The following is a 57,671-nucleotide window of genomic DNA, read 5'->3' as shown; positions in this document are numbered from 1 at the left end:
GGGCGGTGCCAACGCCGCGGACACGACCCTGACCGGCGAGACCTCCGCCGCCGTCACCGACGGCGGGGCCATCGACATCCTCGTCCCCGCCGGGGGCGGCACGGTGCGCTGGCTCCGCGGGGCGCCCGACGCGAAACTGGCGCGCGCCGAGGACGAACCCGTCGCGTCCGTCGCGCCCGGCACGGTCACCGCCGGGGCCACCGGCACCGGACGGCTCACCCGCTTCTGGCGCGACGCCGACGACGGCACCGTCCGCGCCTGGCGCCCCGGGATCGCCCCCGTCGCCCTCGGCGGCCCCGGCACCGGCCCGCTCGCCCTGCTCCGTACACCCGTCGACGGGTACGACTGCACGATCCTGGCCGGCCGCGGCCCCGACGGCCGCCTCCAGGTCGCCGCGTACCCCACCGAGGACGAGGACGCGGGCCTGAACTGGACCCCCACCGGCGAGCCCTGCGCGGGCGCCCCGGCGCTCGCCCTGGACGGCACGGGCCGGGTGGTCCTGGCCTGCCGCGGACTCGACGGCGCCCTGCGCGTCACCCGGCAGAAGGACGAGGCGGGCCTGGCGCTGGAGGCCTGGCGGACGATCTGACGCCACCGGCCCGGGCAGACGCCACTGGCCGGGAAAGGAGCGGGCCGTACGGGGACTCCCGTACGGCCCGTCCGGCACCACCGGATCAGCTCACGGCGTCACGGCGTCACGGCGTCACCGCGTCACACGGGCACGCTCGCCACGCCCGGCGCCAGGAACGGCTTGCCGTTCACCCGCTCCGAGACGCCCGCGCGGTCCAGGTACGGGGTGACACCGCCCAGGTGGAAGGGCCAGCCCGCGCCCGTGATCAGACACAGGTCGATGTCCTGCGCCTCGGCGACGACGCCCTCGGCCAGCATCAGACCGATCTCTTCCGCCACCGCGTCCAGCACCCGCTCGCGCGTCTGCTCCTCCGTCAGCACGGTGTCGCCCTGCTTCAGCAGCGCCGCGACCTCCGGGTCCAGCTCCGGCACTCCGGATTCGTACACGTAGAAGCCGCGCTTGCCCGCCCTGACCACCGCGGCCAGGTTCTCGGAGACCGTGAACCGGTCCGGGAACGCGCCGTGCAGGGTCTCGGAGACATGCAGGCCGATCGCCGGGCCGACCAGCTCCAGCAGGACCAGCGGCGACATCGGCAGCCCCAGCGGCTCCACCGCGCGCTCCGCCACCTCGACCGGCGTGCCCTCGTCGATGACGTTCTGGATCTCGCCCATGAAGCGGGTGAGGATCCGGTTGACGACGAACGCGGGCGCGTCCTTCACCAGCACCGCCGTCTTCTTCAGCTTCTTCGCCACCCCGAACGCGGTGGCCAGCGACGCGTCGTCGGTCCGCTCGCCGCGCACGATCTCCAGCAGCGGCAGGATCGCGACCGGGTTGAAGAAGTGGAAGCCGACGACCCGCTCCGGGTTCTTCAGCTTCGAGGCCATCTCGGTGACCGACAGCGACGAGGTGTTCGTGGCGAGGATCGCGTGCGCCGGGGCGACCGCCTCGACCTCCGCGAACACCTGCTGCTTGACGCTCATTTCCTCGAACACGGCCTCGATGACGAAGTCCGCGTCCGCGAACCCCTCGGCCTTGTCCAGCACACCGGAGACCAGGCCCTTGAGCCGGTTGGCCTTGTCCTGGTTGATCCGGGACTTCAGCAGCAGCTTGTCGATCTCGCCGTGGACATAGCCCACGCCCTTGTCGATCCGGTCCTGGTCGATGTCGGTCAGCACGACCGGCACCTCAAGACGGCGCAGGAACAGCAGCGCCAGCTGCGAGGCCATCAGCCCCGCGCCCACGACACCCACCTTGGTGACCGGGCGGGCCAGCGACTTGTCCGGCGCGCCGGCCGGCCGCTTGGCGCGCTTCTGCACCAGGTTGAACGCGTAGATCCCCGACCGCAGTTCACCGCCCATGATCAGGTCCGCGAGGGCCTGGTCCTCCGCGTCGAAGCCGGCCTGGAGGTCGCCGTCCTTCGCCGCCGCGATGATGTCCAGCGCGCGGTACGCGGCGGGGGCCGCGGCGCCCACCTTGGAGTCGGCGACGGAGCGCCCGTGCGCCACGGCCGCGTCCCACGCCTCGCCCCGGTCGATCTCGGGGCGCCCGACGATCACCTCGCCCTTGAGCACCGACGCCGTCCAGACCAGCGACTGCTCCAGGAAGTCCGCCCCGTCGAACAGCGCGTCCGCGATCCCCAGGTCGTAGACCTGACCGCCCTTGAGCTGCTTGTTCTGGTTGAGGGAGTTCTCGATGACGACCTTGACCGCGCGCTCCGCGCCGATCAGGTTGGGCAGCAGTGTGCAGCCGCCCCAGCCGGGCACCAGACCGAGGAAGACCTCGGGCAGCGAGAACGCGGGCAGCGCCGCCGAGACCGTACGGTACGTGCAGTGCAGCCCGATCTCGACGCCGCCGCCCATCGCCGCGCCGTTGTAGTACGCGAAGGTCGGCACCGGCAGTGCGGCGATCCGCTTGAAGACCTCGTGGCCGCCCCGGCCGATCGCGAGCGCGTCCTCGTGGCGCTTCAGCAGCTCCACACCCTTGAGGTCGGCGCCGACCGCGAAGATGAACGGCTTCCCGGTGATCCCGACCCCGACGATCGACCCCTCGGACGCCTCCGCGCCGACCTGGTCGAGCGCGGCGTCCAGATTCGCCAGCGACTGAGGGCCGAACGTCGTCGGCTTCGTGTGGTCCAGGCCGTTGTCCAGCGTGATGAGCGCGAACCGCCCCGCCCCCGCCGGGAGTTCGAAGTGGCGTACGTGCGCCTGGGTGACGACCTCGCCGGGGAACAGCTCGGCCGCGCCCTTCAGGAGTTCAGCGGTGCTCACTTGGTGCCTCCGTCGAAGTGCGGGTTCTCCCAGATGACCGACGCGCCCATGCCGAAGCCGACGCACATCGTGGTCAGGCCGTACCGGACGTCCGGCCGCGCCTCGAACTGCCGGGCCAGCTGGGTCATCAGCCGTACCCCGGAGGAGGCCAGCGGATGGCCGAAGGCGATCGCGCCGCCGTACTGGTTGACGCGCCCGTCGTCGTCCGCGATGCCGTAGTGGTCGAGGAATGCGAGCACCTGCACCGCGAACGCCTCGTTGATCTCGAAGAGACCGATGTCGGAGATGGAGAGACCCGCCTTGGCGAGGGCCTTCTCGGTCGACGGGATCGGGCCGTACCCCATCACCTCGGGCTCGACCCCGGCGAAGGCGTACGACACGAGCCGCATCCGGACCGGCAGCCCCTGCTCGCGGGCGAAGTCCTCGGCGGCGATCAGCGAGGCGGTGGCGCCGTCGTTCAGCCCCGCCGCGTTGCCCGCGGTGACCCGGCCGTGCGGCCGGAACGGAGTCTTCAGGCCGGCGAGCATCTCCAGCGTCGTACCCGGCCGCATCGGCTCGTCGGCGGTGGCCAGGCCCCAGCCGGTCTCCCCGGTCTCCGGGTTCGTCCGGCGGACCGAGATCGGCACCAGGTCCTGCTGGATCGAGCCGTTCGCGTACGCCTTGGCCGCCTTCTCCTGCGACCGCACCGCGTACTCGTCCGCGCGCGCCTTGGTGAGGTGCGGGAAGCGGTCGTGCAGGTTCTCCGCCGTCATGCCCATGAAGAGCGCGGACTCGTCGACAAGCTTCTCGGAGACGAACCGCGGGTTCGGGTCGACGCCCTCGCCCATCGGGTGCCGGCCCATGTGCTCGACCCCGCCCGCCACGACGACGTCGTACGCGCCGAAGGCGATGGAGCCCGCGGTGGAGGTCACGGCGGTCAGCGCGCCCGCGCACATCCGGTCGACCGAATAACCGGGCACCGACTGCGGCAGCCCCGCGAGGATCCCCGCGGTCCGCCCGAGCGTCAGGCCCTGGTCACCGATCTGCGTGGTCGCGGCGACGGCCACCTCGTCGATCCGGGCCGGGTCGAGGTCCGGGTTGCGGCGCAGCAGCTCCCGGATCGACTTGACGACGAGATCGTCGGCCCGGGTCTCGTGGTACATGCCCTTCGGGCCCGCCTTGCCGAACGGGGTGCGGACGCCGTCGACGAAGACGACATCCCTGACGGTACGAGGCACGATGGCTCTCCTCCAGGGTGCGGGATGGCACTGCGGGGCACGCCGAAAGGCGTGCTTCCACCCCCATGCTACTTACCAGTAACCAAGTTGCCCAGCCCTGCTGTCCTTCCGACCGTGCTCCTAAGCCGCGACCAGCGCCTTCGCCAGGAGGGGGGCCACCAGCTCCACCTGCCACCGGCGGGCGCCGTGCGCGGTCAGGGCCGCCGCCACGTTCTCCACCGTCGGCTCCTTCGGCGGCTCCCAGCAGACCCGGCGGACCGTGTCCGGTGTGATCAGGTTCTCCTGCGGCATGGTGATCCGCTCCGCCAGTTCCGAGACCGCCGCGCGCGCCGCCGAGAGCCGTGCCGCGGCCTCCGGGTCCTTGTCGGCCCAGGAGCGCGGCGGCGGGGGGCCCGTGAGGGGCTGGCCGGGCTGGGGCAGCTCCGTGTCGGGCAGGGCCTTCGCCCGGTCGACCGCCGCCTGCCACTGTTCGAGCTGGCGTCTGCCCATCCGGTGGCCGAACCCGGGGAGGGCCGTCAGTGCCTGCACGGTCGCGGGCAGCGAGAGCGACGCCTCGACGATCGCGGTGTCGCTGAGCACCTTGCCGGGGGAGACGTCGCGCCGCTGCGCGACCCGGTCGCGGGTCGTCCACAGTTCCCGTACGACCGCCATCTGCCGGCGGCGGCGCACCTTGTGCATGCCCGACGTGCGGCGCCACGGGTCCTTGCGCGGCGGCGCGGGCGGGGCCGCGGCGATCGCCTCGAACTCCTGGTGCGCCCAGTCGAGCTTGCCCTGCCGGTCCAGCTCCTTCTCCAGGGCGTCCCGCAGATCGACGAGGAGCTCCACGTCGAGCGCGGCGTACCGCAGCCAGGGCTCGGGGAGCGGGCGGGTCGACCAGTCGACGGCGGAGTGGCCCTTCTCCAGCGCGTACCCGAGGACGTTCTCGACCATGGCGCCGAGACCGACCCGCGGGAAGCCCGCGAGGCGGCCCGCCAGCTCGGTGTCGAAGAGCCGGGTGGGGATCATGCCTATTTCCCGCAGGCAGGGCAGGTCCTGGGTCGCCGCGTGCAGGATCCACTCCGTACCGGAGAGGGCGTCGCCGAGCCCGGAGAGGTCGGGGCAGCCGACGGGGTCGATCAGCGCCGTGCCCGCGCCCTCGCGGCGGAGCTGGACGAGATAGGCGCGCTGACCGTAGCGGTAGCCGGAGGCGCGCTCCGCGTCGACGGCGACGGGTCCGGTGCCCGCGGCGAAGGCGGCGGTCACCTCGGCGAGCGCCGCGTCGGTGGCGACCACCGGTGGAATGCCCTCGCGGGGCTCCAGCAAGGGGATCGGCGCCGATTCGACGTCGTCCGGGGGTGGCGACACCAGCGACTGTCGCCGCGGGCCCCCGGTGGTTCGCAGTGCTGGCTCTGCTGCGGTCTCTTGGGCGTCGGTCACCTGTCAAGGGTATCTGTGAACGGACGGCGCCCGTCGACGGAACGTTCCGTCGACGGGCGGTGGGGGCGAGAAGCGGTCAGTGCTCCTGTCCGGTCGCGTGCCCGGTTCAGTGGATGATTCCGGTACGGAGGGCCACGGCGACCATCCCCGCCCGGTCACCCGTGCCGAGCTTGCGCGCGATGCGGGCGAGGTGGCTCTTGACGGTGAGCGCGGACAGGCCCATGGAGACGCCGATGGCCTTGTTGGACTGGCCTTCGGCGACCAGCCGGAGGACCTCGACCTCGCGGCCCGACAGCTCCCGGTAGCCACCGGGGTGGTTCGGGGCGCCCGGGGGGCGGCGGTGCATCCGCTGACCGGCGCCCAGCGGGGCGACGCCGGGGCGGCCGGGGTGGCCGATGTTCGTACGGGTGCCGGTGACGACATAGCCCTTGACGCCGCCCGCGAGGGCGTTGCGCACCGCGCCGATGTCGTCGGCGGCGGAGAGGGCGAGGCCGTTGGGCCAGCCCGCCGCCCGGGTCTCGGACAGCAGGGTCAGCCCGGATCCGTCGGGCAGGTGGACGTCGGCAACGCAGATGTCGCGCGGGTTGCCGACGCGGGGGCGGGCCTCCGCGATGGACGACGCCTCGATGACGTCACGTACTCCAAGGGCCCACAGGTGGCGGGTGACGGTGGAGCGGACGCGTGGGTCGGCCACGACGACCATGGCCGTCGGCTTGTTCGGGCGGTAGGCGACCAGGCTTGCGGGCTGCTCAAGGAGAACGGACACCAGGCCTCCTGGGGAAGGTGCGGGACGGGGCCGGCTGCGGGGGATGAAGCCGGGGCGAACCGTGTGTGAAGGGTCATTGACCTCTTCGGCAGCAATCCCGCTCGCCTTTAGAGAATGATCACGAATTAGTGAGTAACAATTCGGGCAATTCGGATGCGTGATCGATCATCCTACGAGTGGTCCCCCGGACGGGGGAGCGCGGGGGACGTGGTGTGGCGGAGTGGTGAAGGCGCGTGCGACGCGAGCGCGGAGGTGAGGGGCGCGGAGACAGGGCGTGCGACGGGAGCGCGGAAGCGGGCGCGCGCCACCGCCGCCGGGGTCGCGGGGCGGTGCGGTCAGGCGGTCAGGCGGTCAGGGTGGCGAAGTGGGGACGGAATGGGGGCGGAACGGGGGCGCGGCGGGGCGTGAGGGGGCGTCAGGAGACCTGCGGGCCCCGGCGCTGGGGCAGCGACACCACGCCCGCCCCCATCGTGTCTCCCGCGTGCCCTGTGTTCCCTGTGTTCCCCATGGGGCCCGCGTGCCCCGTGTTCTGGGGGCCGCCCGCGCCCGGCGGCAGCCCCGCGACCTGGCAGAGCAGATCGCACCACGCCCCCAGGTGCGCCGCCGCGTCGGGTCCGCCGTGGCCCTCGCGCGGGGTCCAGGACGCCCGGATCTCGATCTGTGTCGCCGGCCTGCGCTCCGCGAGCCCCCCGAAGTAGTGCGACCCGGCCCGGGTGACGGTGCCGCTCGCCTCCTCGTACGACAGACCGCGCGCCTCCAGCGCCCCCGTCAGCCACGACCAGCACACCTCGGGGAGCAGCGGGTCGGCGGCCATCTCCGGCTCCAGCTCCGCCCGCACGAGCGTGACCAGCCGGAAGGTGCCCTGCCAGGCGTCGTGCCCGGACGGGTCGTGCAGCAGGATCAGCCGGCCGTCGGCCAGATCGTCGTCGCCGTCGACCGCCGCCGCCTCCAGGGCGTACGCGTACGGCGCCAGCCGCTTCGGCGGCGGTGTCGGGTCGATCTCGACGCCGGGGCGCGGCCGCGCCGTCCGCAGCGCGTCGACCGCGGAACGGAACGCGGACGGGACGCCATCGCCCTCCCCGCCGTCCGTTTTCCCGGTGCCGTTGGAATGATCGGAAAACTGTCCCTGAGCCGCAGCCATGCGGGGAAGAGTAGGCGGAACGCGCGCCTCGCGCAGGGAGGGACACCCGGCCCGGGCCGGCGGCTTCCCCGTACATGGGAAGATTCTGTACGTGAGCGCCAACGAACGCCCTCCGGGCCAGCAGACGAAGACGTACGAATCGGCCTTCCTGAAGGCGTGCCGACGGGAGCCGGTGCCGCACACACCGGTCTGGTTCATGCGCCAGGCGGGGCGCTCGCTGCCCGAGTACCTGAAGGTCCGCGAGGGCATTCCGATGCTGGAATCGTGCATGCGGCCCGAGTTGGTCACCGAGATCACGCTCCAGCCGGTACGGCGCCACAAGGTCGACGCCGCGATCTACTTCAGCGACATCGTCGTCCCCCTCAAGGCCATCGGCCTCGACCTGGACATCAAGCCGGGCATCGGCCCCGTCGTCGCCGAGCCGATCCGCACCCGCGGCGACCTGGCCCGGCTGCGTGACCTCACGCCCGACGACGTCTCCTACGTCACCGAGGCCATCGGGATGCTCACGGGCGAGCTGGGCTCCACCCCCCTCATCGGGTTCGCCGGGGCGCCCTTCACGCTCGCCAGCTATCTCGTGGAGGGCGGTCCGTCCCGCAACCACGAGCACACCAAGGCCATGATGTACGGCGACCCGGAGCTCTGGGCCGACCTGCTGGACCGGCTCGCCGAGATCACCGCGGCCTTCCTCAAGGTGCAGATCGAGGCGGGCGCGAGCGCTGTCCAGCTCTTCGATTCGTGGGTGGGCGCCCTGGCCCCCGCCGACTACCGCCGCTCCGTGCTGCCCGCCTCCGCGAAGGTCTTCGACGCCGTCGCGTCGTACGGCGTGCCCCGCATCCACTTCGGTGTCGGTACGGGCGAACTGCTCGGCCTGATGGGCGAGGCCGGCGCCGATGTCGTGGGCGTCGACTGGCGCGTCCCGCTGGACGAGGCGGCCCGCCGGGTCGGCCCCGGCAAGGCGCTCCAGGGCAACCTGGACCCGGCCGTCCTCTTCGCCCCAACCCCGGCGGTGGAGACCAAGGCCCGCGAGGTGCTCGACGCGGCGGCCGGGCTCGAAGGCCATGTCTTCAACCTGGGCCACGGCGTGCTGCCGAGCATGGACCCGGACTCACTGACCAGGCTCGTCGACTACGTGCACACGCAGACCGCTCGCTGATTGGCCGAAACCCGCTGGTGGTGCGGGGACGAATCGCCCCCGGGCGGGGGTGATTCGTCCCGCTCGGCGCCCCCGTCGCCCCCGGCGGCTCACCAGCCCGCCGCCCGGACCGCCGTCGTCGCCTTCCGCGCGGCGACGAGGATGGGGTCCCAGACGGGCGAGAACGGCGGCGCGTACCCCAGGTCCAGCGTGGTCATCCGCTCCACCGTCATCCCGGCGGTCAGTGCCACCGCCGCGATGTCGACGCGCTTCGCCGCCCCCTCCCGGCCGACGATCTGCACCCCCAGCAGCCGCCCCGTACGGCGCTCCGCGAGCATCTTCACCGTCATCGGCGCCGCGCCCGGGTAGTAGCCCGCGCTGTGGGTCGACTCGATCGTCGCGCTCACGAACTGGAGCCCCGCCCTGCGGGCGTCCTTCTCGCGCAGCCCCGTCCGCGCGATCTCCAGGTCGCAGACCTTGCTGACGGCCGTGCCGACCACGCCGGGGAAGACGGCGTAGCCGCCGCTCACGTTCGCCCCGATGATCTGGCCGTGCTTGTTCGCGTGCGTGCCCAGCGCGATGTGGCGGGTGGCGCCGGAGATCAGGTCGAGGACCTCCACGCAGTCACCGCCCGCCCAGATGTTCTCGTGGCCGCGCACCCGCATCGACAGGTCGGTGAGCAGCCCGCCGTGCGGTCCGACGGGCAGCCCGGCGGCGCGGGCGAGGGAGGTCTCCGGCTCGACGCCGATGCCCAGCACGACGACGTCCGCCGGGTACTCGGCGTCCGCCGTGGCCACCGCCCGCACCCGGCCGTCCGCGCCGGTGCGGATCGCGGTCACCTCCGCGCCGCCCACGGTGGTGATGCCCAGCCCGTCCATCGCCCCGTGGACCAGCCGGCCCATGTCCGGGTCGAGGGTCGCCATCGGCTGCTCGTCCCGGTGCACGACGGTGACCTCGTACCCCCGCTTCAGCAGCGCCTCGGCCATCTCCACGCCGATGTACCCGGCGCCGACGACGACCGCGCGGCCGCCCGTCGTCGCGGCGAGGGTGTCGAGCAGCGCCTGGCCGTCGTCGAGGGTCTGCACCCCGTGCACGCCCGCCGCGTCGATCCCGGGCAGCGCGGGGCGTACGGGGCGGGCGCCCGTCGCGACGACCAACTGGTCGAAGCCGGTCCAGCTCTCCGTACCGGCGTCCAGATCGCGGGCGCGCACCCGCTGCCCCGCCGGATCGATCTCCAGGACCTCCGTGCGGGTCCGCAGCCCGATGCCACGGGCCCGGTGCTCCTCGGGCGTACGGGCGATCAGCGCGTCCCGCTCCGTGACGTCGCCGCCCACCCAGTACGGGATGCCGCACGCGGAGTACGAGGTGAAATGGCCGCGCTCGAACGCGACGATCTCCAGCTCCTCCGGGCCCCGGCCCCTGCGGGCCGCCGACGCGGCGGACATGCCCGCCGCGTCGCCCCCCGATGACCACCATGCGCTGCGCCGCCATTGCGCGTCCCTCCGGTCGGTGCCCGCGTCGTTCGCGCGGTCCTGCCGGGAGGGAACGCTACGCGGGCGCAGCCGGTCAGTCCTCCTCGCGTCCCCGCTCGGCGGGTTCGGCGGGGGACGCCGGCTCCGCGGGCCCGGCGGCCGGCGCAGGCGCGGGCAGCAGCCGGCGCACCAGGCGCCAGAGCAGGAAGAGCGCGCCGAGCACGGCGGCGAACGGCAGCACCGCGCCGAGGACCACCCCGATCCACCGCAGCGTCGCGAGGAGCGCGTCCCAGCCGCCGCCCAGCGCGTCCAGGAACCCCGGATCCTCCGCCTTCCCCTCCTTCTCAACAGGATGCTTCTCGAAGAGCTCCAGTGTGATCGTGGCCAGCGTGGTGCGGTCCTTGAGCGACGCCTGCTGGGCGAGGAGCGCCTCCAGCGCCGACTGGCGGTTGCTCAACTCCCCTTCCAGCGCCACCACATCGCTCAGCTTCGTGGCCCGGTCCATCAACTCCCGTACGCGCGCCACACTCACGCGCTGCGAGGCGATCCGGCTCTGCACGTCCACGACCTGGTCGGTGACGTCCTCGGCCTTCGCCTTGCGCGCCAGCAGCGTTCCGGTGCCCGCCAGTTCGGCCAGCACCGCGTCGTACTCGGCCTGTGGGACCCGGAGCACGACCCGCGACGTCACCCCGCTGTCCTCGTCCCGCTCCGTGACCTCGTCCTGCACCAGCCCCCCGGCGTTCCCGGCCGCCGCCCGCGCCGTGGCGAGCGCCTTGCGCGCGTCCGCGACCCGTACGGTCAGCTCGGCGGTGCGGATCACATGGACCCCGGCGGGCGCCCCGCTCCTCCCGTCCTCGCCGCGCGCGCCGGAGGCCGCCGTCGCGCCGGGCGCGGCCGCGTCACCGGCCTCCGTCCCGGCCCCGTCCGCCTGACCGCCCCGCTCCCCGGCGGGCCGGGAGACGGCCTTCGAGGCCGTGTCCTGCGTACCGCCCGCGCTGCATCCGGCGAGCGCGAGCGAAGCGGTGAGCAGTGCCGCCGCGAGTGCGGGCATCCTACGCATGGTCCCCCCAGGGATTCGTCTGTCGTCGCGGGTTCGACGTGTGGGGCCCCTGCGGGGGTTGCTCTTCCACGGCTTCGAAGCGGTCACGGTCAGGACTCGTTCAGGACGGGACACGTGACGGGCCGAGGGAACACGTTTGAGAGAGTGGAGACATGGAGTCGAGCGCGCAGCACGTGGACACGCACACCGGCCATGTCGTCGTCATCGGGGGCGGCATCGCCGGTCTCGCCGCCGCCCACCGGCTGCTGGGCGCCGGCGTCCGGGTCACCCTGCTGGAGGCCACCGACCGGCTCGGCGGCAAGCTGCGCACGGGCGAGATCGAGGGCGCCCCCGTCGACCTCGGCGCCGAGTCCATGCTCGCCCGCAGACCCGAGGGCGTCGGACTCGCCGAGGAGGTCGGGCTCGGCGCGCTGCTCCAGCCGCCCACCGCCACCACCGCCTCCGTCTGGACGCGGGGCGCGCTGCGGCCCATGCCCAAGGGCCATGTGATGGGCGTGCCGGGCGACCCCGCCGCCCTCTCCGGACTCCTCTCCGACGAGGGGCTCGCCCGGCTCGCCCGCGAACCGGAGCTGCCCCCCACCGAGGTCGGCGACGACGTGGCGATCGGCGCGTACGTGGCGGAGCGGCTCGGCCGCGAGGTCGTCGACCGGCTGGTCGAACCGCTGCTCGGCGGGGTCTACGCGGGAGACGCGTACCGCATCTCCATGAAGGCGGCCGTCCCGCAGCTCTTCGACGCCGTCCGGAGCCATGACTCGCTGCTGGCCGGCGTCCGCGACCTCCAGGAGCGGGCCGCCGGGGGACCGCGGCCCGGCGGCGCCGTCTTCGCGGGCATCGAGGGGGGCGTGGGCCGCCTCCCGGGCGCCGTCGCGGACGCCGTACGGGCCGGGGGCGGCGAGATCAGGACGGAGACCCCCGTCCTCGCGCTGGTCCGGGCGCCGGAGGGCTGGCACATCCGTACCGACCGGGAGACGCTGGCCGCCGACGGTGTGGTCCTCGCGACCCCCGCGTGGTCCGCCGCCGCCCTGCTCGCCGACGAGTCACCGGCCGCCTCCGCCGAACTCGCCACCGTCGAGTACGCGTCGATGGCACTGGTGACGATGGCCTTCCGGCGCGCCGACACCGCCGCCCTGCCCGATCGCAGCGGCTTTCTCGTCCCGCCCGTCGACGGCCGCGCCATCAAGGCGTCGACCTTCTCCACCCGCAAGTGGGGGTGGGTCGACCGGGCCGCGCCCGGCCTGTTCCTGCTGCGCACCTCGATCGGGCGGTACGGCGAGGAGGAGCAGCTCCAGCGCGAGGACTCCGAACTCCTCGGCCTCTCCCTGCGCGACCTCCGCGAGGCGACCGGTCTCACGGCCCGGCCCGTCGCCCACGAGGTCACCCGCTGGACCGCCGGACTGCCCCAGTACCCCGTCGGCCACCAGGCCAGGGTCGCCCGCGTCCGCGACGCCCTCGCCAAACTCCCCGGGCTGCGCGTGTGCGGCGCCGCGTACGACGGCGTCGGCATCCCCGCCTGCGTCGCGAGCGCCCGGCGTGCCGCCGACGAGATCATCGCCACGTCGACCCTGGCGCCGGGCACCGGTCGGGGCGCGGGAGAATAGCCCCATGACTGCTTCTCCCGAGAAGGCCCCGAACGCGGGCAAGAAGGCCAAGGACCTCAACGAGGTCATCCGCTACACGCTGTGGTCCGTCTTCAGGCTGCGCGATGTCCTGCCGGAGGACCGGACCGGTTACGCGGACGAGGTCCAGGAGCTGTTCGACCAGCTCGGGGCGGCGGACGTCACCGTACGGGGCGCGTACGACGTGTCCGGGCTGCGCGCCGACGCCGACGTCATGATCTGGTGGCACGCCGAGACCTCGGACGCGCTGCAGGACGCGTACAACCGCTTCCGGCGCACCCGGCTCGGCCGCGCGCTGGAGCCGGTCTGGTCGAACATGGCGCTGCACCGCCCCGCCGAGTTCAACAAGTCGCACGTGCCGGCCTTCCTGGCCGACGAGACGCCCCGCGACTACGTGAGCGTCTACCCCTTCGTCCGCAGCTACGACTGGTACCTGCTGCCCGACGAGGACCGCCGTAGGATGCTCGCGGACCACGGCAAGATGGCGCGCGGCTACCCTGACGTACGCGCCAACACCGTGGCGTCCTTCTCGCTCGGCGACTACGAGTGGGTCCTGGCCTTCGAGGCCGACGAGCTGTACCGCATCGTCGACCTGATGCGTCATCTGCGGGCGTCCGAGGCGCGGCTGTACGTGCGGGAAGAGGTCCCGTTCTACACGGGCCGCCGCAAGTCGGTCGCGGATCTCGTGGCAGGGTTGGCGTGACGGTATGACGTGGTGGCCCGGTCCGTGACCGTACGGACCGGGCCGCCCCACCCGGAAGATCAGACGGCCGGCGGCAGTCTCCTGCTGCGCGCACGGCCCGTCCAGCGACACCGGGTTCGGCTCCGGGTTCCCATCGGCCGCAGGCCTGCGGAAACGCTGCGGACGGGGAAGACTCCAGTTCTTCCCCGTCCCCGCCCGTTCCGCCCCGGCTGCGGCCGATGGAACCCGGGTCGGTGCTCCCGGCGGAGCGCGCCCCGGAATACCGGGACGGACCCGCGATACTGGGACAGACAGCCCGAAGGCCCGGCGGCTTCCGCCGGGCCTTCGTCCGTTTTGCGTCGTGGGAGCTCGCCAACAGGCCATCGTGGTCCGGCGATACGGTCCGCGGACCCCGGAAACGGATTTTGTCAGAAGCGTTGACTAATCACTTCGGGCGCTCCTACCTTCATCGCGTCGCACATCGTACGTCATATACGAGGCCCGTTATGAAAGGAGTGATGGGCTTCTGGCTGTTATGTCCGCTTGGGGGTCGTCTCGCGCGTTCGAGGGCTCAACGGCGCGGATCCTGCCACCCCTTGGAGGGCTTCGGCGGATGGTCCGGCCGGCTGATCGGACAACGGCCGCTCACTGACTGACGAGATGAGACGCGGCCCGTTCACCGCCAAGATCCCGGGCCGCGACAGGAGAATTCCGATGCTCCCTGCGGGGAGCTTACCCAGTTTCGGGAGCAATGGTGCCCCCTCTTTCCCCCGTGCCCTTGTCCAAGACAGGGAGCTCGCCGGCCCGGCAGCGCAGCGGTATGCGCTGGACGATCGTGGGCTTCTCGGCCCTCGGCCTCACGATTGCCTATCTCGACCGCGCCGCGTTGAGCGTGGCCATGCCTTATATGTCGAAGGAGTTCCACATCAGCCCCGCTGTTCAGGGCGTGATGCTTTCGGCGTTCTTCTGGACGTACGCGCTGTTCCAGATTCCCTCGGGTTGGCTGCTCGATCGTTTCGGCCCGAGGATCATCTATCCCGCCGCCGTCGGCTGGTGGTCGGTCTGGACGGCGCTGACCGCCCTCGCGCAGGGAGTCGGATCCGTCATCGTGTTCCGCCTCGGCCTGGGGATCGGCGAGGCGCCGGTGCAGCCGGCGAACATCAAGGTCGTCTCAAGGTGGTTCCCGCGCAAGGAACGGGCTTTCGCTTCAGGTCTGTTCGACATGGGCCAGCAGATCGGAACGGCGCTGTCGATCCCGGTGGTGACGGCGCTGGCCCTCTTCGGCGGCTGGCGCCTGGCCTTTGTCGTGATCGGCGTCGTCGGGCTGCTGTGGATCGTGGGCTGGATGGCCGTGTACCGCGAACCCGAGGAGCATCCGCGGGTCTCCGCCGCCGAACTGGCCCACATCCGCTCCGATCGGGGTGAGGCGGACCCGGCGGAGTCGGTCGGTGCCAACCTGCCGTGGCGGGTGCTGCTGGGCAACTCTCAGGTGTGGGCACTGATGACCGGCTATGTGTTCCGCTCGCTCGCCGGGGCGTTCTTCCTCACCTGGTATCCCAGCTATCTGCTCGACGACCGCGGATTCTCCGAGAAGGATTTCGGCATGGTGGGCTGGATCCCGGCGCTCATCGCGATCGGCTCCACCGTGCTCGGCGGCATCGTGTCCGACCGGATGCTGGCGTCCGGAATCTCCGCGAATCTGGCCCGGAAGGTTCCGATCGTCTCCGGGCTCGCCCTGAGTGCGTGCATCGGTTTCGCCCCGTTCGTCGAGAGCAATCTTGTGCTGATGGTCGTACTCACCGTCAGCAGCGCCGCGCACTCCTTCGCGGGCGCGGCGATCCTGAGTCTGCCGGCGGAAGTGGCACCCTCGTCGGAGTCCGTCGGCGCCGTGGCGGGCTTCCAGAACTTCGGCTCCCAGGTGGGCAATCTCCTCAGTCCCATCGCCATCGGACTGTTCCTGGCTTCCAGTAACGGCTCCTATGTGGGCCCCCTGCTCGGCGCGTCGGCGTGTTCCCTGGGAAGCGCGGCGATCTACCTGTTCTGGGTACGCGTCAAGCCCGTCATAGCGCGTCAGGATCCTCCCGGGGATCTGGCCGAGCACGCTGAAAGGACCACCTCGTGAGCACCTCGTTGAACGTCGGCCGCCTGGTCGAGCGGCTCAGCACCGTCATCGGGATCCCCGTCGTGCCGTACGACGAGAACGGCGCGGTCGACCAGGACCTCACGGTCGCGCTGGCGGTACGTCTGATCCGCAACGGAGTGACCGTACTGACGGCCAACGGCAACACCGGTGAGTTCTACGCGCTCTCCCCGGACGAACGCCGCCGCGTTCTGACGATCGTCCTCTCGGCGCGTGAGAGCGCCACGACGATCGTTGCCGGGGTGGGGTTCGATCTCGGGACGGCCATCACCGACGCACGCTTCGCCCGCGATTTGGGTGCGGACGCGATCATGATCCATCAGCCCGTCCTGCCGTATCTGACGCCGAACGGCTGGGTCGAGTACAACGCGAGGATCGCGGCGACCGTACCCGATATCGGAGTGTTGCCCTACCTGACCCATCGCGCGGTCACCGGTGAGCACATCACGCGCCTGGCGGAACGGGCGCCGAACGTGGTCGGGCTGAAGTACTCCGTACCCGATCCGGTCGTGTTCGCCACGACGAGGGCGCAGGCGGCGGACGGACTGCTGTGGATCACCGGCCTGGCGGAGTCGTATGCTCCGGCCTACTGGCAGGCAGGGGCACGGGCCTTCACCTCGGGCCTGGTCAACGTCGCTCCGGCCGTGTCCCTGGAGCTGCTTGAGGCACTCCGGCACGGTGACGACGGCGCCGCCACACGGGTCTGGCGGCAGATCCGGCACTTCGAGGAGCTGCGGGCCCGCGACGCCTCCGCCAACAACGTATCGGTGGTGAAGGAGGCCATGCACCAACTCGGTCTGTGCCGGCGTGATGTCCGTCCGCCCAGTCATCCGCTGTCCGACGAACTCGTTCGCGAGGTCGCCGAGTCCATGGCGCGGTGGCGCTCCGCCGTGCCCGAGGCGGCCGGGGAGCGTGCGGCATGAAGATCGAGTCGCTGCGGACCTTCCTCCAGCGGGTGGGCGACCGGCCCAGAGTGCTGGTCAAGATCAGCACTGAGGACGGGATCGACGGATGGTCGGAGGTGTACAACCACGGCCCCGACCTGGCCTACCCACCGCTGCTGGACCACCTGTTCGAGCAGATCAAGGGTATGGACGCCCGGTCTCCGAGCCGGGTCAACCAGTTCCTCCTGCAGTCCGGCCGCTTCCCTCAGGGGGCGCTGGGGCTCGCCGCCATCGCCGCCATCGACCACGCGCTGTGGGACATCGCGGCCAAGTCCGTGGGCGTGCCGGTGTACCAGCTGCTCGGTGGTGCGGTCCGCGACCGGGTGCGGGTCTACGCAGGTCTGTACTCCGCGCCGGATGTCGGGGAACTGCGGGACACCACCGCGGCGTTGCACGACCGGTTCGGCTTCACAGCGTTCAAGCTCAGCCCCTACCGGACGGACCCGCACCGGACCCGGTTCGGGCTCGTGGTCCGCGAACTGGGCGAGTACTTCAGCGCGGTCCGCGACAGTCACCCCGCGGAGTGGGACTTCGCGTTCGACGCGCACGCGTGTCTGTGGGAACCGCGGCAGGCGATCGAACTCGGCGCCGCGCTCGCGCCCAACCAGCCACTCTTCCTGGAGGAGCCCGTACGGCCCGAGCACATTCCCGCCTGGGGCAGGATCCGGTCCGAGATCGCGGTGCCGCTGGCGACAGGGGAGTGCCTGTACTCCCCGCACGAGTTCCTGGCGCTGCTCGGCGCGGGCGGAGCCGATATCGTGCAGCCGGACATCTGCGTGGTCGGGGGCCTCACCCAGATGGTGAAGATAGCCACCATCGCCGACGCGCACTATGTCCCGGTCGCGCCGCACAACCCGCTCGGCCCGCTCGCGACCGCGGCGAACGTACACTTCGCGGCCGCGACGACCAACTTCAGCATCCTTGAGTACAAGCCCGACGACGTGTCGTGGTGCCCCGACCCCTACCTCCCGGTCGACGGCTGCCTCGCCCTGCGCCCGGACCGCCCCGGGTGGGGCATCGAGATCGACGAGGCCGCCCTCACGACCGACGACTGGATCACCTGGAACCGGAAGGTTCCTGTGCGTCCCGACGGCTCGACGGCATGGATGTGAAGCGGGCGACCGCCGCGACATGAGCGTCGCGCGGTATGAGCGGCGCCGCACAGGGGCGTCGCGGGTACCCACAGGTGCCCGCGGCCCCCGCGGCCCCCGCGCCGGAACGCTCCGGCCCGCCCCGAGGGGTCGGCACCCGTCCCGGCGCCTTCGGCCGGGCGCACGGTCGCGAGGGCGCAGGCGGCCGCGACGCGTGCTCCGGCAAGCAACGGGATGCTTCCGTGCCTCGCTGTATCACGCACGCCGGTTGTCAGCGGTACCCGTCGCCTCTACGCTCACACGGTCTTGTTCGTGAATCGTGTTCACATACATGATGGGAGTGTTCGATGAACGGAACTCCTCAGTCGCGTCCGGCAGCCGTGTTGTCCTCGATGATCGTCGCCCTCACCACCCTCGCCGCGGTGCTCGCCCCGACCGCGTCCGCCGCCGCCACGGAGAGCGGGACGCGCGCCGTCCCGGCGACCGTGGTGATCGACGGCAAGCGGATGCGGCAGGCCCGCGCCGCCCTCGACCGCGGTGACCCCGCGCTCCGCAAGGCCGTCACCTCCCTGACCGCGCAGGCGGATTCCTGGCTCGGGAAGGGGCCGTGGACCGTCACCGACAAGCCGAGGCCGGCCCCCAGCGGCGACCCGCACGACTACCTGAGCCAGGCCCCGTACTGGTGGCCCTCACAGCCGAAGACCGAGGCCAACCCCTGGGGCTGTCCGTACGTCCAGCGCGACGGCGAACGCAACCCGGAGATCGACACCGGCACGGACCGCCCCGAGCTCAGCAAGGTGGTCGGCTCCGCCACCACGCTCAGCCTCGCGTGGTACTACACCGGCCGTCAGCGGTACGCGGAGCACGCCGCCCGGATCCTGCGCACCTGGTTCCTGGATCCCGCCACCCGGATGAACCCGAACCTGAACCACGGGCAGTTCATCCCGTGCATGTACGAAGGCCGTTCCATCGGCATCATCGACTTCTCCCAGCAGTACACCAGCGTGCTGGACGCCCTCGCCCTCCTCGACACCGGTGCCCCGGGGTGGACCAGGAGCGACCGCGCCGGAATGCGCGCCTGGAACGAGGAGTTCCTGGACTGGCTGGTCGACTCCCCCTTCGGCAAGGAGGAGTCCGCCGCCGAGAACAACCACGGCACCTTCATGGACATGCAGGTCGCCGCCCTCGCCCTCGCCACCGGCGACCGGGCCCTCGCGCGCCGGACCGTCCTCGACGCCCGGGCGAAGCGGATCGATGTGCAGATCGCCGCGGACGGCAGCCAGCCCCAGGAACTCGCCCGCACCCGCAGCTGGCACTACTCGACCTTCAATCTGGTCGCGTACGCGCGGCTGGCCGCCACCGGCCGGCAGGTCGGCGTGGACCTCTGGCGGTACGAGGGGCCCCAGGGGCAGAACCTGCGCAAGGCCGTCCGCCAACTGCTGCCGACGGCCACCGGTGCCGCCCCCTGGCCCCACCCCGAGCTGGAGTTCTACCGCTACGCCGCGACGGACGTCGTCCACGCGGCGGCGGACGCGGGCGACCCGGGGGCCCGCGCGGCGGTCCGGCGTCTGCAACCGCCGCCGGGCGGCGACCTGTGGGCGCTGCGCCCCGGGGCCGAACAGCTCGACGGGCCCCTCTTCCCCTGACCGCTCTTCCTCTGACCGCTCTTTCCGCGGCCCTTGTCCCCTGGCGACCGCCGCTGTTCGACGGATGCCCGCGCGGGGCCGCCGTCAGCCGAGGGCGGGGTAGTCGGTGTAGCCGCGGTGGTCGCCCCCGAAGGAGGTCGCGCGGTCGGGGGAGTTGAAGGGGCCGCCGGCGGCGAGGCGGGCCGGCAGGTCGGGGTTGGCGAGGAAGAGGCCCCCGTAGGCGATCAGGTCGGCGGTGCCGTCCTCGACGAGTGTCAGCTCGGCGGGGCCGGTGGGCTCCATGCCGGTGAACGGGTTGAGGACGAAGGTGCCCGGCCACGCCTTGCGCAGCCGTACGACCAGGTCGCGGGCCCCGGGCGCCTCCATCTGGTGCAGGTAGGCCAGGCCGAGCGGGGCGAGCGCGTCCACCAGCGCGGTGTAGGTGGCCTCGACATCCGTCCGGTCGCTCTCGTCGATGTCGTTGTAGGGGTTGCCGGGCGAGAGGCGGAAGCCGACCCTCTCCCCGCCGATGGCCTCGGCCACGGCCCTGGCGGTCTCCACGGCGAAGCGGATCCGCCGCTCGGGGCTGCCGCCCCAGGCGTCGGTGCGCCGGTTGGAGTTCGGCGCCAGGAACTGATGGATCAGATAGCCGTTGGCGCCGTGCAGTTCCACGCCGTCGAAGCCCGCCTCGACGGCGTTGCGCGCCGCGGTGGTGAAGTCGGCGATGGTCCGCGCGATCTCCGCCTCGGTCAGCTCGTGCGGGGTGACGAAGTCCTGCGGCCCCTCGTGCGTGTAGACCTGGCCCTGGGCGGTGACCGCGGAGGGCCCGACCGGGGCGAGGCCGGTGAGGCTCGGGTGGCCGACCCGTCCGGTGTGCATGATCTGCAGGAAGATCACGCCGCCCTCGGCATGCACGGCGTCGGTGACCGCGCGCCAGGCCGTGACCTGTTCGGCGGAGTGGATACCGGGGGTGTCCGGGTAGCCCTGGCCGACCTCCGACGGCTGCGTGCCCTCGGTGACGACCAGTCCGGCGCTCGCCCGCTGCGCGTAGTAGGTCGCCATCAGCTCGGTGGGGGTCCCCCCGGGGCCGTAGGCGCGGCTGCGGGTCATCGGGGCCATCACGATGCGGTTGGAGAGGCGGATACCGCCGAGGTCGTACGGGGCGAAGGCCGTCGTCATGATCGGATTCCTGTCCGGTTCGGTTGGCGTGACACCGCACGGTGCCATTGCCTGTCCGAACAAGTAAATAGCCTGGCCCATTCCTTGGGGAGCGTGATCTGCGTCACTCCCGCGAATCCAGGTGCTGACAGCGCTATCCCTGCTGCCCGGCGTGGCGGGGGAGAGGGGGCGGTAGAATGTTCCTGTCCGGGCAATGATCAGCGTGAGGGGCTGTGAGCGACATGTCGAGGGATGCAGACGCCGTACCGGCTGAGGGCTCCGTGTCGACCGGGGGCTCCGCCGTGGACGTGGCACGCCCCCTGATGCCGCCTTCGGTCCGGGCCGGGGTCATGACCCACGCGATCTTCCGCGTGGCGCGCCTGCACCGGATGCTCGCCGGGCAGCTGCTGCGCCGCGTGGGGCTGCACCCCGGGCAGGAGCTCGTCATGATGCAGCTGTGGGACCTCGGCCCGCAGCGTCAGACCGACCTCGTCCGGCTGCTCGGCTCGGACGCGGCCACCATGACCCGCACGGTCAAGCGGCTGGAGAACGCGGGCTTCGTCCGCCGGCGGCCGAGCGAGACCGACCGGCGCGCCACCATCATCGAACCCACCGCCGCCAGCCTCGCGCTGCGCAAGGAAGTCGAACAGGTCTGGGCGGAACTTGAGGACAGCGTCGCCGCCGACCTGGACCCGGACGGACGGGACACCATGATCCGCGTGCTGGCCGGTATCGAGGACAGCCTCGGCCGGGCAGTCGAGCGTCAGGCACCCCTCACGTAGCCGGGGCACCCACGGGCGCGACGTCACACCCCTTCAGGAAGCCGCAGGCCCTGCGTTTGCCGGCTCGGGCCGCGCAGTGGAAGGGCGGCAAGCGCGAGCAGGACGGCGAGTCCGCACAGCACGATCGCCTCGGGCACTGGTTGCCCGGCGCGCCAGAGCTGGACCGGCAGCCCGATCCAGGGCACGCGCAATCGTGCTACGCCTTGGAGCTCCGAGGGGCGTACCGGTGTGGAGTCCGGCGTGGGGTTGGCGTCACCTTTGGTGATCAGGTGGTTGTCGGGAAGTACCTGGTGGACCCGGTGGGTGAGAAGACGGCCGGGGCGCGTGGGGTCCTGGGTCAGCACGATGCGGCCCACCGCCGGTGCGTGGTCGGGTGGTGGTGGCTGGTAGACAACGACGTCGCCCGGAACGAGGGCGGGACGCATGGAGCCGGACTGCACCACGCCCGCTGTCCAGCCCAGCGCCATGACGGGCACATGCGCCCATACCAGCAGCCCGAGCATCGAGCCGAGCACGGTTCGTGAAACGAGCGTCGTGGCCACGCGGATCGGGTGCGGGGCGTCCCTGGCCGTGGGGCGGCGGAGCGCGCCTACGGCCAGGTCGCCGGGGAGGGTCACCCCGGTTCCCGCGCTTCCCAGGTGAAGGCCGCCTCGTTCGTGGCCGTGCTCTGCGAGCCGTTGGGTGCGCTCGGGCTGAACTCCCACGCGACGCGGAAGCTCAGCGAGCCGGGTGACGTGCCGGGAAGGGTCCAGGGGCCCAGACCGGTACGGAAGTCGGTGTACAGGGCCATGAACGTGTCCAGGGTGCCGTCGAACGCGGTCCTGTGCGCAGTGAAGCCCTTGCAGTTCCCGAAGGAGCCACCGCCGCCCACCTCGATGTGGAGGTTGATGAAGGACTGGAAGTTGCTGGGCCAGTTCGGTGAGTTGCCGTACAGCTTGAGTGCCGTGGGGGTGCCGGCGTTCGACTTGATCCTGATGCAGTTGGCGCCTGTGTCACCGGGTCGCATGTTGTCGACGTCGAACATGGGCACAGTGCTGTCGTTGGCCAGCCCCAGCGAGCTGGAGGTCCATGTGTTGCCGCTGTTGCTGGTGGTCCCGCTCCAGTCGGCGTTGGTGGCGCCCCAGACCAGAGCACCGCTGAACAGTAACCCGAGCGGAACGGGCAACACCTGTGCCAGCACGTTCAGCCAGGGACGCGCCATCGCCGACTCCGTTCACCGTCGTCTTTCCCGCAGCATATTGTCTCGCTTGTCCCGGTTGTGGCGATGGTGCTCCGTGTCGCGATCCGGCGCCTGGCGCAGCGCACGAATCTCCCCGGTCGTCACTCCGTCGCTGTCTCCTTCTTCCATGACATCGTGGTTGATGGCCGCCGGCGACCGCGGTCGGCCGAACGAGGCAACGCGGTCCCAGGTGCCGTACGGAGAGCCGAGGAGCACGTCAGGCCGCTGATGCCCGGTCATTCACGCTGTCGCCCGGTCATTCATACGTGCGCGCCGCTGCTGGAGACGCTCGCCCCGGCGTTCACACCGTGCTCCCGGGCATGCGGGGACGAGGAGCGGGAGCGAGCCTTCCCTGCTGGGCGACAAGACTCTTGGCCGATTCGGGCGACACCGGGTCCGGCTCGGGGTGCGGCGCGCACGCGGCGTCCCGCCGGGGTGTCTCCCCCTTCAGCAGGTAGTTCTGCAGGTACGCGTTCACACAGGGGTTGTCGGCGCCGGAGACCCCGTGCGTGCCGGCGTCCCGCTCGGTCACCAGCGCCGAGCCCGCCAGTCGCCGCTGGAGCTCCAGCGCCCCTTCGTACGGGGTGGCCGCGTCCCGTTCCGCCGCCAGGATGAGCGTCGGCGGGAGCTGCCCGGGGCGGGTGCGGACGTCGACGGGCTCCTGGCGGGGCGCGGGCCAGTAGGCGCACGGCAGGTTCATGAAGGCGTTGTCCCACGTCTCGAACGGGGCGCTCCGGGCGAGCTCCGTGTTGTCGCGGTCCCACACCTCCCACCGGGTCGGCCACGGCGCGTCGTTGCACTCGACGGCCGTGTAGACCGCGCCGCCGTTCTCGCCGTCCTCGGCGGCCTCCGGGTGGGGGGAGGCCTGAGAGATCAGCGGCTCCGGGTTGCCCTTGACGTACTCGGAGAGTGCCGAGGCGCGGCTCGCCCAGTAGTCGTCGTAGTAGCCCACGCCGAGCATCGCCGCCTGGAGCTGCCCGGGACCGACCGTGCCGCCCGCCGGTTCGAGCGCGACCCCGGCGCGCACCTGCTCGTAACTCCGCTGCACCTGCGCGGCGTCGATGCCCAGGTGGTACGTCGCGTCGTGCTTGGCCACCCAGATCCGGAAGTCCTCCCAGCGCCGCTCGAACGCGGCGGACTGGTCGAGGTTGTTGCGGTACCAGATCCGCCGCGGGTCCGGGTTGACCGCGGAGTCGAAGACCATCCGCCGTACGTGTGTGGGGAAGAGCGTCGCGTAGAGGGCGCCGAAGTACGTCCCGTACGAGGCGCCCATGAACGTCAGCTTCCGTTCACCGAGCGCGGCGCGCAGGACGTCGAGGTCGCGGGCGTTGTTGAGGGAGTGGTAGTGGCGCAGCGCGGTGCCCGCGCGGTCGGCACAGCCCTGGGCGTACGCCTTCGCCTCGGCGATCCGCTCCCGTTTGTACGACTCCGAGGGGTGCGTGGGCGCCTGGGTCGGGGCCTTCGCGTGGTCCGCCGGGTCCTTGCAGGAGAGCGGCGCGGAGCGGCCGACGCCGCGCGGCGCGTAGCCGACGAGGTCGTACGCGGCGGCGATCCGCCGCCACTGGGCCACCTCGGCGGCGAGCGGGAAGTACATGCTGGAGGCGCCGGGGCCACCGGGGTTGAAGACGAGCGCCCCCTGCCGGCGGTCGGCGGGACCGCTCGCGGCGACCCGGCTGACGGTGAGGCTGATCGCCGGGCCGTCGGGCTCGGCGTAGTCGAGGGGGACCTTGACGGTGCCGCAGGTGACGGGCGCGGGCAGCATCTCGGTCTTGGGGCAGGCGCCGAAGGCGATCCCGGCGGCCGCGGCGCGCGCCGCCGCCCGGGCCACCCCGCGGGCCGCGGCGGAGCCGGAGCCGGAACCGGAGCCGGCGGCCGGGGTGCCGGCCGCGGACGCGCCGTCCGCCGGGACGGCGACGAGGGCCGACAGGACCAGGGAGCCGAGGGTCGTCAGAGCCCCGTACTTCGCTACTGCTCTCATCGCGTTCCCTTCGCGCGTGCGGACGAGCGGACCGAGGCGCTCCCGGCGGACGGGGGAGCGACGGCACGACGAGGGTCGCAGAGGGCCGGAGCGTGGCAAGGACCGATGATCGGTGTCGGCGGGCTATGACCCCGATGCGCCCCGGGGCCACTCGCGGGCGCCGCCCGGCGTGCGGAACGGGCGGGAGTGTGCAACGCGGGTCAGGCCCTGGGCCAGCGCGGCGCGGGCCGCCCGGGCCAGCCGCACCGGCCGGCGCGGCGGACGCGCGGCCGCGCGCTCCCGCCACCACAGGGCCAGCCGCCGCCGGGCCGTGGGGTCCCCAGGGCGCCCCTCGGTCAGCAGCGCCTCGGCGAAGTCCAGCGCGTCCCTGCGGTATCCGCCGCGCATCGGCCGCCGCGCGGCGTACGCGAGGAACGCGGGGCGGAAGCCGTCGCCGAGGATGCCGGGCAGCTCGGGCGCCACCTTGGCGACGACACCGGCGCGCTTGGCGGCGAGGGCGCGGCTCTGCACGCCGAGGCGGCGCCGGTCGAAGCCTTCCGGCGCGGGGGTGCCCGCGACCAGCGCGGAGAGCAGCGCGGTCTCGGCGAGCGCCAGCCGCTCCCGCGCCGCCTCGGTGGCGCCGGAGGCCTCCTTCTCCGCCGCCGGGGCGGGGGACCGTACGGTGGCGGGGGACCGTACCGGCGCCGGGTCCCCGGTCCGCAACGTCTCGCGGATCAGCGTCAGTTCGCCGGCCAGCTCCGCCGCGGGCGGGAAGTCGTCGTCGCGCTCCAGCAGCACGCCCGGCGGCGCCACCCGGGAGCGCAGCTCCGCGAGGACGTCGAGCACGGGCCGGGTGACCGGATGGGCGTGCGTGTCGTGCCAGACGCCGTCGCGCTCGATACCGCCCGCGACATGGACGTACGCGATGGCCTCGACCGGCAGTTCGTCGAGCGCCCTCGCCGGGTCCTCGCCGCGGTTCACGTGGTTGGTGTGGAGGTTGGCGACATCGATCAGCAGCCGGACCCCGGTGCGTTCGACCAGCTCGGCGAGGAAGCGTCCCTCGCTCATCTCCTCGTCCGGCCAGGAGACCAGGGCGGCGATGTTCTCCACAGCGAGCGGCACGGGCAGCGCGTCCTGGGCGATCCGTACGTTCTCGCAGAGCACGCGCAGCGCGTCCCGGGTGCGCGGCACCGGCAGCAGATGGCCCGCTTCGAGCGCGGGGGACGCGGTGCGCTCCCCGCCCGCCCGTACGAACGCGATGTGCTCGGTGACCAGGGGGGACCCCAGCGCCTCGGCGCGCTCCGCGAGATCCGCCAGCCGCCGCGGGTCGGGGCGGTCCGCGCCGCCGAGGCCGAGCGAGACCCCGTGCGGGACGACGGTGACGCCGCGCTCGCGCAGCCGGACCAGCGACTCGGGGAGATGACCGGAGCAGAGGTTCTCCGCGACGGCCTCGACCCAGTCGACCCCGGGCAGCTCCTCCACCGCGCCGGCGATCTCCGGGCGCCAGCCGATACCGATGCCCAGACGTGGTGTCTCGTTCATGGTCTCCCCCTGTCGCGGACTCCTCCGTGCGCGATGTCGCTCGCGGTTGCCGGGGTCATGGCCCCGGGAACGCCTCGGTGAATCCTTGAGGGAGGACGTTCAGAGGTTCATTTGAGGTTCCGCCCTCACCGTCGCGGAACGGTGCCTCCTCTCCCGTACGTACGGAGGAGGAGGCACCGTTCCGCCGGGCGGCGGAAGCGCGGTGGATCAGCTCTGGGCGGGGGCCGGCACGCCCTGCCCACCCGGCGCTGCCGGCTCGCCCGGGTCCGGCCGGTCGGTGTTGACCGTGCCCGGCTCGCCGGGCGAGGGCTTCGAGGTCAACTCCCCGTTCGCGCCCGGCTCCAGCGGGGTCGAGGCCGGGGGCAGGTTGCCGTTCGGCGGCGGCGGGCCGGTCGGGCTGGCGGTGGCGAGTCCGGCGGCCTCGTCGGCGATCTTGTCGAAGTCGACCTTGCCGGTGGACTCCAGCATGGTGATGTGGTCGAGGACGGTGACGTTGGCGTCACTCGCGAGCTGGCGGATCAGGGCGTTCCTGGTTTCGTGCCGTACCTTCGCGATCAGGGCGAAGACCTTGCCGTGGGCGTCGCGCAGCAGGTTGGCGAACTTCTGCTCGTACTCCGGACCCGTGGCCGCGGACAGCTCCCTGAGCCAGCCCTGCTGCGCCTCGTTGGGCTGGTTCGGCAGCTCCACGCCGAGCTTCGCCGCCACGTCCCGGGCGCGCTTGTCGAGGTCGGTGTGGCCCACGACGAGGTGGTCACCGGTGTCCCTGATCGCCTGGGTCGGCGCGCGCTCGATGGCCTGCTGCCCGGCGGGCAGCTCCCAGAGCCCCGCGAGCCTGACCTTGACCAGGAAGTCACGGTCGGTGGCCGTCAGCGGTCCCCACTGCGTGGAGACGGTCGACGCGGCGATATTGGCCTGCCCTGTACCGGAACGGTCGGCGTACGACCACACGGGGAAGGCCAGTGCTGCCACTGTGGCGACCAGCCCCACGATGATGATTGCCGAACCGTTGATGCGTCGCAACAATGTGCTGCCTCCCGTACCGAAAACTGACACCGCTGAATCAACCGCGGGGAGCGCGGCCGTTCCTCCCGCTTGGCGGTATCGACAAGTACGTATGGCGCGTAGGGAGCGTTCAATTGGGCAGCGAACGATGAACGGCGGTGCGCCCGCGCGGCGGCGGTCGGGCGGCGGCCACCGCGCGGGAGCGGCGCCGGCCGGGTCAACTCCGCCTGGACCGGAGCATGGTGCGGCTCGCGGTGCGGGTGAGCTCCGGGCTGCTCAGGACGTCGGTGCTGTCGAGGTACTGGTCCACGGAGCCGACCGGCGGCAGCTCGCGCAGGGCCGGGTCCGTGATGCGGGCGCTGAGGGCCCTGGCGAAGCGGTCGGCGCGCAGGACCTGGAAGGGCCTGGAGTGGTAGGGACGGACGGCGGGGTCGACACGGTCCGTCAGGCGCAGTTCGTTGTGGTGGTCCGCGACGGACTCGTACACGTGCGAGAGATGCCGCTCGCGCGTGCGCCAGTCGGTGGCGGCGAGGACGGCGGTGAGGTCGGGGGTGAGGCGGGGGCCCAGGGAGGTGCGGGCGAAGGCGCTGCCGAGCCACTTGCCGTAGGGCGGATAGCGGCGGTCCATCAGGAGGCACAGGCGCATCAGGTCGCGTACGAGGCGGGCGGCGACCACGGCGGATCCGAGCTCGTCGCCGACTTCGCCGCAGCGGCCGACGAAGGCCTCCTCCTGGGATATGCGCTGCCACTGACCGGCCATGACATGGAGCCAGACGTCGTGCGGGTACCAGCGCAGGGCCGCCCGTAACGGGGCGAGTTCGCCGAGCCCGTCGTGGAAGACGGCGCCGCCGGTGACTTCGGCGAGCAGCTGGGTGGGGGTGGCGAGCCAGTCCTCCGCGGTGATGGGGGACGAGGGGCAGAAGCCGAGCGTGTCGTGGAACCAGGCGGTGAGGTGGGTGACTTCGACCCGGTGGTGCACGGGACGGTCGGTGGCCCGCATGACGCGGATGTCACGGTCGCCGGTGGGGGCGAAGTGGGTGGGATAGCCGTGGAAGGTCTTCGGGAGATGCTCGGAGAGGAGGCGTCTGACGCGTCCTCCGTGCCGGGACACGTCCTGGTGGCGGAGGAAGAGCTGGAGGCGCGGCCCCCATTCGTGGTCGGCGGAGCGCGGGGTGTCGAAGCCGAGCACTTCGGAGCCGCTGCCCAGGCGTGCGGCGGAGTGCGGGATCGCCGGGGAGACCTCTTCCAGCAGGGGGCGTACCGCTTCCGTGTAGAAACGGCGGGAGAGTTCCAGGCCGGGAATGAAGACCGGCATATTCGTGACGCTCATGCCAGGAAGGTGTGCCCATTAAGTGAGGGGGCATGCGGAATATTTTCACATCCTGACACGGTCCTGACACGGTCCTGTCACGGGCGCCGCGGGCGCCCCGGATCACCGGCACGGTGGCCTCCCTCGACGGCCACGGTCATCCCGGGGGCGATCTCGGTGAAGCCCGCGTCGTGGACCACCGGCAGCCCGGCGGTGGAGAGTTCCCGCCAGTGCGCGGCGTCCGCGGTGCGGACGGAGAGCGGGAAGCCCGCCGCGCGCCAGGCCTTGCGGTCCGTCTCCGACAGCTCCCACCAGGCGAGTTGGGCGCCGTGCCCCACCTGGGCCATGGCCTTGCCCGCCGACAGGGTGAGGCCGGGGTTCAGCCACAGCACCGGGTGCGCCGGGTCGGCCGGGGGCGGCGGCGCCGGGTCGTCCAGCTCGGTGCCGGAGACCTGGAGCCTGGCCAGCTCCTTGGGCCAGCCGTCGAGCGGGACGGGCGGAAAGACCCGCACCTCGGCGACGGACGGAACGGCACCGCCCGCGGGGGGCGCGGGGTCCGGGCCGCGGCCCGTCACCGTGATCCCGGGCAGCGCGCAGGCGCGCCGCCACTCCGCGCCGCGCGCCCGCCGCACCACCTTGCGGATCCGCGCGTCCTCCCAGTTCCGTACGGCCCGGGCCCATGCGCCCTCGTACTCGCCCTCGCCCAGGGCCCGTTCGTCGGAGAGCAGGGTGAGGACCGCGCGGGCCGCCGTCTCCAGTGCGTCGGTACGGGCCGGCGGCGCGGCCTTCTCGATGTGGACCACCAGTGGCAGTACGTACTGCGGGGCCTCGTCGCGGGCGGTCGGTTCAAGACGGAAGGGGCCCCCGGCCGGGGCGCTCACGCTGCTGTCGCTGCTCACGGCTCCCAGTCTGCCAGCCGCCCGGCGCCTGCCCGCACGCGGATTTCTTGGCCGAACCTTTCTTGGCGGAGCCTCCCGGTCCGGGCGACGATGCGCGGTATGAAAAGCGACCTCTTCTCCACGGAGCACATGGCACAGCCGGCCACTGCCCCCGGAATGACCCTCCAGAACGCCAAGTCGATCAAGTACGCCGTCAACGGCGAGATGTACGCGCGGCAGGGATCGATGGTCGCCTACCGCGGCTCGCTCCAGTTCGAGCGCAAGGGCCAGGGCCTCGGCGGGCTCCTGAAGCGGGCCGTCACCGGCGAGGGGCTGCCGCTCATGGCGGTGAAGGGCCAGGGCGAGGTGTGGTTGGCGCAGGAGGCCGCCAACTGCTTCATCGTCGACATCGACCAGGGCGACGCGCTCACCATCAACGGCCGCAACGTGCTCTGCTTCGACCCGACCCTCGGCTACGAGATCAAGACGGTGAAGGGCGCCGGGATGACCGGCGGGGGCCTCTTCAACAGTGTCTTCAGCGGATACGGCAAGCTCGGCGTCATCTGTGAGGGCGATCCCATCGTGATTCCCGTCACGGCGCAGGCACCCGTATATGTCGACACGGACGCCGTCGTCGGCTGGAGCGCGCAGCTCGGCACATCCCTGCACCGCTCCCAGTCCGTGGGCTCGATGATCCGCGGCGGATCGGGCGAGGCCGTCCAACTGATGCTCCAGGGCGAGGGGTTCGTGATAGTCAGGCCGAGCGAGGCGACTGGGCAGAAGCCCACCGCGCACTGACGCGAGCTGAGATCATGCCCCGATGAACCTCCAAGGTGTGGGCCGCCGTTACGGCCTCGGCGGACCGTGGGTGCTGCGCGGGATCGACCTCGATCTCCCCGCGGGCGCCCTGGTCCGGGTCGAGGGCGTGAACGGCAGCGGAAAATCGACCCTGCTGAGGCTGATCGCGGGCATCGACGTGCCGACCGAGGGCCGACTCCGCGACCGGCCCCGCACGGCGTACGTCCCCGAGCGCTTCCCCGTCGCCCTGCCGTTCACGGCCGCGGGTTACCTGATGCACCTCGGCCGGATCCACGGGCTGCGGCGCGGTGTGGCGGCGGCCTGCGCGGTCGAGTGGCTGGAGCGGTTCGGGGCGGAGGAGTACGCCCGTACGCCGATGGCCGAACTGTCCAAGGGCACCAGCCAGAAGGTGGCCGCCGCGCAGGCGCTGCTGGCCGAGCCCGAGCTGCTGGTCCTCGACGAGGCGTGGACGGGGCTGGACACGCCGGCCCGTACGGAACTGGACCGGGCGGTCGCCGAGCGCCTCGCGGCGGGCGGCACGGTCGTCTTCGTCGACCACGATCCACGGCGGCTGGCCGGGGAGTCGGACGCGGTGTACGGGGTCGTGGACGGCGGCCTGGTGCCCCGTACCGAGAGCCCGGCCCCGGCCGGGGCCGAGGGCGGCCCGGACCGGGACGGGGAGCACGGCCCGGTGGTCCGGATCCTGGCCGAGGGACCGGCGGGCACCGCGCTCGACGGTGCCGGAGCGGCCGGACTCCCCGCCGGACTGCCCGCGGAACTGCCCGGGGCGCCGGCCTGCGACGTACGCGCCGAGGACGGCGCCGTCCTGCTCACGGCGCCCGCGGCGCACTCCGACGCCCTGCTGCGCGCGCTGCTCACCGCCAGCCCGCCCTGGCACATCAGGGAGGTGGGCGAGGCCGACGGGCCCGCCCCGGCGGACGCGGCCGGCCGCTCCGTCCCCGCACCCAGGTCCGCCCGGCCGGCCGTGTCCGGCTCCGCCGCCACGGAGACGGAGCACCTCTCCTCATGACCGCACTGCTCAGCTATCAGATCGCCCTGCTGCTGCGCTCGCAGCGCTGGCTGCCGCCGCTCCTCCTGTACGGGATCTTCCTGATCGTCGGGGTGCAGGTGGGGCAGCCGGTCCTGGACTCGCTCGGGTACGCGGCGGCGGCGCTGCTGCCCGTCACCGCCTGGCTGGTCCGGATCTGTGTCACCCAGGAACCGGCGGCCTCCCGCGCCGTCGTCGGCGCGGTGACCGGGACGCGCCGTGCCCATCTCGCCGCGCTGCTGGCCGGCGTGGTCTGCGCGGGCGCGACGGCTGTGGTGGGCACGCTGGTCGTCACGCTGATCAGCGAACCGAAGAACGCGAACTTCACGGTCGAGGTGGACACGGTGTCCGCGGGTACGGCGGGGCTGCTCGCCGCGGTGGTCTGCCTGCTGCTCGGCGCGGCGGTCGGCGCGCTGTGCAACAGACCGCTGCTGCGCGCCCGGGGCCGGTCGATCGCGGCCACGGTACTGGTCTCGCTCGCGGCGCTGGTGACCAGCGGCTCCCCGGCGCGGTACGCGGTCGGCGACCTGGTGACCGGCTCGCTCACCGGGGAGGTCAGGACGCCGGGACTGACGCTGGTGGCCGCGGTGCTGGTGGCGGGCGCCGCGGCGGCGGTGGCGTGCGTGCTGGGCGCCCTGCGGGACGACACGGCGGACGACTGAGTACGCTCGGCCGTATGAGCGAGCAGACGGCCGGGCCCGCGGCGCGGGCGCCGCACCCGGAAGCAACAGAAGCTGCGGAAGCGGCGGAAGCAACAGAAGCGACCGCGTACGCGGAGTGCGTGCTGTGCCGGAAGCCGACCGAGCACCCGGAGACGGTCAGGGGTGTGACGCTCTGTCCCGTCTGCGAGTGGCAGGAGGCCCAGCGGACGGCGTGCTCGGGCTGACGGGCGCGAGCGGTGCCCTCCGCGGGCCCTTCTCCCCGGGGCCATCCCCCGGGGGCGTGCTCAGTGCGCCATCAGTTCGGACACCCGGACGAAGCGGTAGCCGCGCTCCCGCAGCTCCGGCACGATCCGCCGCACCGCCTCCTCCGTCACCGGCGCCGCGCTGCGCGTGCAGTGCATCACCACCAGGGAGCCCGGCTTCACCTCCGCCAGCACCTGGTCCGCGACGGCGTCCGGGTCCGTGGCGAAGGCGTCACCGCTGACGACGTCCCACTGGACGGCCGTCACCTTCTCCGGGGCGAGCGCGCGCAGCGACGCCTTGTCGTAACAGCCGCCGGGGAAGCGGAAGTACGGGACCACATTGCGCGCCCCCGCCGCGCGGAACGCCGCGAACGCCCGCCGTACGTCGTCGGCCATCCGCTCCTTGCCGATGACCGGCAGTCCGTAGCAGTCGGCCGTGAAGGCGTAGTGGCTGTACGAGTGGTTGGCGATCTCGAAGAGCGGGTCCGTGCCGATCGACTTGGCCTGGGTCGGGTACTCCTCGGCCCAGCGCCCCGTCATGAACACGGTCGCCGGTACTTCGAGCCGGCGCAGCAGGGCGATCAGCGACGGGTTGTCGAAGCGCTCGCCGCCCGCGGCCCGTGGTCCCTGGTCCGCCGTCATGTCGGCGTCGAAGGTGAGGGCCACGGTCTTGCCGGCGGCGGGGGTGCCGCGCTGGAAGACCGGCGTCAGCCCGTCGCGCCCCGGCGCCGTGGTCGGCGGCCCCTTCGCCACGGCGGGGCCGGACGTCGCGGTGCGGGCAGAGGACGGGGTGGCGGTGGCGGGGGCGGTCCCGGCGGGTGCCCGGTCGGCGCCGGCGCACCCGGACAGGGCGACGACGAGCAGGCCGAGCGCCCCGAGCCCACCGACAGTGGGTCGCATGTGTGTATATCTGGTCACACGCGGAAAATATATGATGATCTACCTGGAATCGGTGCGCGGCGCGCAACGCCGGCCCGGCCAGGACGTCGGCCCGGCCAGGACAGCAGCCGGCCAGGACACCCGCCCGTCCAGAACCCGGCCCGGGCTCAGCCCGGTGGCTCCGTGGCCAGCAGCAGCCTGCGGCTCTCCTCGACATCGAAGCCGCCCGGCGGATACACCGGGTCCAGCGCGTCCAGGTGTTCGAGCAGCAGCGTACTGATCGCCCAGTTGCGGTACCACTTGCGGTCCGACGGGACGAGGAACCACGGCGCGGCCTCCGTGGAGCAGCGCCGCAGCGCCAGTTCGTACGCCTCCTGGTAGGCGGGCCACAGCGCGCGGTCCGCTATGTCGGACGGCTGGAACTTCCAGTGCTTGTCCGGGTTGTCGAGCCGGGCCAGCAGCCGGTCGCGCTGCTCCTCGTACCCGATGTGGAGGAAGACCTTCACGAGCGTCACCCCGTCGTCGGCCAGCCCCCGCTCGAAGCGGTTGATCTGCCCGTAGCGGGCGCCGAGGGTCCGCCCGGAGGCCAGCCCGCGGACGCGGGCGATCAGGACGTCCTCGTAGTGCGAACGGTCGAAGATGCCGATCTCGCCCGGCAGGGGGAGCGCCCGCCGGATCCGCCAGAGGAACGGGTGGCCGCGCTCCTCCGCCGTCGGCGTCCTGAACGCCCTGATCCGGCAGCCCGACGGGTTGAACAGTCCGATCACCTGTTTGACGGTGCCGCCCTTGCCGCTGGTGTCCATGCCCTGGAGGACCAGCAGCAGTCGGCGCCGGTCGCCCGCGGTGGAGGACGCGTACAGGCGTTCCTGGAGCCCGGCCAGACGTCCGGCGAGGGCGCTCATGGCCGCCTGTGCCGCGGCCTTGTCCGGCGGACCGCCGGGGGTCGCCCGTGTGTCGTACGCGGCGAGGTCGACGGCGCCGCCCTCCGGGACGCGCAGCAGCTCACGGAGGCGGGGCGCCGGTTCCGGCCGCTTCTCCGACCGGCCCGGCTTCCCCGGCTTCCCCTGCTTACCTGGCTTCCCTTGCTTCTTCGGACTGCCGTCGGTGCCGTCCGTCCGGCCCTTCCCGGCCCTCTTGTCCTTCACGGCCACGACGCGCCCCTTCCGTCCGCCGGCCCCGCACCGGTCGCCCTGATCAGAGGATGCGACGGATCGGCGCGCCCAGCGACCCCGGGCGGGGTCGCCGGGCGCGCCGGGAGGGCGTCAGCGCCAGGGGCCCGTCACCGCGAACGTCGTCCCCGGCCGGTAGCAGTTCACGTACATCGTGGCGCCGTCCGGCGAGAACGTCACCCCGGCGAACTCGCCCCACTCCGGGTCCTCCGGGGTGCCCACGTTGTTGGCTCCCCGGGCCATCGTGTACACCTCGCCGCGCCGGGTCACGCCGAAGACGTACTGCGCGCCGCCGCCGTCCTCGCAGACCATGAGACCGCCGCTCGGCGCCAGGCAGATGTTGTCGGGGGACTCGCCGGGCAACTGGATGTCCGTGTCAGGGCCGAAGACGATCACCAGCGTGAGCCGGCGCCGGTGCGGCTCGTACTTCCACACCTGCCCGAAGTGGTCGCCCGCCGAGCCCTCCGAGCTGTGCGCGAAGCTGGACACGAAGTAGACCGCCCGGTCGCCCCAGTAGCAGCCCTCCAGCTTCTGCGCGTGGGTGATGCCCCCCGCGCCGAAGTCCTGGAAGCGGATCGGGGTCTCCCGGGCCAGCGGGTCCGGTACGGGGACCCACTCGACGCGGTCGAAGGTGGCGCCGGTCTCCATGACCGTCGACAGGTCCGGCACCCCGGGCACCCGCATCGCCTCCAGCGCGCCGCCCGCGCGCAGCGACCCGACACCGCCGCGCGGCTTCTCGGGCAGGAAGCGGTAGAAGAGCCCGAACGGCTTGTCGAACGCGTCCTCCGTCTCGTACACGATGCCGGTTCCGGGGTCGACGGCGACCGCCTCGTGCTGGAAGCGGCCCATGGCGGTCAGCGGTACGGCTCCGGTACGGCGCGGGTCGGCGCCGTCGACCTCGAAGATGAAGCCGTGGTCCTTGGTGTAGCCGTTGGTGCCCGCTCTGTCCTCGGTCTCCTCGCAGGTCAGCCAGGTGCCCCACGGGGTGGGCCCGCCCGCGCAGTTGACGGCGGTACCGGCGATGGCGACCTGTTCGCCGAGGACGTTGTTGCGCCCGTCGAGTTCGAGCGCCGTACAGCCGCCCTTGCCCATCGGGTCGTATGTGATGCCCTCGACGACCGGTACGCCGATCGGGGCCGTGACGCGGTTCTCGTGGTTGCGTACGAGGTGGACCCGCCCGCGCCGGCCCGCGAAGGCGGCCATTCCGTCGTGGTTGCTGGGCACCTTGCCCTCGCCCGAGCGGAGCGGATCGCCCTCCCGGGAGAGGACCTTGTAGCGGAACCCCTTCGGCAGATCGAGCAGACCGTCCGGGTCGGTGACGAGGGGGCCGTAACCACTGCGGCCCGTCGTCTGCGCGGCGGCGGTACCGGCGAACAGCTCCGATACGGCTCCGGCGAAGGCGATGCCCGCGGCGGTCGCACCGCTGCGGGCGAGGATCTGACGTCGTGTTGCGGACATGAGGCAACTCCCTGCTGGCGGACAGGAGACGTGACCCGCATGTGTGTATCACGTGCCTGTGGGACACGTGAACCATGCGGGTCACGGGGAGCCTCTGGTGTCGCGGGTCAGACGAGGGTGGCGCTCAGCGTGATGGTCGTACCGGTCAGAGCCTGGCTGACCGGGCAGTTCGCCTTGGCGTCGGCGGCCGCGGCCTGGAAGGCCTCCGCGTCCAGACCGGGGACCTCGCCCTCCACGGTGAGGTGGATGCCGGTGATGCCCTCACCCGGCTGGAACGTGACGTCGGCCTTGGTGGTCAGCTTGGTGGGCGGGGTGCCCGCGCCGGTGAGGCCGTGCGACAGGGCCATGGAGAAGCAGCTCGAATGAGCCGCCGCGATCAGCTCTTCGGGGCTGGTCTTCCCATTGGCCTTTTCGGCGCGCGAGGGCCAGGAGACGGCCTGTTCACCGATGCCGGAGGAGTCGAAGGTGACGGTGCCCGACCCCTTGATCAGTTCGCCTTCCCAGACCGTGTGAGCGGTGCGAACAGTAGCCATGATGGTTCCTTCCGGTGATCAACTGACCGATGACGGTCCGGGGCGACCACGGGAGGGCGACCGCCCCGGCACGCGCCCGAAGCGTGGTGCACAAGCCCCCAACCTACTGGAACCTAAAGGGTGACCAGCCCCTTCGCGTCCCTCGCCAGCGCGGTGAGACGGGAGATCGCCCGGAAGTACTTCTTCCGGTAACCGCCGTTCAGCATCTCGTCACTGAACAGCCGGTCGAACGGCACCCCGGAGGCGAGCACCGGCACCTCCCGGTCGTACAGCCGGTCCGCGAGGACCACGAGCCGCAGCGCCGTCGACTGGTCGGGCACCGGGACGACATCGGTGAGACAGACGGCCCGCACCCCCTCCGTCAGCGCCCCGTAACGGCTCGGGTGGACCGAGGCGAGATGGTCGAGCAGCCCGGGGAAGTCGTCCAGGCTGGCGCCCTCGGTGGCGTACGCGGTCCGGGTCACGGCCTCGTCGGAGTACGGGGCGGGCGCCTCCGGCAGCCCCCGGTGGCGGTAGTCCTCGCCGTCGATGCGCAGCGGCCGGAACTGGGCGGAGAGCCCCTGGATCTCCCGGAGGAAGTCGGCGGCGGCGAAGCGGCCCTCACCGAGCTTGCCCGGCAGGGTGTTCGACGTCGCGGCCAGCGCCACGCCGCGGTCGACCAGCCGGCCGAGCAGGCTGGAGACGAGGACGGTGTCGCCCGGGTCGTCCAGTTCGAACTCGTCGATGCAGAGGAGCCGGTGGCCGCCGAGGGTCTCCACGGTCTGCTGGAACCCCAGCGCGCCGACGAGGTTCGTCAGCTCCACGAACGTGCCGAACGCCTTCTGCTCGGGCGCGGCCGGGGTGGCGTGCCACAGCGACGCCAGCAGATGTGTCTTGCCGACGCCGTACCCGCCGTCCAGATAGACCCCGCGCGGCCCCGTGGGCGCCGGCGGCTTCCGCGCGAACCAGCGGCGCCGGGTGGATCCGGAGCCGCCGGGGCCGCCCGCCGGGTGCGCGCCGCCGAGCCCGGCGGCGAAGGCGTCCAGGACGGTGACCGCCTCGGTCTGGCTGGGCTGGTTCGGGTCGGGTACGTACGTGTCGAAACGTACGGAGTCGAAGCGCGGCGGCGGCACCATCTCCGCGACCAGCCGGTCGGCGGGAACGCGCGGCTCACGGGCGCAGAGCGAGAGGGGGGTCGCCTCGGCTGTCGAGGCGGGACCGGAGGCGGTGGTGGAGGACGACACAACCCCTCACTCTATGCTCCGTGCCAGACTGCTGGACATGCGACGGCTGTTCCCTGTGACCGATCAGACAACGCCCGGCACCCCCGCTGACCTCGCGGTCGGCGCCGACGGGGCCGACCGGGAATGGACGCTCGACGAGCTGGCGGAGGCGTACGGTTACCCGGAGTACGCGCCCGGCGGGGCTCCGGCGGGCGAGGCTCCGGCGGGCGGGGCTCCGATGCGTGCGGGCGAGGCCGGGACCTCGCCGGGCGAGGCTCCGGCGGGTTGCCGCGCGTGGCTGCGCGCCAACATGGTCTCCACCCTGGACGGCGCCGCCCAGCACGACGGTCTGTCCCACGCGATCTCCTCCGACGCCGACATGCGGATCTTCGGGGTGCTGCGCGGCCTCGCCGACGCGGTGGTCGTGGGGGCGGAAACGGTTCGGCGGGAGGGCTACCGGCCGGCCCGCGCCCGGGAGGCGTTCGCCGCGCGGCGCGCCGCGGCCGGCCAGCGGCCCGCGCCGGCGATCGCCGTCGTCACCGCGGGCCTGGACCTGGACCTCGCGGCGCCGCTGTTCACCGCGCCCAGCGTCCCCACGCTCGTCCTGACCGGCGCCGCCGCGCCGCCCGACCGGGTGCGCGCCGCCGAGAAGGCCGGCGCGGTGGTGATCGTCGCGGGGGACGGCGCCGGCGTCGACCCGGCCCGGGCCGTGCGGGCCCTGGCTGACCGCGGGCTCGTCCGGCTGCTCACCGAGGGCGGCCCGCGGCTGCTGGGCCAGTTCGTGGCGGCGGACGTCCTGGACGAGCTGTGCCTGACGCTCTCGCCGACGCTCACCGCCGGGGGCGCGCAGCGCATCGCGGGCGGCCCCGGCGTCGCCGTACCCGAACGATTCGCACTGGCGTCCCTGCTGGAGCAGGACGGGTTCCTCTTCACTCGGTACCGCCGCGCCCGACAATGAGCGGAATTAACCGTTCCGGTTAGCGTCCGGTGGGCAGACTTACTCTCAAGACCCCGTGTGGGCACGGGGAAGGATGGTTTCCGCAGCGGGCCCCGAGGACCCGTGCACCAAGTGGCTCAGTCGGCTCAATTGGCTCAGTGGAACAGAAGGGCGCCTGTCGTGTTCACAAGCGTATTGATGATCGAGAAGCCCCTGACGCCGGAGGACGTGGAGTTCGTGACCACCCTCCACGGCGACGAGGGGGTCTCCTTCGTGCTGCTCATGCAACCCCGTGGCGACCAGGCGGACGTCCTGCTGCGCGCCATCGACGACGTCGCGCTCGGCGAGCTCAGGGACGCCACGCGCGAGGGCGACCTGCCGGAGGGCACGGCGGCCAGACAGCCGGCCGAACTGGCACTCGAACACTCGCTGAGGGCGCTGCGCGGGGCCGGCTCCGAGGCGGTCGGGCAGGTCGTCGAGGACCATCCGCTCGACCTGCTCAAGTCCGTCGTGGAGGAGTCGGCGGCCGACGAGGTGATCGTGCTCACCGAGCCGCACTACGTGGAGGAGTTCTTCCACCGGGACTGGGCGTCGCGGGCGCGGCACAAGGTCGGCGTACCGGTGCTCAAGCTCTTCGCCCACAGCGAATAGGCTGGGCCGACACTCACCGTCATGCCCGGTCCGTGCTGCCCGGCACCCCGCTCGCACCTTGGAGAAACACCTATGGCATCCGCTACCGGTATCCCCGTCGCCATGGAACGGCCGCACTTCATCGGTATCGGCGGCGCCGGGATGTCGGGCATCGCGAAGATCCTCGCCCAGCGCGGCGCGAAGGTCGCGGGCAGCGACGCGAAGGAGTCGGAGACCGCCGAGGCGCTGCGCGCGCTGGGGGCCACCGTGCACATCGGCCACGCCGCGGCCCACCTCGCGGACGACGCCTCGTGTGTGGTCGTCTCCAGCGCGATCCGGGCCGACAACCCGGAGCTGGCGCGCGCGGCGGAACTCTCCGTGCCCGTGGTGCACCGCTCCGACGCGCTGGCCTCGCTGATGGGCGGCGGCCTGCGGCCGATCGCCGTCGCGGGCACCCACGGCAAGACGACCACCACCTCCATGCTGGCCGTCGCCCTCACCGAGCTGGGCCTCGACCCGTCGTACGCGATCGGCGGCGACCTCGCGGGCCCCGGCACCAACGCCCGGCATGGCGGCGGGGAGATTTTCGTCGCGGAGGCGGACGAGAGCGACCGCAGCTTCCAGAAGTACGACCCCGAGGTCGCGATCGTCCTCAACGTCGAGCTGGACCACCATGCCAACTACGCCTCGATGGAGGAGATCTACGAGTCCTTCGAGATCTTCGCCGGCAAGATCGTCCCGGGCGGCACCCTGGTGATCTCCGCGGACCAGCAGGGCGCCGTCGAGCTGACCGCGCGCGTGCGCGACCTGGCAGGCCCGGCCGACGCGGCCCCGGTGAAGATCGTCACGTACGGCGTGGCCGAGGATGCCGACGTACGGGTCCACAAGATCACCGCACGCGGGCTGACCAGCGAGGTCACGGTCCTGCTCGCCGGCCGTCTGCTCACCTTCACGGTCTCGGTGCCCGGCCGGCACTACGCCCTCAACGCGGTCGCGGCCCTCGCGGCGGGCGTCGCCCTCGGCATCCCGGCGCACAACCTCGCCTCGGCGCTCGGCGCGTACACCGGTGTCAAGCGCCGCCTCCAGCTGAAGGGCGAGGCGGCGGGCGTCCAGGTCATCGACTCGTACGCGCACCACCCCACGGAGATGACGGCCGACCTGGAGGCGATGCGCGGCTCGGCGGCCCCCGGCTCCCGGCTGCTGGTCGTCTTCCAGCCGCACCTGTTCTCCCGTACGCAGGAGCTCGCCACGGAGATGGGACAGGCGCTCGCGCTCGCGGACGCGTCGCTCGTCCTCGACATCTACCCGGCCCGCGAGGACCCGGTCCCCGGCGTCACCAGCGACCTGATCGTCCAGGCGGCCGGGGCCGCGGGCGCCACGGTCACGGCCGTCCACGACAAGGACGCGGTGGCGGACGCGGTGGCGGGAATGGCGGGCCCCGGTGATCTCGTTCTCACCATGGGCGCGGGCGACGTCACGGACCTCGGCCCGCGGATCCTGGCCCGCCTGGCCGGCTGATCCACCCGACCGACCCTGTCCGACGCAGAGAGGCACGAGCGATGGCGTACGAGATCGACAAGCCGGAGGAGCAGTGGCGCGCGGAGCTGTCACCCGCGGAGTACAAGGTGCTCCGCGAGGCCGGCACGGAGCCCGCCTTCGTCGGTGAGTACACGGACACGAAGACGACCGGGGTCTACTCCTGCCGCGCCTGCGGCGCCGACCTCTTCCGCTCCGACACGAAGTTCGAGTCGCACTGCGGCTGGCCGTCCTTCTACGACCCGAAGGACAGCGACGCCGTCGAACTGGTCGAGGACCGCTCGCACGGCATGGTCCGCGTCGAGGTCCGCTGCGCGCGCTGCGGGTCGCACCTGGGCCATGTCTTCGAGGGAGAGGGCTACCCGACCCCGACGGACCAGCGGTACTGCATCAACAGCATCTCGCTGCGGCTGGCGCCGACCGAGGACTGACGTGAGGCCGCGGCCTTGACACTGTGTCGGCAGTCACGTCCGCGGCGTGCGCGCCGACGACATCTCGCTGTGCTCGGCGGCGTCGGTCGCAGTTGACGGACAACCGGCGGCGCGGCTCCTTGGGCGGAACCCTGGCGGGCTGGATTCGTGTCCCGGCCGTGGCCGCGGCGGCGATGACCAAGGAATTCCCAGGACATGCGGGCGAACCTGTTCCGGTCGGGTCATCACACCAGTAGCTTTTGCGCGTGCCGGCGTGATCTTGGGCGCTGGCCTTGTCGAAGTGCGAGCTGCAAGGAGTGAAGTGAAGTTGTACAAGCTGTACGTCGCTACCGTCCACGTCATGGCCGTCGCCTACGCGGTGCCGGTTGTGCTCCGCTGGATGTGGTGATCCCGTCGCGGACCATCAGTAGCGGTGTTCTCGGCTGATCACGGCCGGGATGGAAGTGCCGGCTCCTGGGAGGGGGCTCAGGAGCCGGTCGATCTGGGTCTCGTCAGGAACTGGAGAAGTCCCTCCGCCTCCGCTGTGGCACCCAGGCTGCGATAGAGAGCGACGGCTTGTTCGCCGTACTCCTCGGTGATCCCCTCGGCGGGGCGACGGGACAGAGAAGTGGTTCGGGCGAGTCCCGCGAGCGCGTGGGCTGCGCCCATGGGGAAGTTGATGCGACCGGCCACCTCAAGAGCCTGCTCGTAGCCCTTGGCCGCGGTGTCGAGCCGCCCCGATTCACGCTGGACATCCGCCGCGCCGATCAACGCGCGCATTCTCTCGTACGGATTGTCGATGCTGGTGGCAACCTGTTCTGCCATGGTGAGATACAACAGGGCTTCGCCCCGGCGCCCTGAGTCGGCGTAGGCGGTCCCCATGCTGATCAGCACGTCGGCCTCGCCCAGGGCGTCGCCGCTGGCCCGATGGGCGGCGAGCGCTCGCTCGAAATGGGCGAGTGCCTGATCGCCTTGCCCGACGGCTTGGTGCACGGCGCCGAGGTTGGTCGAGAGAATCGCCAAGTCGACTCGCCCGCCGTGCTGTCGCATCAGGACCAGTGACCGTTCGTAACAGTCACGGGCCTCGGTGTACCGTCCCTGGAGGAAGCGGATCTCGCCGCGGTTGTTCAGAGCCTGTGCCAGCCCGTGCGGATCGGGCAACTTCTCGTAGATCGCCTCCGTCAGCTGGACCTTGTTGAGAGCTTCGTCGTATCGCCCCGCGTAGTATAGGACGGCTCCCTCGACATTGAGGCAGTTGGCCTCTCCGGCACGGTTGTCGACCTCGCGGTACAGCTTCAGGGCCTGTTCCAGGACATGCAGCGCGGTGTCGCCGTGGCCTGCGGCGAGGTGGGCACGGCCGGACTGGAAAAGGGCGTCGGCACGTCCGTGCGCGTCGTGCAGGTCCGAGTAGATCGAAAGAGCTTCGGTCGCGTGCCGCAGGGCCTTACCGTGGTTGCGCTGTGCCAGCAGATCCGCGTGGTCCGTGAGAGTCCGGGCGAGCAGGCAGCGGTCGCCGGACGAACGCAGGGCCGGTACCGCCGCGTCGAACAGCTCTGCCGCGATGTCCCACGCGCCCCACCGCTTGAGGCATCTCGCCAGGATGTGCGGGAACAGAGCCGCGAACTCGGGGTGTTCGGCGCCGGCCGTGCGGGCGACCGCGACGAGATTGGCGCGTTCCACGGTCAGCCACACCGATGCCCCGTCCGCGTCGGAGAACATCGGTGTGTGGAGCACCTCAGGGTCCGGGAGAGGGGGCAGGGGTAGCACCCGGCGATGGGGATGGGCCAGCCGGTCGGCCCGGTATGCGGTGGTGATGTAGTGGGCGATGAGACGGTCGGCCGCGGCATGGCGGACCGTTTCCGACTCTGTGCGGAAGCAGACCCGCAGGGCGTAGGCCCGGGTGAGATCGTGCAGTTGGTAGCGTCCATGGACCGGCTCCTCCAGGAGGCTGGCGTCGAGCAGTTCCTCGACGCATCGCTCCAACAGCCCGGTCTCTCTCCCGAGGTCCGGGCCGACCAGCGCGGCGGCTGCATCGAGGGTGATGTCGGATCCGGTGTGCAGAGCGAGGAGGCGGAACAGCTCTCGCGTGGAGGTGTTGAGTTCCCTGTAGGAGAACTGGAACACCGCGCTGATTCGTGCGTCGAACTCCTGGAGAGGGCTGGTTGTGTGCTCCAGTCGGTCGAGGAGATGTCGCAGGTCCCATGAGTCCCGATGGCGGAAGCGGCTCGCCAGGACCTGACAGGCCAAGGGATGGCACGCAGACGCGTTCACGATTCGCTGCAGGTTCCGCGGCTCGGCGGACACTCTCGACGCGCCGACGATTCGGGTGAAGAGAACCGCTGTCTCCTCCCTTGACAAGGAGTCCACGAACAGGGACGCGGCTCCGTCCAGGCCGGCCAATCGGCTCCGAGCGGTCACGAGGACACAGCAGGTTGGGGACCCCGGCAGTAAGGGTCTGACCTGAGCGGCGTCTCTCACGTTGTCGAGGACCACAAGCACACGACGCCGAGCGGTCCACTCGCGCCATCTGGCCGCGCGTTCGTCCAGCATGGCCGGCAGCTCACCAGGCCATCCAGCCGTATGCAGCAAGGTGGCCAGGGCCTCGGCGGGATCGAGCGGCTGTTGACCGCTGTAGCCTCGCATATCCACGTAGAACTGGGAGTCCGGATAGGTTGTGGACAACTGGTGAGCAGCGTGTATGGCCAGGGCGGTCTTCCCGATGCCGGGCATTCCGTGGATCACGGTGACCGGCAGAGCGGTGGCCCCGCCTGCCTCGGCGGTGGAACCGGTGAGCAGGATACGCAGTTCGCCGACCCGCCCGGTGAAATCCGGGATGTCGCGCGGCAGGCAGTTGCTCGGCTCGGAAAGCGGGGCCGGATGGGTGGAGTACGTCTCCGTCCGCAAGAGGTCACGATCCTGTTCGAGCATACGGAGGTGAAGCCGCTGAAGTTCTCCCGTCGGCTCGATGCCAAGGCTGTCGTGTAATCGCCTGCGTGCTCTTCGATAGACGGCAAGCGCTTCCTCGTGACGTCCTGAGCGGTAGAGGGCAAGCATCAAGGAACTGATCACCTGTTGAGCGAAAGGATTCTGTGACGCGAGTTCCTGAAGTTCGCCCACAAGATCGGCGTGGCGACCCAAGGTCATTTCCAGCCCGATCCGCTCCTCGCGTACCCGGCGGTGGTCCTCGATCAGCCGGGAACGTGCCGCATGCGCCCAGGAGCTTTCGGTGAACTCGCTCAATGGCTCGCTTCGCCAGAGAGCTTCGGCGGTCCGCAACAGCCCGATGGCCAGCTGGTGATCGCCCCGGGCAGCCGCAGCCACCGCGTCCGAACGCAGCCGCTGGAAGCGCAGCAGGTCGATGTCCTCCGGATCCGCCTGCAGTTGGTACAGCCGAGGGGAAGGCCGATGCACCCGTACCCTGTCGTCGCCGGACGCTCGGCGCAGCCGTCCCCTCAGCCGGGAGAGGTAACTGTGCAGTGTGCCCACGGCTGTCGGAGGCAATTCGCCGTCCCACACCCGGTCCATCAGTGTGTCCCTCGTGACCGGCTCACCACGAGCGTGGAGCAGTACGGCCAACACGCGGCGCTCCTTGGGCGATCCCAGACCGTACTGTTGCTGGTCATGCCAGAGTTCGAGAGGTCCCAGAGCAAGAAGATCCACCATCACCCCCGACGGGTGTGCCTCTTCCCACGGTCTTCGGCAACGTCATCTGTGTGACCCGCACCACTGTTCTATGGCCGATGTGTGGAGTCAGGGCGGAGACGGAGGCGCACTGAAGCGCGGCAGGCGCACAGGCGTAATTGCTTTCGCTGTCCCCGGTGGGGTGACAACTTCGCCGTCCCAGCGGAGTGCAGGGTTCCTGCAAGTGCGCCATCCAGCTTCCCGGGCATCCCCCTTGCATCGGCTGTGAAAGGTCGCGGCCGCGAAGCCATGAAGGAAGAACCGGGGGGAATTCAACGATGAGCGTGACAATGCCGGAGCCGTATGGGAGGCATGTGCCGGTGCGTCTGGATGTCGAACGCTGGGCCACTCGCCGGACCCGCAGAAGAGTCCTCGTCGTGGTGCACACCGTGATCGCGGGCCAGCGATTACTCGACGCGATACGCCTGCTGGAAGGCGACATCAGGGTGCAAACCATCTTCACCCAGGCGCCCGACGTGTTCAGTCATGGGGTGAGTGAGTTCCTCGACCGGCTGGGCGGCCTCGTGCTGCCCTGGAGTCAGGCGGTACAGACGAGTTTCGACCTCGCTCTGGCCGCCGGCCATGGCAGCCTCCATGACCTGCAAGCGCCCGTCGTCGTCATTCCACACGGCGCCGGGCACAACAAGATCACCGCGTTCGCACAGCGTGGCCGGCCGGTGATCCACCGAAGCGTCCACGGCCTCAGCAGACAGCGGCTGGTGCGGGACGGCGCGGTGGTGCCCGAGGCGATCGTGTTGGCCCATCACGAAGAGCTGGCGAGGCTCGGCCGCGAGTGTCCTGAGGCTTTGCCGGCAGCAGAAGTAGTGGGCGACCCGTGCTTCGACCGCGTCGCCGCGAGCCTGGCCTTCAGGGCGTTGTACCGGCAGGCATTGGGGATCGGGGCCCGGCAGAAACTCGTCCTCGCCTGTTCCACCTGGGGGCCCGACTCACTTCTGGGACAGGGGTGGGACACGCTGCAACGGCTGGTCACCGAACTGCCCGGAGACGAGTACCGGATTGCCGTGCTCCTCCATCCCCATGTCTGGAACGCGCATGGGGACTGGCAGGTTCGGACCTGGCTCGCAGAGCTGGTGCGCTCGGGCCTGATCGTGGTCAGCCCGCGCGGAGACTGGGCCGGAACGGTTGTCGCCGCAGACCGGATAGTGGGCGATCACGGATCGGTCTCGCTCTACGGTGCGATGACGAGTGCGCCGGTGCTGATGGCGGGCCGCCCCGACGCGGACGTGGACTCGAGCTCGCCGATGGCCGAACTCATGTCCTTCGCACCACGACTGCACGGAGACCGTCCGGTGTGCCCTCAGCTCAAACGGAGTTCCGTGATCCGTCGTACGCACAGGTACGAGCGCGTCGCGGCCCGGATCACCTCGGAGCCCGGCCGGTTCGCGCGCAGGATGCGTGCGTTGCTCTACCGGAAGCTCCGTCTGCGAGCCCCCGCCGCACGGACGACCACAGAACCTGCGCGTCTTCCGGTGGTGGTGCGGTACGACGAGCCTGGCAGGGCGATGCCACGATGAGGATTCTCGCTGTCGTGTCCCAGTGCGCGGTGCGCGTGGCCACAGGAGTCCGCGGCCCGGCACACAGGGTTCGGACCGTGCTGGTGAACCGGGCTTCCGGGGCTCTTTCCGTGGACGAGCACGTCAGGGTCCGGCTCTCCGCACCGGGAAGGTGGCCTGTGTTCGGGGACGTGCTGATCGCGCACGGTACGGGAGCGCGGGAGGCCGCCCAACTGGCCGAGGCTTGTCCGGGCGCCCTGGTCGTTGCGGTGCATCACGGTCTTCGCTGCTGGATCGGGCTCGTTCCGGACGGCCGGGTACTTGAGATCGAGGCAGGTGGACCGGGGCAGCCGGAAGGAGCGTGGGAATTCCTCGCCTCGCTGGCTCACTCCTGTCTGGTGGCCGGCCTTCCTCCTACAGCTCTGGATTCCGTCGTGGCATGCCTTCCGCGGGCTCAGGCATCGGACTCGCCGCGCTCCAACTGGCTGAGGTGGTACCGCGTTGCCTCGGCTTCGTCCGATCGCGAACGGCCCACGGAGAAGTAGAGGTCCAGCGCCTCCCGGTAGCGTTTCCGGGCGAGGCGCGTCTGCCCGCGTCGCTCGGAGAGCTCGGCGAGGCTCCCGAGGGCGCGGGCCATTTCGTAGTTCGCCGCCATGCCCCGCAGCGTCGCCAGCGCCGAGGACAGCAGCTCTCCCGCCCGGTCGAGTCGGTTGAGAGCGAGATACCCGCGGCCCAGGAGTATGGCCGCCCGGGCGACGTTGTACGTGTCGCCCTCTCCTCGAAGCGTGGTGTGGGCGGTACCGGCCTGGCGGATCGCCTCCTCGGCCTGTCCTGTGGCGAGCGTGACATCGGCGAGGTTGAGCATGGCCAGCCCGCCGGCCCGCTTGTCGCCGTGCAGGGGCAGCTCCGTGGCGGCGCGCAGAAAGAGTTCCACGGCCTCGTCCGGACGCCCGAGCCGATGGAGGGCGAGTCCGCAGTAGTTGAGCGTGCGGGCATGACCGAGTCGGTCCCCCTGTTCCAGAAAGAGTTGTGCGGCCCGCTCGAACATCCCCAGAGCGTCGCCAGGGTTGCCGGAACCGAGTTTCCCCACTCCGCCGGAGGTGAGCATCCGGCATTCGGCTGCCGAGTCCCCCAAGTCCCGTGCCGCTGCCAGTCCCTCCCGATGCGCGGCGCACCAGTCGTCGTAGAACTTCCGCCGCAGAAAAAGCGGCCACAAGGCATCGGCCAGTTGCCAGCAGACGGTCGGGAATCCGGCGGAACGGGCCTGGCGAATGACCGCCATCAGATTGGGCAGCTCACGTTCGAGCCAGTCCAGAGCAGCTTCGGAGCTGGAGCCGACATCCGCGACGACCACGGAGCCGGCCCCGTAGTCCCGGGCCATGGTCCGGTGCTGGGGATCGACGATCTCCTCGGCACGCGTGGCGCTCGCGAGGTAGTGATCGGCGATACGGCGCATCGCCCGTACGCGCTCCTGCGGCGATTCGTCCTCTCCCGCCTTTGCGGTGGCGTGCAGTCGTACGAGATCGTGAAAGCGATGACGATCGCCTGCGGCATCGACGAGCAGGCTCGCATCGTGGAGGGCTTCCAGCGACTCCGTCGCATCATCCTCCGCGGTGAGCAACGCCGAGGCCACCGAGGTGTCGAACTCCGGACCGAAGTGCAGCCCAAGCAATCGGTAGAGCCGGGCGGCGGCGGGAGAAAGCGCCTGATACGACAGATCCAGCGCCGCTCCGACGTTGTGGTCGCCGTCGATGGCGAGTGCCTCCAGTCGCCGATGCTCCTTGGTGAGCGCGCGGACCATCGTGCTGATACTCCGTCCGGGGCGCGCCGCGAGCCGCGCACCGGCGACACGAACGGCCAACGGGAGCCCGGCACACAGTTCGACCAATGTGCGCGCGTCTTCAGGCTGCTCGGTCACCCGCCTGTCCGAAAGAGTGTCCGAGAGCAGTTCGACCGCGGCCTCGGGGGCGAGCGGTTCCAGGTGGACGGGATAACCCCCGTCGACTGTCAGCCCCGTCAGCCGTCTGCGGCTGGTCACAGCGGTGACGTTGCCGCCCGCAGGCAGCAATGGCCGGACCTGGGCCGCCGTTGCGGCGTCATCGAGCAGTACCACCAGGCGTTGGTTCGCCGTCAACGATCTGTACAGCGAAGCCCGCTCGGCGAGTGGCGCGGGGATCTGCTGCGGGGGGACCCCCAAGGCCCGCAGGAAGCGCGCGAGTATCTCTCCCGGGTGCGCCGGTCCGTCGGGCGACTGAGCCCCGAGGTCCGCGTGGAGTTGGCCGCCCGGAAACTGGAGGCGCAGAGTATGCAGCCACCTGAGCGCGAGAGTGGTCTTGCCCACCCCGCCCAGTCCGCTCATCGCGGCCAGTGCCGACCGCCCCTCCCCCGCGGCGCGGGCACGATGGCGTTCCAACGCCGTGAGCTCGGTTGACCGGTCGATCACCCGCACGAGCGGGGGAAGCTGCCAGGGTGTCCGGTCGGCAGAGCTTCTCCCCGAATTGATGTGGATATCGCCGTGAACGACACCCGCCTGTATGGCTGGGCCGTGTACGGTGCCGCTCAACTCGTTGTGGGACTCGCGCCCGTCCCCCGGCACTCGCGCCCTCCGGCCCTGCGTAGGTAAGTACCGATTCCTTGGATGGATCCTTTCCGTGCAAGTGATCGATAGCCGCGGATCCGAAAACACGGCAGATTAATTTGCGGCATGGGGAGAAGCGAGGGGAGCTGAGCTGCCACCGGTTCCCGGCCCGTCTCCCCGGACGCCCACAGCTGACTCCGCGCTCTGAGGCGTCACGGATGTGAGCGGCGAGCAAAGAGCGGACATCCGGTCGCAGGCCGCAAACGCCTCGGGCCCGAGGGGAAGCTCGGCCACGGCTCAGCGCTGCCGGCCGAGGGTGCCCAAGCGCCGGCCCAGTCGGCCGAGCGCGCCCGTCGGCCGGTTCCAGGCGCGGAACTCCTCGGCGCGGTGGGCCCCCACCTGTTCCAGGCGCCGTTCGACGGCGGCGACGTCCGCGTCGGGCAACGCGCGCACCACCGGCCGCAGGACCTTGTCGAGGAGTGGGATACGGGTCCGGTCCCACTCGGCGCTCGCGCCGGGGAGCGAGCTCCACGCGACGAAGCAGTGGGCGGCGTACGCGGGGGAGGTGCGCAGCCGGTCGGGTACGCCGGGCTCCTGGGCCGCCGTCGCGTACGCCGTGAGGAGAGCGGGCTCGCCGCAGTGGATCAGCGTGTACAGCTCGCCCTCCGGCCGGTCCTCCGAGAGCAGTTGACGCCCCAGGGTCTCGAACACCCGGGCCCGCAGGGTCGGTTCCACCGGCTCGGCGTCGCGCAGCAGGGACAACGCCCGCTCCGACCACGGCGGTTCGGCCCGGCCGGAACCCAGACCGCCGACGAAGTCGAGGAGCAGCAGCGCACCGCGTACCCGCGGCTCCAGTGTGTCGGGGAAGCAGCGCAGCAGATCGTGCGCGAGGGCCGGGGCGTCCGGGTCACCGGCCGGGCTGTCGAGCGCCGCCCTGACGAGCGTGGCCCAGGTGCCGGACGCGCGGTGCGCGTCCGAGCCCGTCTCGCCGAGCAGTTGCCGCGCCTCGCCCGCGGTCGGCGCGGAGCCGTCCCACACCAGCCGGACCGCGGTGCGCAGCACGAGCGGATCGGTGAACGCCGAGACACCGCCGGCCCGCAGCGCGGCATGCAGGGCGGTCAGCCCGTCGCCGCCGGCCTCGGGTACCCAGGGAGCGCCCGCGCACATCCGCAGATGCGGCAGGGTCTGGACCGCGCCGAGGGGGAGACCGACCGCGCCCAGCAGCCGAGCGGTGGCGACGGGATCCTCGGCCGCCCGCGCGTCGAGCGCGCCGAGCAGCGCGGTGCGCAGCTCGAAGTGGTCCTCCAGCATGGTGCGTACGGCCGGGACGCGGGCGGTGTCGGGATCGGCGGCCAGGGCGCGCGCCAGCCGGGTGGCGAGGCCGGGCAGCGGCTCCGCGCAGTCCACACCGAGGATGCCCGCGATCCGCAGGAGCCCGACGGGGCGGGCGATGTCCGGCGCGGTGTCGTCGGCGATGCCCGCGAGGATGCCGGGGGCCAGCTCGGCCGCCAGCCGCCGCCGGAGATCCTCGGGGAGCGCCGACAACTCGGCCTCGGGGAGCGGTTCGTGGGGCGCGCCGTCCATCCGGACCGCCGTGGTCAGCACGAGCGCGCCGAGGGTGCCGAGGGCGGCGGCGGCCCGGTCGCCGTCCCGGCCCGTCCGCCGTGCCCGGTCGCCGAGGGCGGTGAACAGCCGTGCCAGGGCGGCGCATTCGGCCGGTGTCCGGTGGTCCTCGGCGGGGGCGGCGAGCGCCTCGACGAGCCGGTGCAGCCGTTCCGGGTCCACTGTCCTGATCTGCTCGTACGCCCATGCCGCCGCTTCCGTACGGCCCTCCGGGCCCAGCGTGACATCCGCGCACAGCGCGACGCAGGCCAGCGCGCCGGGGGAGAGGACACCGCCCGGCAGCGCCGCCGCGTCCGCGAAGACCTCGGGCGCCCTGCCGAGCCAGACGCGCGCGGCGATCTCGCCCCAGACGTACGGGACATGCGCGGCCCCGTGGGACGCCGCCGGGGCGGGCGGGCGGCCGGTGCAGTCGAGCACCCGGCACCCGTGGTCCGTGCCGGTCAGCTCCCGCGCGCCGTCCGGGAGCACCCCGACGATCCGCTGGCGGGCCGCCCGCGGCCGGCGGGTGTACGTGGTGAACGTCAGCGCCTCGGCGTGGTCGCGCGGCAGGACGGCGCAGGCCAGCGCGATCCACTGGGCGACATCGGAGCTGCTCCGCTCGACCAGGACGATCCGCGCGTACCCGCCGGTGCCGGACCCGGTGGCCGCGCCGGCCCCGGCCTGCTCCCGCAGCCCCGCGAAGAACCCCGCGAGCCAGGGGGCGCGCGCGGCGGCGAACCCGGCCAGCACGTCCCGGCCGAAGAGCCCCAGCGGCGGCAGGGCCTCCAGCGGCACCGGGGTCGGGCTCTGAGGCGGGGAGGCGGCCCAACGTACCGAGTTCCAGGCCGAGATGGGCAGGCCGCCACCGGGCAGCCCGGAGCCCTCGGGCAGCAGTACGGCATGAGTGTGGGCGCCGCGGGTGCCGCTGCCGGGCCCCGTTCCGGCGCCCGTGGGGACGGTACGGGCCAGGAGCCGGCTGCCGTCGGCGAGCACGCTGTGGCTGAACGCCTGTGGCAGCGCGGCGAGTTCGGCGGCCGTGGGGTGCGGCGGGGCCTCCTCGGGCGGTTCGTACGCGAGCAGCCGCTCCGCCTCGTCCAGCAGCGGCCCGGGTATGCCGGGGGTGACCGAGACGAAGCCGGAGCCCGGCCCGTCCTGGCCCGCGGGGACCGAGGTGTAGTGCAACTGCGCCAGGCCCATGGGCCGGCCCCCTTCGTTCCTGGCTGGTCCGGTCCGCGCCCGCCGTGAACCCGGCCGGGGCGCGCCGGATTTCGGCAGCACGAAGGTACCGCCCCGCGCGGCCCCGTGCGCACCACCCCCGTGACCTCGCCCCGCGAGCCGGCCCGTGACCCGGTCCCGTGACCCGGTCCCGTGCCCCTGCTCCGGGGACCGCCGCTACGCGGGCTGGAGCAGATCCCAGAGGTTGCCGTACAGGTCCTCGAAGACCGCCACCGTTCCGTACGGCTCGTGGCGGGTCTCCCGCACGAAGCGGACCCCGGCGGCGCGCATGCGGGCGTGGTCGCGGGCGAAGTCGTCGGTGTACAGGAAGAACCCGACCCGCCCGCCCGTCTGCGCGCCGATGCTCGCGCGCTGCGCGTCGTCCTTGGCGCGCCCCAGCAGCAGACCGGTCCCCGGACCGGCGTCGCCGGGGAGCGCGCGCGGGCGGACCACGACCCAGCGGGAGCCGTCCCCGCGGTCGGTGTCCTCGACCAGTTCGAAGCCGAGGGCTCCGGTGTAGAAGGCGATGGCCTTGTCGTAGTCGTCGACGACGAGGGTGACGAGAGCGAGATGGGACATGGAGAGAAGTTATACGTATGATCTCCTCCGGGGCAAGGCGGCACTTCTCCTGCGCGGACCGTGGTCGTCGTCCTGTCACACCCGGGGACTAGCATCGGTAGTCGGACGATCACGGGGGACGGTCGCAGGGGGACGAGCACGGGGACCGGCCCCGGCCGTCGCCGGGATCGCCCGCCGGGTGATCCCGGGTCGCTCACGTGATCCCCCGGGGCCGGTGTTTTCCGGGGAGTCCGGCAGGAAAGTTACGACGCGGGACGGACACGGGCGGAGGCGATGGTGTGGGGCTGTTCCGGCGAGGGCCGAGGCGTGACGGACGTGACACGCCCCGGGACCCCGCGTTCTCGTTCTTCTCGGTGGACGAGGCCGCGCTCTTCCGCGGCCAGGTCCGCGAGGCGTTCGCGGAGCACGGCCTGGAGGTCACGCTCTACGCCGACATGGTGACCGACAGCTCCGGCCGCCAGTTCGGTCTGGGCAACCTCGCCGCCGTCTGCCACAACGACGACCGCGGGCCCCGCGTCTGGGGCGACCTCGCGCGCAGGCACGCGGGCATGGTGCTGCGCACCATGGACGGCCCGTCCGCGCTCGACACCCTGCCGCCCGAGCAGATCCGCGCCCAGCTCTACCCCCGGGTGATCAGCGAGGACGGCCTCGACGCCCAGACGTTCGGGTACGCCCGCTCGGTCGCCCCGGGGCTGTACGAGGTGCTCGCGCTCGATCTGCCGGAGAGCGTCATGATGCTCACCGACGAGGCGCTGGAGCCGCTGGGCGAGGTGAAGGACCTCCGCGAGCGCGCGCTGCGCAATCTGCGCGACCTGCCCATCGAGGGGCGCGAGACGGTCAAGGACAAGGGCCCCGACGGGATGCGGTTCGAGGTGATCCTCGGCGACTCCTTCTACACCGCCAGCCGCGTCCTCGCCCTGGAGACGGTCGTACGGCAGGTCACCGGCGAGCGGATCACGCGGGACGGCGCGCTCGTCGCGCTGCCCTTCCGGCACCAGCTCGCCTTCCACGTCATCCGGGACAGGACGATGATCCCCTCCCTGAACGCGATGGCGTCCTTCGCCGCCTCCGGGTACGAGGACACGCCGGGCGCCATCAGCCCGTACGTCTACTGGTGGCGCGGCGGCACGCTCACGCAGCTCAGCGAGGCGGACGAGGACGGCGAGGGGCTGCGGATCGTCGTCGGCGACGACTTCCAGGAACTCCTGGAACGGCTGGACCCGGAGTAGCACCGCCGGCACCGAGAAGGAGACCGCATGCCCGTCACCCCCCTGTCCCCCGAGCCGGCGCCGTTCACCGCGGACGACTACCGCGCCCGGCTGGCCCGCGCCGCCGCTTCGGCGGCCGGCGCCGGGCTCGCGGGGCTGCTCGTCGCCCCCGGGCCCGACCTCGTCCATCTCACCGGCTACCGGCCGACCGCCGACACCGAGCGGCTCACGCTGCTCGTCGTCGCCCAGGGCCGCGACCCCGTCCTGGTGGTGCCCGCCCTGGAGGCCCCGGACGCCGCACGGGCCGCCGGGGCGCCCGCGCTCACCCTGCGGGACTGGACGGACGGCACGGATCCGTACGGCCTGACGGCGCCGCTGCTGGACCCGGCGGGCCGGTTCGGTGTCAGCGACAACGCCTGGGCGCTGCACCTCCTCGCCCTCCAGCGGGCGCTGCCCGGCACCTCCTATGTGGCGCTGACCGAGGCGCTGCCGATGCTGCGCGCCGTCAAGGACGCGCGCGAGCTGGCGCGCGTCGAGGCGGCGGGCGCGGCGGCCGACGCCGCCTACGAGGAGATCCTGAAGGTCCGGTTCGCCGGGCGCAGGGAGACGGACGTCGCCGCCGATCTCGCCCGTCTCCTGCTGGAGCACGGCCACTCCCAGGTCGACTTCACCGTCGTGGGATCCGGTCCGGGCGGCGCCGATCCGCACCACGAGGCCGGTGACCGGGTCATCGAGCGCGGCGACATGGTCGTCCTCGACTTCGGCGGGCTCAGGTTCGGGTACGGCTCCGACACCACCCGCACCGTCCATGTCGGCGAGCCGACCGCCGAGGAGCGGCGCGTGCACGACGTCGTACGCCGGGCGCAGCAGGCCGGTTTCGAGGCCGTACGGCCCGGCGCCGCCTGCCAGGAGGTCGACCGGGCGGCCCGCGCGGTCATCGCGGACGCCGGGTACGGCGCGTACTTCATCCACCGCACCGGCCACGGCATCGGCGTCACGACGCACGAGCCGCCGTACATGATCGAGGGCGAGGAGCGGCCGATGGTGCCGGGCATGTGCTTCTCCGTCGAGCCCGGTGTCTATCTGCCGGGTCGCTTCGGTGTCCGCATCGAGGACATCGTCACGGTCACGGAGGACGGCGGCCGCCGGCTCAACAACACCTCGCGCGAGATGGCGATCGTCGAGTAGCCGGAAAGGGCCCGCTGACGGGGACCCACGGGGTGCGGGAGGCGGTGGTACGGGGGTCCGGTACGGGGGGAGCCTCCCAGCTTCCCGTACGGCCGTCCCGGCCCCGTCCACGCCGCCGGGACCTCCTCCCGGAACCGGTCCCGACCTGGCCTTCCCCAGCGTCGGGTGGCACGGTTTCCCCATGGCGGAAGGGGAGTTGATGGACCGGGACATACGCACCGTCGAGGATGTGCTGAGGCTGCTGGACGGCCTGTTCGCGCCGGAGGCCGACCGCTGGACGGCCGGCGCGGCCGGCTGGTGGGACGCCTTCTACGCGGACCGGGACAGGCCGGTGCCGTTCTTCGTGGCGAAACCGGACGAGAGCCTGGTCTCGTACCTCGACCGGGGCCTGGTCGGCGGACCGGGGCGCGCGCTCGATCTGGGATGCGGCCCCGGCCGTAACTCCCTCCATCTCGCCGCCCGGGGCTTCCGGGTGGACGCCGTCGACCTCTCCCCGGCCGCCGTCGACTGGGCACGGGAGCGGGCCCGCGAGGCGGGTGCCGACATCCGGTTCCACCGCGGCGATGTCTTCGCCCTCGGCGCGGAGGCGCTGAGCGGTCCGTACGACCTGATCCACGATTCGGGCTGCTTCCACCACCTGCCGCCCCACCGGCGCGTCAGCTATCTCGCCCTGGTCGACCGGCTCCTCGCCCCCGGCGGCCATCTCGCCCTCACCTGCTTCGCCGGCGGGCGGATGGGCTCCGAACTCCCCGACGCGGCCTTCTACCGGCCGTCCGGCCCGTCCGGCGGACCCGGCCTGCACGGCGGCCTCGCCTACGCGCCGGAGTCCCTGCGCCGGATCTTCGGTGACCTCACGGAGGTCGAGATCCGCCGCATGAACGACGAGCCGCCCGAGTCACCCCACTTCGGCGAACCGTTCCTGTGGACGGCCCTGTTCCGCCGGGACCCGGCGGTCTAGAGGCTTTCGACCGGATCACGCCGGGGGCCGCGGCCCCCGGCGGCCGGACCGGGAAGCTCAGCGGTCGGCCAGGACCACGCACGACTCCGGTGGCAGCCGCAGCACCCCGTCCACCCCCGGCGCCGCCACCGGCTCCCACGCCGCGAGCACCCGCCCGGCGCCGTTCCCGGCCCCGCCGTCCAGCGGGATCCCGACCTCCCGCGCGGAGAGGTTCACCGCGATCCGCAGCTCCCCTCGGCGGAACGCCAGCCAGCGGGCCCCCTCGTCGTACGCCACCCGCACCGCCGCCAGGTCCGGATCGGCCAGGTCCGGGTGGGCCTGGCGCAGGGCGATCAGTTCGCGGTGCCAGGCCAGCAGGCGGGCGTGCGGCGCGCGGCTCTGCTCCGAGCGGTCCAGGCAGGAGCGCTCGCGCGTCGCCGGGTCCTGCGGGTCCGGGATCTCCCCGGCCGCCCAGCCGTGCGCCGCGAACTCCCTGCGCCGGCCGCTGCGTACGGCCTCCGCGAGGACCGGATCGGGGTGGTCGGTGAAGAACTGCCAGGGCGTGGCCGCGCCCCACTCCTCGCCCATGAAGAGCATCGGTGTGTGCGGCCCGGTCAGGACGAGGGTGGCCGCGCAGGCGAGCAGCCCGGGGGAGAGCGTCGCCGAGAGCCGGTCGCCGAGCGCCCGGTTGCCGATCTGGTCATGGGTCTGCGCGTAGCCGAGGAACCGGTGCGCGGGGGTTCTCGTACGGTCGACGGGGCGGCCGTGCGTACGGCCACGGAAGGTCGAGTACGTGCCGTCGTGGAAGAAGACGTGCGTGAGCGTCTTGGCCAGCGCGGCCAGCGGCGCGCGGGCGAAGTCGGCGTAGTAGCCCTGGGATTCGCCGGTGAGCGCGGTGTGCAGGGCGTGGTGGAAGTCGTCGTTCCACTGCGCGTGCAGCCCGAGGCCGCCCTCCCCGCGCGGCCGGGTGGTGCGCGGGTCGCCGAGGTCGGACTCGGCGATCAGGAAGAGCGGACGGCCCAGATCGGCGGCGAGCGCGTCGACCGCCGTGGAGAGCTCTTCGAGGAAGGTCAGCGCCCGGTCGTCGGCCAGCGCGTGCACCGCGTCGAGGCGCAGCCCGTCGAGCCGGAAGTCCCGCAGCCAGGCCAGGGCGCTCTCCCGCAGATAGGCGCGGACCTCGTCCGAGCCGGGGGCGTCGAGGTTGACGGCGGCGCCCCACGGGGTGTGATGCGTGTCGGTGAAGTACGGGCCGAACGCGGGCAGATGGTTGCCGGCCGGGCCGAGGTGGTTGTGGACGACGTCGAGCACGACGCCGAGCCCCAGGCCGTGCGCCGTGTCGACGAATCGCTTGAGCGCCTCGGGGCCGCCGTACGGCTCGTGGACCGCCCACAGCGACACCCCCTCGTACCCCCATCCGTGGGTCCCGGGGAAGGGGCACACGGGCATCAGCTCGACATGGGTGATCCCCAGCTCGGCCAGGGGCGCGAGCCGCGCCGCCGCCGCGTCGAGGGTGCCCTCGTGGGTGAACGTGCCGATGTGCAGCTCGTACAGGACCGTGCCGGGCAGCGGCCGTCCTGTCCAGGGGACGCGCCAGTCGAACGCGGCCTGGTCGACGACGGCGCTGCGGCCGTCGGGGCCCTCCGGCTGGCGGCGGGAGCGCGGATCCGGCCGTACGGGGCCGCCGTCGAGCGAGAAGCCGTACCGCGTCCCGGCGGGCGGCGCGGTGGCCGTCTCGGCGGTCCACCAGCCGGGTCTGCCCTGGTCACGCTCCATGGGCAGGACGACGGGCGCCGTTCCCCCCAGCTGGAGGTCGACCCGCTCCTGCGCCTTCGGCGCCCACACCTCGAACTGCACGGGTGGTTCCCCCTTGTCGTCGGCACCGTCCGTCACGGTTCTGTGACGGTGACACCTCCCATGGTGGCAAGGGAGACGGCCCAAAGCCCGGTGATCAGAGGGAATCGGGTGGTCGTGGCGCCCGTACGGGAGGTCCGGACCATCTGGACAGGCCAGGGCCGTCGGCAGGAGAATCACATCCGTGACGTCCTCCTTCGAGTCCCGGGCGTATCCCGCGAGGCTCTCCGACACCGAGCGTGACCGTGTCCTGGCGGTGCTCAGGGAAGGCGTGGCGCAGGGCAAGCTGTCGCACGACACCTTTCTCCGCCGGACGGACCTGGCGCTCGCCGCCCGCGGAGTGGATGAACTGAAGCCGCTCACCGCGGATCTGGAGGCCGAAGGCCGTTGGTCCCGGGGGCTGTTCGCGGCGGTCGGCCGGATATCCGCGTTCTCGCACCGGCTGAGCAGGGCGTGGCAGGCCGAGCGGCTGCCGAAACTGCTGCTGCCGCAGCCGGGCCCGTATCCGCTGCGGATCGGCCGCGACCCGGTCAACGGGCTGCGGCTCAGCCATGACACGGTCTCGCGGCTGCACGCCGAACTGAGCATGCAGGGCGGGGGATGGGTCCTGCGCGACCTCGGCTCGACCAACGGCACGACCGTCAACGGACGGCGCGTCACCTCGACGGTCGTCGTGCGGGACGGGGACATGGTGACCTTCGGTCAGATGAGCTTCCGGCTCTCTTCTCACTAAGACCGACCGGCGAATGGGGGGTGGGAGAAGGAGCGGGGCTGGGGTGCGTGCATCGCAAGGCGGAGGATCGAGGCATGGCGGAGCCATGGTG

47 protein-coding genes (1 of these 47 running past the window's edge) are annotated in these 57,671 nt (G+C 72.1%); 22 read left to right on the top strand and 25 right to left on the bottom strand.

The features are described from left to right. On the top strand, positions 1 to 589 hold the 3' portion of the coding sequence (locus AB0P17_RS22285) for a hypothetical protein (protein ID WP_365813477.1). The gene continues 503 nt to the left of window position 1, outside the view; only the last 589 of its 1,092 coding nucleotides appear in the window; the start codon falls outside the window, past its left edge; its stop codon occupies positions 587 to 589. 122 nt (positions 590 to 711) lie between these two features. Here AB0P17_RS22285 and AB0P17_RS22280 read toward each other — a convergent pair whose 3' ends face one another. The 5 genes from AB0P17_RS22280 to AB0P17_RS22260 form a co-directional block, all read right to left on the bottom strand. Next, complete coding sequence (locus AB0P17_RS22280; RefSeq protein WP_365813475.1) at positions 712 to 2,838, bottom strand: 3-hydroxyacyl-CoA dehydrogenase NAD-binding domain-containing protein; 2,127 nt, start codon at positions 2,836 to 2,838, stop codon at positions 712 to 714. Next, positions 2,835 to 4,055, bottom strand: coding sequence for an acetyl-CoA C-acyltransferase (locus AB0P17_RS22275; protein ID WP_365813473.1), 1,221 nt, complete (start codon positions 4,053 to 4,055; stop codon positions 2,835 to 2,837). The genes AB0P17_RS22280 and AB0P17_RS22275 overlap by 4 nt, the downstream gene beginning before the upstream one ends. A 120-nt stretch (positions 4,056 to 4,175) precedes the next feature. Further along, positions 4,176 to 5,471 (bottom strand): ribonuclease D, encoded by a 1,296-nt coding sequence (locus AB0P17_RS22270; RefSeq protein ID WP_365813471.1) that lies wholly within the window; start codon positions 5,469 to 5,471, stop codon positions 4,176 to 4,178. A 106-nt stretch (positions 5,472 to 5,577) separates the two neighbouring features. Then, positions 5,578 to 6,237: a response regulator transcription factor gene (locus AB0P17_RS22265; protein WP_329823583.1), complete on the bottom strand. Its 660-nt coding sequence runs from the start codon at positions 6,235 to 6,237 to the stop codon at positions 5,578 to 5,580. A gap of 415 nt (positions 6,238 to 6,652) precedes the next feature. Then, on the bottom strand, positions 6,653 to 7,378 hold the full coding sequence (locus AB0P17_RS22260; protein WP_365813469.1) for a DUF3000 domain-containing protein: 726 nt from the start codon (positions 7,376 to 7,378) through the stop codon (positions 6,653 to 6,655). A gap of 91 nt (positions 7,379 to 7,469) precedes the next feature. Here AB0P17_RS22260 and hemE point away from each other — a divergent pair, with 91 nt between their 5' ends. Further along, a complete protein-coding gene (hemE, locus tag AB0P17_RS22255; protein ID WP_365813467.1) occupies positions 7,470 to 8,534 on the top strand; it encodes a uroporphyrinogen decarboxylase in 1,065 nt (354 codons plus the stop codon). Between the two features lie 89 nt (positions 8,535 to 8,623). Here hemE and AB0P17_RS22250 read toward each other — a convergent pair whose 3' ends face one another. Then, the gene (locus AB0P17_RS22250) at positions 8,624 to 9,958 is read right to left on the bottom strand and encodes an FAD-dependent oxidoreductase (protein WP_365813465.1); all 1,335 of its coding nucleotides are present in this window, start codon (positions 9,956 to 9,958) and stop codon (positions 8,624 to 8,626) included. Positions 9,959 to 10,079: 121 nt separating this feature from the next. Next, on the bottom strand, positions 10,080 to 11,036 hold the full coding sequence (locus tag AB0P17_RS22245; RefSeq protein WP_365813462.1) for a DUF4349 domain-containing protein: 957 nt from the start codon (positions 11,034 to 11,036) through the stop codon (positions 10,080 to 10,082). A 161-nt stretch (positions 11,037 to 11,197) separates the two neighbouring features. On the opposite strand from AB0P17_RS22245, the gene hemG reads away from it, so the two are divergent. The 6 genes from hemG to AB0P17_RS22215 all read left to right on the top strand — a co-directional run bounded on the left by hemG (position 11,198) and on the right by AB0P17_RS22215 (position 19,164). Then, positions 11,198 to 12,643, top strand: coding sequence for a protoporphyrinogen oxidase (hemG, locus tag AB0P17_RS22240; RefSeq protein WP_365813461.1), 1,446 nt, complete (start codon positions 11,198 to 11,200; stop codon positions 12,641 to 12,643). A gap of 4 nt (positions 12,644 to 12,647) precedes the next feature. Next, positions 12,648 to 13,364, top strand: coding sequence for a hydrogen peroxide-dependent heme synthase (gene hemQ, locus AB0P17_RS22235; protein WP_365813459.1), 717 nt, complete (start codon positions 12,648 to 12,650; stop codon positions 13,362 to 13,364). Positions 13,365 to 14,163: 799 nt separating this feature from the next. Next, positions 14,164 to 15,465: an MFS transporter gene (locus AB0P17_RS22230; RefSeq protein WP_365813457.1), complete on the top strand. Its 1,302-nt coding sequence runs from the start codon at positions 14,164 to 14,166 to the stop codon at positions 15,463 to 15,465. Further along, complete coding sequence (locus AB0P17_RS22225; protein WP_365813455.1) at positions 15,462 to 16,406, top strand: dihydrodipicolinate synthase family protein; 945 nt, start codon at positions 15,462 to 15,464, stop codon at positions 16,404 to 16,406. Before AB0P17_RS22230 ends, AB0P17_RS22225 begins: the two co-directional genes overlap by 4 nt. Then, a complete protein-coding gene (locus AB0P17_RS22220) occupies positions 16,403 to 17,539 on the top strand; it encodes a mandelate racemase/muconate lactonizing enzyme family protein (protein ID WP_365813452.1) in 1,137 nt (378 codons plus the stop codon). The genes AB0P17_RS22225 and AB0P17_RS22220 overlap by 4 nt, the downstream gene beginning before the upstream one ends. Before the next feature lie 326 nt (positions 17,540 to 17,865). Then, the gene (locus AB0P17_RS22215; protein WP_365813450.1) at positions 17,866 to 19,164 is read left to right on the top strand and encodes an alginate lyase family protein; all 1,299 of its coding nucleotides are present in this window, start codon (positions 17,866 to 17,868) and stop codon (positions 19,162 to 19,164) included. 84 nt (positions 19,165 to 19,248) lie between these two features. Here the strand turns inward: AB0P17_RS22215 and AB0P17_RS22210 are convergent, their stop codons facing one another. Continuing rightward, the gene (locus tag AB0P17_RS22210; RefSeq protein WP_365813448.1) at positions 19,249 to 20,322 is read right to left on the bottom strand and encodes an alkene reductase; all 1,074 of its coding nucleotides are present in this window, start codon (positions 20,320 to 20,322) and stop codon (positions 19,249 to 19,251) included. A 302-nt stretch (positions 20,323 to 20,624) separates the two neighbouring features. Between AB0P17_RS22210 and AB0P17_RS22205 the strand changes: the two genes are divergently transcribed. Continuing rightward, positions 20,625 to 21,083: a MarR family transcriptional regulator gene (locus AB0P17_RS22205; protein ID WP_365813603.1), complete on the top strand. Its 459-nt coding sequence runs from the start codon at positions 20,625 to 20,627 to the stop codon at positions 21,081 to 21,083. A gap of 23 nt (positions 21,084 to 21,106) precedes the next feature. Here AB0P17_RS22205 and AB0P17_RS22200 read toward each other — a convergent pair whose 3' ends face one another. The 7 genes from AB0P17_RS22200 to AB0P17_RS22170 form a co-directional block, all read right to left on the bottom strand. Then, a complete protein-coding gene (locus tag AB0P17_RS22200) occupies positions 21,107 to 21,700 on the bottom strand; it encodes a signal peptidase I (protein WP_365813446.1) in 594 nt (197 codons plus the stop codon). Then, the gene (locus tag AB0P17_RS22195; RefSeq protein WP_365813444.1) at positions 21,697 to 22,284 is read right to left on the bottom strand and encodes a hypothetical protein; all 588 of its coding nucleotides are present in this window, start codon (positions 22,282 to 22,284) and stop codon (positions 21,697 to 21,699) included. The genes AB0P17_RS22200 and AB0P17_RS22195 overlap by 4 nt, the downstream gene beginning before the upstream one ends. Before the next feature lie 319 nt (positions 22,285 to 22,603). Beyond that, positions 22,604 to 24,280, bottom strand: a complete 1,677-nt coding sequence (locus AB0P17_RS22190; RefSeq protein ID WP_365813442.1) for an alpha/beta hydrolase — start codon at positions 24,278 to 24,280, stop codon at positions 22,604 to 22,606. 123 nt (positions 24,281 to 24,403) lie between these two features. Beyond that, positions 24,404 to 25,801, bottom strand: a complete 1,398-nt coding sequence (locus tag AB0P17_RS22185) for a DUF692 domain-containing protein (protein WP_365813440.1) — start codon at positions 25,799 to 25,801, stop codon at positions 24,404 to 24,406. 207 nt (positions 25,802 to 26,008) lie between these two features. Beyond that, positions 26,009 to 26,821, bottom strand: a complete 813-nt coding sequence (locus AB0P17_RS22180; protein WP_365813438.1) for a DUF4142 domain-containing protein — start codon at positions 26,819 to 26,821, stop codon at positions 26,009 to 26,011. Between the two features lie 199 nt (positions 26,822 to 27,020). Next, the gene (locus tag AB0P17_RS22175) at positions 27,021 to 28,133 is read right to left on the bottom strand and encodes a DUF4037 domain-containing protein (protein WP_365813436.1); all 1,113 of its coding nucleotides are present in this window, start codon (positions 28,131 to 28,133) and stop codon (positions 27,021 to 27,023) included. A gap of 77 nt (positions 28,134 to 28,210) precedes the next feature. After that, on the bottom strand, positions 28,211 to 29,011 hold the full coding sequence (locus AB0P17_RS22170) for a peptidyl-tRNA hydrolase (protein WP_365813434.1): 801 nt from the start codon (positions 29,009 to 29,011) through the stop codon (positions 28,211 to 28,213). Positions 29,012 to 29,110: 99 nt separating this feature from the next. On the opposite strand from AB0P17_RS22170, the gene AB0P17_RS22165 reads away from it, so the two are divergent. From AB0P17_RS22165 to AB0P17_RS22150, 4 genes are read left to right on the top strand one after another with little or no spacing between them, the layout of a single operon-like run. Continuing rightward, entirely contained in the window at positions 29,111 to 29,788 is a 678-nt protein-coding gene (locus AB0P17_RS22165) for an AIM24 family protein (RefSeq protein ID WP_365813432.1), read from the top strand. Between the two features lie 22 nt (positions 29,789 to 29,810). Next, entirely contained in the window at positions 29,811 to 30,818 is a 1,008-nt protein-coding gene (locus AB0P17_RS22160; protein ID WP_365813431.1) for an ATP-binding cassette domain-containing protein, read from the top strand. After that, positions 30,815 to 31,498: an ABC transporter gene (locus tag AB0P17_RS22155; RefSeq protein WP_365813430.1), complete on the top strand. Its 684-nt coding sequence runs from the start codon at positions 30,815 to 30,817 to the stop codon at positions 31,496 to 31,498. Before AB0P17_RS22160 ends, AB0P17_RS22155 begins: the two co-directional genes overlap by 4 nt. 14 nt (positions 31,499 to 31,512) lie before the next feature. Further along, positions 31,513 to 31,722: a hypothetical protein gene (locus AB0P17_RS22150; RefSeq protein WP_365813428.1), complete on the top strand. Its 210-nt coding sequence runs from the start codon at positions 31,513 to 31,515 to the stop codon at positions 31,720 to 31,722. A 60-nt stretch (positions 31,723 to 31,782) separates the two neighbouring features. Here AB0P17_RS22150 and AB0P17_RS22145 read toward each other — a convergent pair whose 3' ends face one another. The 5 genes from AB0P17_RS22145 to zapE all read right to left on the bottom strand — a co-directional run bounded on the left by AB0P17_RS22145 (position 31,783) and on the right by zapE (position 37,002). Then, the gene (locus tag AB0P17_RS22145; RefSeq protein WP_365813427.1) at positions 31,783 to 32,640 is read right to left on the bottom strand and encodes a polysaccharide deacetylase family protein; all 858 of its coding nucleotides are present in this window, start codon (positions 32,638 to 32,640) and stop codon (positions 31,783 to 31,785) included. Between the two features lie 146 nt (positions 32,641 to 32,786). Then, positions 32,787 to 33,620 (bottom strand): PPK2 family polyphosphate kinase, encoded by an 834-nt coding sequence (locus tag AB0P17_RS22140; protein ID WP_365813601.1) that lies wholly within the window; start codon positions 33,618 to 33,620, stop codon positions 32,787 to 32,789. A gap of 261 nt (positions 33,621 to 33,881) precedes the next feature. After that, positions 33,882 to 35,246, bottom strand: coding sequence for an alkaline phosphatase PhoX (locus tag AB0P17_RS22135; protein ID WP_365813425.1), 1,365 nt, complete (start codon positions 35,244 to 35,246; stop codon positions 33,882 to 33,884). A 107-nt stretch (positions 35,247 to 35,353) separates the two neighbouring features. Beyond that, positions 35,354 to 35,779 (bottom strand): OsmC family peroxiredoxin, encoded by a 426-nt coding sequence (locus AB0P17_RS22130; RefSeq protein WP_365813423.1) that lies wholly within the window; start codon positions 35,777 to 35,779, stop codon positions 35,354 to 35,356. Between the two features lie 113 nt (positions 35,780 to 35,892). Beyond that, a complete protein-coding gene (zapE, locus tag AB0P17_RS22125; RefSeq protein ID WP_365813422.1) occupies positions 35,893 to 37,002 on the bottom strand; it encodes a cell division protein ZapE in 1,110 nt (369 codons plus the stop codon). 37 nt (positions 37,003 to 37,039) lie between these two features. Here zapE and AB0P17_RS22120 point away from each other — a divergent pair, with 37 nt between their 5' ends. The 4 genes from AB0P17_RS22120 to msrB all read left to right on the top strand — a co-directional run bounded on the left by AB0P17_RS22120 (position 37,040) and on the right by msrB (position 40,515). Continuing rightward, positions 37,040 to 37,939, top strand: coding sequence for a pyrimidine reductase family protein (locus tag AB0P17_RS22120; protein WP_365813420.1), 900 nt, complete (start codon positions 37,040 to 37,042; stop codon positions 37,937 to 37,939). 159 nt (positions 37,940 to 38,098) lie between these two features. Further along, entirely contained in the window at positions 38,099 to 38,569 is a 471-nt protein-coding gene (locus AB0P17_RS22115; protein WP_365813417.1) for an indole-3-glycerol phosphate synthase, read from the top strand. A 72-nt stretch (positions 38,570 to 38,641) separates the two neighbouring features. Continuing rightward, positions 38,642 to 40,066: a UDP-N-acetylmuramate--L-alanine ligase gene (murC, locus tag AB0P17_RS22110; RefSeq protein WP_365813415.1), complete on the top strand. Its 1,425-nt coding sequence runs from the start codon at positions 38,642 to 38,644 to the stop codon at positions 40,064 to 40,066. A gap of 41 nt (positions 40,067 to 40,107) precedes the next feature. Then, positions 40,108 to 40,515, top strand: a complete 408-nt coding sequence (gene msrB, locus AB0P17_RS22105) for a peptide-methionine (R)-S-oxide reductase MsrB (RefSeq protein WP_365813413.1) — start codon at positions 40,108 to 40,110, stop codon at positions 40,513 to 40,515. A 465-nt stretch (positions 40,516 to 40,980) separates the two neighbouring features. Here msrB and AB0P17_RS22100 read toward each other — a convergent pair whose 3' ends face one another. Then, complete coding sequence (locus tag AB0P17_RS22100) at positions 40,981 to 44,157, bottom strand: tetratricopeptide repeat protein (RefSeq protein ID WP_365813599.1); 3,177 nt, start codon at positions 44,155 to 44,157, stop codon at positions 40,981 to 40,983. Positions 44,158 to 44,453: 296 nt separating this feature from the next. On the opposite strand from AB0P17_RS22100, the gene AB0P17_RS22095 reads away from it, so the two are divergent. Then, positions 44,454 to 45,710, top strand: coding sequence for a hypothetical protein (locus tag AB0P17_RS22095; protein WP_365813411.1), 1,257 nt, complete (start codon positions 44,454 to 44,456; stop codon positions 45,708 to 45,710). Positions 45,711 to 46,143: 433 nt separating this feature from the next. Here AB0P17_RS22095 and AB0P17_RS22090 read toward each other — a convergent pair whose 3' ends face one another. The 3 genes from AB0P17_RS22090 to AB0P17_RS22080 form a co-directional block, all read right to left on the bottom strand. Then, positions 46,144 to 48,285 carry a tetratricopeptide repeat protein gene (locus AB0P17_RS22090; RefSeq protein WP_365813409.1) on the bottom strand — a complete coding sequence of 714 codons (2,142 nt, stop codon included), beginning with the start codon at positions 48,283 to 48,285 and terminating at the stop codon, positions 46,144 to 46,146. A 279-nt stretch (positions 48,286 to 48,564) separates the two neighbouring features. Then, a complete protein-coding gene (locus tag AB0P17_RS22085) occupies positions 48,565 to 51,066 on the bottom strand; it encodes a GTPase-associated protein 1-related protein (protein ID WP_365813407.1) in 2,502 nt (833 codons plus the stop codon). 195 nt (positions 51,067 to 51,261) lie between these two features. Next, positions 51,262 to 51,663, bottom strand: a complete 402-nt coding sequence (locus AB0P17_RS22080; RefSeq protein WP_365813406.1) for a VOC family protein — start codon at positions 51,661 to 51,663, stop codon at positions 51,262 to 51,264. Between the two features lie 278 nt (positions 51,664 to 51,941). Here AB0P17_RS22080 and AB0P17_RS22075 point away from each other — a divergent pair, with 278 nt between their 5' ends. From AB0P17_RS22075 to AB0P17_RS22065, 3 genes are all read left to right on the top strand, one after another. Continuing rightward, positions 51,942 to 52,892, top strand: a complete 951-nt coding sequence (locus AB0P17_RS22075; protein WP_365813404.1) for a hypothetical protein — start codon at positions 51,942 to 51,944, stop codon at positions 52,890 to 52,892. A 27-nt stretch (positions 52,893 to 52,919) separates the two neighbouring features. Then, positions 52,920 to 54,059, top strand: a complete 1,140-nt coding sequence (locus tag AB0P17_RS22070) for an aminopeptidase P family protein (protein ID WP_365813403.1) — start codon at positions 52,920 to 52,922, stop codon at positions 54,057 to 54,059. Between the two features lie 199 nt (positions 54,060 to 54,258). Continuing rightward, positions 54,259 to 55,017, top strand: a complete 759-nt coding sequence (locus tag AB0P17_RS22065; RefSeq protein ID WP_365813597.1) for a methyltransferase domain-containing protein — start codon at positions 54,259 to 54,261, stop codon at positions 55,015 to 55,017. Between the two features lie 57 nt (positions 55,018 to 55,074). Here the strand turns inward: AB0P17_RS22065 and treZ are convergent, their stop codons facing one another. Then, positions 55,075 to 56,850 carry a malto-oligosyltrehalose trehalohydrolase gene (gene treZ / locus AB0P17_RS22060; protein WP_365813595.1) on the bottom strand — a complete coding sequence of 592 codons (1,776 nt, stop codon included), beginning with the start codon at positions 56,848 to 56,850 and terminating at the stop codon, positions 55,075 to 55,077. A gap of 181 nt (positions 56,851 to 57,031) precedes the next feature. Between treZ and AB0P17_RS22055 the strand changes: the two genes are divergently transcribed. Then, a complete protein-coding gene (locus tag AB0P17_RS22055; RefSeq protein ID WP_365813401.1) occupies positions 57,032 to 57,580 on the top strand; it encodes a DUF1707 and FHA domain-containing protein in 549 nt (182 codons plus the stop codon). Positions 57,581 to 57,671: the final 91 nt, after the last annotated feature.

The organism is Streptomyces sp. NPDC088124, assembly GCF_040685895.1.
In the GTDB taxonomy this organism is placed as follows: Bacteria; Actinomycetota; Actinomycetes; order Streptomycetales; family Streptomycetaceae; genus Streptomyces.
This window is presented reverse-complemented; position numbering and strand designations above follow the sequence as displayed.

Coding starts and splice junctions, on each gene's coding strand:
- AB0P17_RS22210 (WP_365813448.1), bottom strand. CDS start 20,322: ATGACGACGGCCTTCGCCCCGTACGACCTCGGCGGTATCCGCCTCTCC.
- AB0P17_RS22065 (WP_365813597.1), top strand. CDS start 54,259: ATGGACCGGGACATACGCACCGTCGAGGATGTGCTGAGGCTGCTGGAC.
- AB0P17_RS22145 (WP_365813427.1), bottom strand. CDS start 32,640: ATGCGACCCACTGTCGGTGGGCTCGGGGCGCTCGGCCTGCTCGTCGTC.
- AB0P17_RS22245 (WP_365813462.1), bottom strand. CDS start 11,036: ATGCCCGCACTCGCGGCGGCACTGCTCACCGCTTCGCTCGCGCTCGCC.
- AB0P17_RS22230 (WP_365813457.1), top strand. CDS start 14,164: ATGCGCTGGACGATCGTGGGCTTCTCGGCCCTCGGCCTCACGATTGCC.
- AB0P17_RS22175 (WP_365813436.1), bottom strand. CDS start 28,133: ATGAGCGTCACGAATATGCCGGTCTTCATTCCCGGCCTGGAACTCTCC.
- murC (WP_365813415.1), top strand. CDS start 38,642: ATGGCATCCGCTACCGGTATCCCCGTCGCCATGGAACGGCCGCACTTC.
- hemQ (WP_365813459.1), top strand. CDS start 12,648: ATGACTGCTTCTCCCGAGAAGGCCCCGAACGCGGGCAAGAAGGCCAAG.
- AB0P17_RS22155 (WP_365813430.1), top strand. CDS start 30,815: ATGACCGCACTGCTCAGCTATCAGATCGCCCTGCTGCTGCGCTCGCAG.
- AB0P17_RS22215 (WP_365813450.1), top strand. CDS start 17,866: ATGAACGGAACTCCTCAGTCGCGTCCGGCAGCCGTGTTGTCCTCGATG.
- AB0P17_RS22085 (WP_365813407.1), bottom strand. CDS start 51,066: ATGGGCCTGGCGCAGTTGCACTACACCTCGGTCCCCGCGGGCCAGGAC.
- AB0P17_RS22220 (WP_365813452.1), top strand. CDS start 16,403: ATGAAGATCGAGTCGCTGCGGACCTTCCTCCAGCGGGTGGGCGACCGG.
- AB0P17_RS22150 (WP_365813428.1), top strand. CDS start 31,513: ATGAGCGAGCAGACGGCCGGGCCCGCGGCGCGGGCGCCGCACCCGGAA.
- AB0P17_RS22160 (WP_365813431.1), top strand. CDS start 29,811: ATGAACCTCCAAGGTGTGGGCCGCCGTTACGGCCTCGGCGGACCGTGG.
- AB0P17_RS22080 (WP_365813406.1), bottom strand. CDS start 51,663: ATGTCCCATCTCGCTCTCGTCACCCTCGTCGTCGACGACTACGACAAG.
- AB0P17_RS22135 (WP_365813425.1), bottom strand. CDS start 35,246: ATGTCCGCAACACGACGTCAGATCCTCGCCCGCAGCGGTGCGACCGCC.
- AB0P17_RS22195 (WP_365813444.1), bottom strand. CDS start 22,284: ATGGCGCGTCCCTGGCTGAACGTGCTGGCACAGGTGTTGCCCGTTCCG.
- AB0P17_RS22190 (WP_365813442.1), bottom strand. CDS start 24,280: ATGAGAGCAGTAGCGAAGTACGGGGCTCTGACGACCCTCGGCTCCCTG.
- AB0P17_RS22250 (WP_365813465.1), bottom strand. CDS start 9,958: ATGTCCGCCGCGTCGGCGGCCCGCAGGGGCCGGGGCCCGGAGGAGCTG.
- AB0P17_RS22165 (WP_365813432.1), top strand. CDS start 29,111: ATGAAAAGCGACCTCTTCTCCACGGAGCACATGGCACAGCCGGCCACT.
- AB0P17_RS22205 (WP_365813603.1), top strand. CDS start 20,625: ATGCCGCCTTCGGTCCGGGCCGGGGTCATGACCCACGCGATCTTCCGC.
- AB0P17_RS22095 (WP_365813411.1), top strand. CDS start 44,454: ATGAGCGTGACAATGCCGGAGCCGTATGGGAGGCATGTGCCGGTGCGT.
- msrB (WP_365813413.1), top strand. CDS start 40,108: ATGGCGTACGAGATCGACAAGCCGGAGGAGCAGTGGCGCGCGGAGCTG.
- hemG (WP_365813461.1), top strand. CDS start 11,198: ATGGAGTCGAGCGCGCAGCACGTGGACACGCACACCGGCCATGTCGTC.
- AB0P17_RS22130 (WP_365813423.1), bottom strand. CDS start 35,779: ATGGCTACTGTTCGCACCGCTCACACGGTCTGGGAAGGCGAACTGATC.
- AB0P17_RS22070 (WP_365813403.1), top strand. CDS start 52,920: ATGCCCGTCACCCCCCTGTCCCCCGAGCCGGCGCCGTTCACCGCGGAC.
- AB0P17_RS22260 (WP_365813469.1), bottom strand. CDS start 7,378: ATGGCTGCGGCTCAGGGACAGTTTTCCGATCATTCCAACGGCACCGGG.
- AB0P17_RS22120 (WP_365813420.1), top strand. CDS start 37,040: ATGCGACGGCTGTTCCCTGTGACCGATCAGACAACGCCCGGCACCCCC.
- AB0P17_RS22185 (WP_365813440.1), bottom strand. CDS start 25,801: ATGAACGAGACACCACGTCTGGGCATCGGTATCGGCTGGCGCCCGGAG.
- AB0P17_RS22100 (WP_365813599.1), bottom strand. CDS start 44,157: ATGGTGGATCTTCTTGCTCTGGGACCTCTCGAACTCTGGCATGACCAG.